We start from the raw sequence: 44,807 nt of genomic DNA on the forward strand, positions 1-44,807 counted from the left end.
CTATGTTTGTTTCATCACTTGGCAAAACATAGAGATAAGGTACTGTTCCAAAAAGCGACAGCAAAAACAGGCTCGAAAATACCAAAATTGAGGCTTGCTGTAAATTTAAACTAGATTTTTCACCATAAGAATTCAAAAAAAACCCTGTTACTAACAAAAGTACTGTGGTCAGATATATTCCAGTAGCAGTCGTAGTGTCTTCTAATAATGTAGCAACAATTGCTGGAACAAGAAGTAGAACTCCTGCAAATTGTAAAACAAAACCTAAATTCCCTAAAACTGCTTTTACTGGTGGACTAAGAAGTCGAGGGGCTGTGGCAGTTGCATCTCTAATCACATTAGCTATAACTGATTGAAAAATCATACCAACAACTTGGTTCTTTTTTGTTAGGACTGGAAGTTTTCTAATGTTGTTATCTCTCATTTTATGTAATGCATCTTGTAGTGTTGATTTTTCATTAATTGTAATGAGTGGTGTGCTCATGATGTCTTTTAACGTGGTAGCTTCGGCATATACTGTAACATCGCTTACTTTGCTCAAAATGTCTTCGTCTGTCACAATTCCTACTGGAAGATTATTTTCATCTGTAACTATAATATCGTCTGTTTCGTAATGTCGCAACATTCTTGCTGCTTCTCTTGTCAATGTATGCTGTCCAAGTAGCAACACGTCTTTGTCCATATAGTTTGTAACATATTTGCTTAGAACATATGATACAGCACGTTCTGGATTAGTCGACATTAAGCTTCCTTAGTTAGGGATTTTAAATAATTTGGGGTTACGCGTAACTTTTGATCGTCTAAAAATAATTCACCTTTTTTTATTTTTTAATTGATCTCGTTTTTTGTTATCTTTATAAGCACTGAAACGTAAGTTTATGCGTAGTATGGAAATTGATCAAGCACAAGAACCTGATTATGACTCTGTAAAAATTGATTATGTTGGATTTGTTGATCCTTATGCTGTAGAAGGCATGGTTGTTCTAAAGTCTGATGATGGAAAGGAATTTCATATGCGCGCATTTTCTGGTGAAGTAGCTAAACACATCTCCAGTTTTGGTGAAACTCAGGGTGAGGCAGCTCCGTCAATTTACAAAATGATTGAAGAAATTTGTGAACAAAATGAATTGGTGCTAGTCAAAGTAAAAATCTATGAAAGTGGTGAGGTGTTACGCGCAAATCTCTATTTTACAGGAAAGAAAGATTTGGTGTTAAGGAATTATCGTGCCTCTGACGCTATGGCACTGGGTGCATTTTACAATATCCCGATTCTTGTAAGGAAAAATCTTCTAAAAGAAAGTGTAGAGGCAGAATAGTCCTCATCTTTTTCGAATGGTTTTTCTTATGGTGTTTTAATGAGTAATTATGAATGAACAAGAACAACTCATGGATAATCTGCTAAATGTGGATCTTGAGATAATTGACATTATACGTGAATTACATCAGACTAATTGGGATTCCCAATCATTAAAAGAACAAGTAGGTGATTTGTTAAAAATTCGTGATGAAATGGTCCAACAACTGATGTCTCAAAAGGGTGATGATCATTCATGTGATTGCGGTCATGACCATTCACATGAATAACTATCTTAGTTCTTCAAAAAAATTATCTGGAAACATTTCCTTAATTTTAATAATTTCTAACTGATATTTTTTAATCTTTGATTCAATTTCCTCTCTGTCTTTTCCATGTGTATTTTCTTTTGATTTTTCTAGAATTTTGATTTGATTTGATAGTGTTTTATACATAATAGAGTATTCAGGAAAATTTTCAGGAAGTTCCACCATTAAATAGATTAAATACGCATCTTACTAATACTGGTTATGAAAATTCTCATTGTTTCATTACTTGTTTTATTTTCCTCTATTGGTACTATTTTTGCAGATCCTGTAACTACTCAGACTTCTTCTGAAGACAAAATTCACTTTGTCGATGAACAGATTATGATTGTAGCAGATATCTCAAATAACCAAGACACACAACAAAATTTTGCATATATCACACAAGTAAAAACTGATGAAGATGTGGCCATTTCACTATCTTGGCTAACTGGCTCTTTATCTCCAAGGCAATCTTTTTCCCCTGCACAATCTTGGATTCCTACTGAACCAGGGAAATATCATATTCAAGTATATGTTTGGGAAGGGATTGATCATCCTAGTGCTTTATCTCCTCCATTATCCATGACTGTTAATGTTCTTGAACGACAAACCTAATTTTTAAAAACGCTTCATAATTCGGCAAACTCATCATCTATCAGTTATAGCTTAGTTTGTTGGTTAATCATCAGCATTTTTCCTTCTTATTTCTATGGTATATTATTATCCAATTTATAAAATCAGAACCTTTTTGAAATCATTAAAAGTTGTTGATATATGGTAAATTTTGAAAAAATATATCATCAAATTGCATTACAAATCATCAAGAGATGTCATGGTGCAATCAAAATCACCAAACATGGAAAAGTAATTGAAGTCTATGACACTAAGCGTCATATATGGAGCCATGGTTTAGCGGGACTCATAATAAAAGAAGAATGCAGAAATGCAAATTTAAGAGAATGGGAATTTGCAAATGTTAGAACATATGTGATTAAAGAATTACTTGGAAAATCCGAAAATCAATAACCTACCTTTCTAATCAAATGTGGCTCTTTTAGCATAATGGTGTCATCTTTTACTGATGATAAATCTACTTGCTTGAGATTATGATTTGTTATGACAATTAACGCTTCACATCTGGAGCATAGTATTGTTTTTCCGTTTGATCTCCCTTCTCTGATCAAATCTTTTTCTAATTTGTCTTCTTTTTGACATGTTGGACAAAGTCTAGGCTCTTTCAATATTGTGATGATTTCTTTAATGAAAATTGTTCTGCCCATGATTATGTTATTTTGTTGTTACTAAAGAGTTGTATTGTTAATTGGTATCAGCAATCCATTTTGAATGTCAAACCGTTTTAATCATTCAAAATTAGAACGAATGGTATTCGGTATATTTCCAATCTAACCAATTAACATATTTTTTGAAACATTTCTTGGAAATATGTTTTTTGACTAGTTCGACTTTCTTAACAAATCATTGACCGCTCTTGAGTAACTATATGTGGCATTATTTTTTTTCCATAGTTTTTGCTTGGAATTCTCTGATTTTCTTATCCACGTCATCATCAAAAATTATGGTTATTCTTTTTCCCATAAGGTAATTTTCAAAATATTGTATTAATACAAGGCAAATTTTTCCTTCAAGTGGTAATACCTTGCATCCCTAATGATCTAATTGTATATCTGTAATAAAAATTTCAATATTTTTAAACATTTATTGAAATAATTTATACTAAATCTTAAATAGTTATTTGTCTTATAGAATTTGATGTCGTTAGTTGAAAAATCTGGCGATTAAATTGCGCTGCCCCGCAGAACAAAAAAGGCAATCAGACGTTTAGACGTTTGACCACGAGAGGGAATCTCTCAGAGTTCTGCAGTTAGGGGTTTGCGCCTTTCTATTTTATTGAAAAATTGTTTTGTCTTAATTGAACAGACATGTCTTTTTGAAATTTGGCTATGTTACTATTTCATCTAAACGGCCTTCTTCTTGAGCTCGTTTTATCTCCATTGCAATTCTTCTACCCACTCCAAATGTTTGTCCATATTGATATTTTGTGTAAGGACTAGTTGTTGCAACTATTGGATTGCCTGGAACTCTTAACGAGACATCGTAAACTATAAGCTCCAAATCTTTGGTGATTACACTTTGCAGTGAAAATGGCCCTATGATTCCAGGGGCATATTCTCTCTTTACTGCTGCCACAAATTTATCTCCCATTTTTAGTACTTTCTCAAGTAATGACTCTCTGATACTTGCAGGAGTATGCCCCACTTCGATATTCTGTAAATCAATATCCATCTCTAACTGTTCTCTTGCTGGAAGTGCATTGTAATCATGAATATTGGTTTGTAATCTTCTCTCAATTCCTATAAAGTCAACTTGGTCTGAAATTGGGGTATGGAAGAAATTAAAATTCATGTATGTTCCAATTGCCAATTCTTCAATACTTGCTTTTTGAAGGTCCTTTTTTGCAATGACTCCTTGTTTTATCTTCTCTTCTGATTTTTTAACATAATCTTTGTATGATGAAACTGTAAAAAATGCTCTTTCTAAAGGTCTGTTTTTTTCTTGTACTTTAACGATGCATGGTTTGTTTATTCTTTTAGGATCTTTGAATAGTTTTGGATATTTTATTCTGGCTTTTTCCAACAGGTAATACTGTCCTTTTTTTGCGGTTCTCTCTTCTGCCTGAAACAGTTTTCTATTTCCAAAAATTGGTACTTTGAAAGAATTTTCAATTGTTTTGTATCCAAGATAAACAGTAAGTGATCTGTGGGGAACTATGATTGTGTTTGAATCTCTTAATTCTTTTTGATATTTGGCAGATGCCATGTCCTTGAATTTGTCTAATATTGTGATTTCATCTGCTATTCTTCCAAATCTTTGATATGGACCTTCACGTCCTTTTTGACAGAAAACCCTTGTCTGAAAATCCTCATCTTTTGCTCCATCCATAATTTCTAATGCTGAATGGCTGCCTAGAACTCCGATTTTTACATCAGTATACTCGTTAACAATTTTCTTAATCTCAGAAGCTTTAATCACATTATGCCTAGACAATGGGATCTAATATAGCTAATTTTTGATTATTCAGATCGGGATAAAACAATAGATTTTTCTCAACTGTAGTTTCATATCTTATCATGTTGTATTCTTTTGAATTGCAAATGGCTGGAGTAATACTACTTACTGCAATGGCGGCAGGTGCTATATCACTATGGTTTAAACGAAGAAAAGCACATCAAGCAATGGAAAATCTTGAAAACGAGGAATCTCAAAATTCCTAGTGTTAATCCAAGTATTCTATCTAATACATAAAATACTCTTAATTCTAAGGTTCTATCATGAAACTAGTTATTGGAATTACTGGAAGCACTGGTGTAATCTATGGCATACGAATGCTTGAAACTTTAAAAAAATTAAACATTGAAACACACTTGATTCTTTCTGAATGGGGAGAAAAATGCATTTCAATGGAAACTGAACATACTTCTGATTATGTGAAATCTCTTGCAACAAATACTTCTGATGAGAAGAATATGGCATCAAGTGTTTCTAGCGGAACTCATAGGATTGAGGGTATGATTGTTGCTCCTTGTAGCATGAAGACATTGGCAGCAATTGCAAATGGGTATGATGATACACTCGTTGCAAGAGCTGCTGGTGTCACAATTAAGGAATCTAGAAAATTAATTTTAATGGTTAGAGAAACTCCTCTTTCTGCAATTCATTTAGAAAACATGTTGAAATTATCTAGATTGGGAGTTGTAATTTTACCCCCTGTTACAGAGTTTTATACCAAACCAAAATCTATTGATGATATTGTAAATCATGGTGTCGGAAAATGTTTAGACCAGTTTGATATAGAGCACAATTTATACCCTCGATGGGGTACTCTTTAAACTACTATTGCCAAAATTTTCTTTAGAAAAAATTGTTAATGCTGATAGAGATTTAGTTTTTCAAATTTTCTCAAAATGTGAAAATTATCAAAAATTAGTTCCTCAATTCTTTCCATCTATACGAGTTCGTTCTACTCGAGGTGACGTTTCTGTGGCTGAAGAACATTTGATTCTTGGGAGTACTGAATTAGTAATAATGGCAAAACATGTTTCTCAAGAACCTCTTCTACATGATGTATTTGTAATTGGCGGTGATGCAAAAGGAAGTCATATTAAACAAGAATTTATTGAGCTTGAAAATGCCACAAAAATTTTAGTTGATGTTGATTTGAAATTTAAAGGCAAAATGATGCTGTCTACTCTATTTGGAAGGCATGATTTTAAAGAATATTATAGTAAAATTTTAGACGAGTTTGGAAGAATATCTGAAAATTAATCTGATTTTGATTTTTCTTCTTTAAACTCTTTGAGTTCTTTATCTGCTTCAATTTTCCCTTTCTCAAACTCTCCTTTTGCTTTACCAAAAGTTTTTGCAAGTTCTGGAATTTTTTTTGCACCGAAAATCAACACGCCGATAACTACTACCAAAACAATGATTTCTGTACTTCCTAACATGTTATACGGTATTCTCTGATTTCAGATTTAAGTGTTCGACTTTTTTCGCTCTTTACGCTCGATGAATATCATGCCTGCTGCATACAATGCAATCATTGGTCCTGCAACAAACATCATCGTCACTCCTGTTCCATCAGGGGTGATGATTGCTCCAAAGATCACAATAATTACAATGGCATATCTGATATTCTTCCTCCAAAAATCTGCATCTACCATTCCTGATGCTGCTATGGCATACATTACAAGAGGTAGCTGAAATGAAAAACCAAATGCCAACAAAAATTGTAATACAAAAGTCACAAACTCCATTACATTGAGAAAAGTTACCAGTCCTGCTCCTTCCCCATATCGATACAAAAATTCTAACATGTATGGGATCACAAAATTATAAGAAAACACACATCCTGCTACAAACAATCCTAGTGCCGGTAATGTTACGTTTCTACTTACATTGATTTCATTTTCTTTTAATGCCGGTTTGATAAATCCAACTAGTTCTTTTATTATTACTGGCATTCCAACTACAATTCCAACAAGTGCTGCAACATACATTTGAGCAAAGAATGCTTGACCTGGTGCAGTTTGAATTAACTGTACTCCTTCTGGAACTAAATTGATTCTCATATGGTTTGTAATTTGAGCCGCCATATTGTGAAGCGGTTCTGGTGTTGGATAATACAAAGTAAATTGATTTATTTGAAATGGTTCTGCATGAAACATTAGAAGAAATGCAGAAATTCCTCCGATGACTAGAACAATTCTCACTAATCTTCTCCGTAATTCTTCAAGATGCTGATTAATCCCTTCCAATTCGGACATCTGGATATCTTTGATTCTAAACTATATCAATTATGTGGGGATTGGCAATAGTTTTGCTTCTGGAAGTCCTGCTTCTTTAAGTGCCTCTGCACTAATATCTCCAAATTCTAATGATATTATGGCTTTGGTGTTAAATTTAGACTCCATCTCTTTTGCCAGATTTGAAATATCTTTTGCAGAATAGATTTCTTTTGAATCTTTTAGGAATACTCTTTCTCCTTTTTCCATTTCTTTACCGTTAAATTTCCCTTGCAAAAATTTGGTAATTTCTGGCAGTTCTTTTCTGTCTATGTTATTGTGAAAATAACAAATTCCTTTGACTGATTCATAGTCATAGGCTGTTCCATTTCTATACATGAAAACTCCGATAAAATGAGCCTCATCTTCTGGCTCTCTTACACATTTGATTTCCCAGTTAAGCAATTTACTTTCATCATATGCATATCCTCCTAGTTCTTCTGATGAGATTTTCCAATACCTCATTCTGCCTTTTGCCATTATGAATTAATGAGAATTATTCTGATATAAATTCCATCTCTATGCTTTTGACAAATACTGTCTTCTTTTATACTAAATCGAGGTAATTGACACGTGGGAACCAGAATAACTGTTGTATTAGACTCTTCAAATGTAGAAAAACTGCGAAATATTCAAGCAAAGATGATCAGATCGTCATCAAAATCAATTAGCTTTTCACATGTGTTGAATTTGGTTGTGAGTCAAGGATTAAAAAAATTCAAGGCATGATCTGAAAACAAAATATTGAAAGATTGATCTTGTTTCTAATTATATGCCACTAGAAAATCCGTTATATCCAATTGAAATTGATGATTATCCAAAACTCTTTGATTATGTATTATCTACAGAAGGATTAATCTATTTTCAAACATTGAAAAGAAATTTCATACTTGGCAAAGAGATGACTTTGGATGAATATAACAAACTTCGATTGCTGTATGTGTATTATGCTACTGCCAATAGGAATTCAAAAGAAGTATCTGCATGGCAAGATCTTTGTGTCACTCTAGATGAGAAGGGAATCTTTGAGAAAAAAATGTATCAATCAAAAGAAGATTTGAAAAGCAAATCTTTGATACTTGTAAATCCTAACTATCAATCCGGACTATATAGAAAATATGTTGAATTTGTAAAAGAAAATATGGAGTCCTAGTTACCAGAACTGGGCCGGTGATATCTTAACAACACAAATCCTCAGTTCCGGAAACCTAGTCTTTATCTCGAAATAACTATAAAAATACAAGATTATTCGGAAGATAGATTAACCTCGATTTTATTTTTAATTTGTTAATGGCAACTTTTAGTGTTCATGTAACCATTGAAAACAAGCTTGGCATCAGTGATCCTGAAGGAGATACGATTCTAAATGATTTAGTTCTTAAAGGAACACACAAAACAGTCTCGAAAATCAAAACTGCAAAAATGCTAAAATTCACCATTAAAGAAAAAGACAAAAAAACTGCGCAATCTATAGTCCAAGAAATCTGTGATGATTTGAGAATATACAATCCAATGGTAAGCAAAGTCACTATTGACGTTTTTGAAAATTAAGTTCCTGTGAACTATCTATTAGACTAATACTTGTCCTGATCGTTTACGTCCACGATTAATCATATAGTATTTGTATCTCTGAATGCTAAACTAATTGTGAAAGTCGGAGTTGTAGTTTTTCCTGGCAGTAATTGTGATCGGGACATGTATCATGTTTTGACTGATGTATTTCATTTTGATGCCCAATATTATTGGCATGAAAAAGGCCTCCCAAAAAATATTGACGCTGTGATTTTACCTGGGGGATTCTCCTACGGTGACCGGCTAAGGGCCGGAGTAATTGCAGCTCATAGTCCAATTATCAAAGATGTTAAAAAGATTGCAGAGAAAGGAATTCCTATTTTAGGCGTATGTAATGGATTTCAAATTCTTGTCGAATCTGGATTGCTTCCTGGTGTCTTACTCAAAAATGAATCTCTTAATTTTATGTGTGAGTGGACAAATTTGATTGTGGAAAACAATAACACTCCGTTTACAAATCAATTCAAACTCCATGAAAAAATTCCGATTCCTATTGCAAATGGTGAGGGACGATATTATGTAGATGACAATACAATGAAAAAATTAAAGAAAAAAAACCAGATTGTTTTTCGATATAGTGAAGTTGTAAATGGTTCTTCAGACAGAATCGCAGGCGTATGTAATGAAGACGGAAATGTTGTTGGAATGATGCCTCATCCAGAAAGAGCTGTTGAATCCGAGATTAATCCAATTGATAACAAACCCTCATCTAGAATTTTTGAGTCACTATTAATGACAATGGGTGCTAGTAAATGAGTTTAGAAGAACAAGAACTTTCTGAGTTAAAATCCAAAATTGGACGAGAGCCTACTCCTACTGAATTACAAATTGTTGCTGCTGAATGGTCTGAACATTGCTCTTACAAATCCTCCAAAAGACACCTCAAAATGCTGCCTATGACAGGCCCTCTTGTAATTAATGAAAAGGGATATGATTCTGGTGTTTTGGATGTTGGTGATGGATACGTTGTCACAGCACACATTGAAAGTCATAATCATCCATCTGCAGTAGAACCATATGGTGGGGCAGCTACCGGTGTTGGAGGAGTTATCCGTGATATCTTGTCTGCAGGAACTAGACCCATCGCAATTTTTGATGGATTAAGATTTGGTGATGTTGAAAAAGATTTGCAAGCCAGATGGTTGTTCAAAAATGCCGTTACTGGAATTGCAGATTATGGGAATTGTCTTGGAATTCCTACTATTGGCGGAGAAGTTGAATTTGATGAATGTTATGAAAATTATGCCCTTGTGGATGTCGCTGCATTGGGATTTGGCAAAAAAGAACATTTGATAAAAAACCATGCAAAGAAAGGCGACATAGTTGTACTGATGGGCGGCTCTACTGGCAGAGATGGAATTGGTGGTTCACAGTTTGCTTCAGATTCATTAGAGTCTGAAGACCGTTCTGCAGTACAAATTCCTGATCCATTCATTGAAAAATTAATCATTGAAGCAGTATTGCAGGCAAGAAATGATGGCTTGATTCATGCCATGAAAGATCTTGGCGGCGGTGGTTTGTCTTGTGCAATCTCTGAAACTGCCGATGCATTGGAGATTGGAATTGAAATGGATGTCGATAAAGTTCATACCCGTGAATCTGACATGCATCCGAGTGAAATTATGGTATCTGAATCTCAAGAAAGAATGTTGATTGTAACTAGTAAAACCAAACTGAAAAAATTACAAGCAATCTGTGAAAAATTTAGAATTGGCTGCTCTGTAATTGGCCAGGTAAAATCTGATAATCAAGTACATATCAAAAAAGGAAAAAAAACATTTGCTAATCTATCTGCAGATATTGTAGCTAATACAACACTGCTTGATCTTCCCTCAAAGAAACCTGGTTATCTGAAAACTATTGAGACTGAAAAAAAATTCAAGCCTATTCTTGATTATTCTAAAACCTTGATGAAATTATTAACTTCTCCAAATATTGCAAGCAAGATTTGGGTATATGGTCAATATGATCATGAGGTGGGAATTCGAACTGTTGTAAAACCTGGAAAAGATGCATCTGTTTTGAGATTGGATAATGGAAAATTCCTTTCTGCAAAAATTGATGGCAATCCAAAACATTGCTACATTAATCCCCGAGACGGAGCAATAGGCTGTTTTGAAGAAGCGTGTAGAAATGTTGTCTGTACTGGGGCAAAGCCAATTGGAATGCTTGATCATCTTCAATTCGGAAACCCAAAAGATCCTGAAATATTTTGGACCTTTTTAGAATCTCTAAAAGGTTTGACTGACTTTGCAAAATTTTTTGAAATTCCATGTGTTGGTGGAAAAGTGAGTCTATACAACGAAACTCCTAAGGGTCCGATAAAACCAACTCCTGTGATTGGCGTTATTGGATTAATTGACAAAAAACCCTCTGTCCCCCAAAAAATTTCTGAAGATGATTGTTTGATAATAATCGGTGATACCAAAGATGAGCTTGGCGGTTCTGAATTCTTTGAATATGTTCACAAATTTGTGGGAGGAAAGTGTCCTGTTGTTAATTTTGATGATTCTAAGAAAAACATGAATTCTGTTTTAGGTTTAATCCAAAATGATCTGATCAAATCTGCTCATGATTGTTCAAAAGGTGGATTGGCAGTTGCTGTATCAGAAATATGTATGACAAATCAAATTGGCTGTACTGTATTTTTGGATAAAGTACCTGGTGATAACCTGGATGTTGACAGAATCATGTTTTCAGAAAGTCATTCTCGTTATCTTTTGTCATTTGACAAAAAGAATCTCTCAAAGATTGAGAGTCTTCTCAAAAAGAATTATGTCTCTTTTAAAGAGATTGGTAAGTTTGGTGGTGTGGATATTCAGTTTTCACACAAAACTCAATCTGTTGTTAAATTGAATGTTGAAAAAACACACAAAGCCTGGCTTCATTCCCTTCCTGATTTGATTCTTCATGGGAAAACACCCTAGACTATTTTCATTCGAGAAGAGAAATTCTGATCGCATAAACTGATGAGCATTTTTATTATTCAAAGCTAGATCATGGATCAGGGAATGGAGTCATCATTTGATTATTCAATGGGATTTTATACTTTTTCTGATTTTTCAATATTCTCTGAAATGAAGGAGTTAATGTAGAGATGCCTAAAGTTAAGGAAAACTGTGGTGTTGTTGGAATTTACAGCTTATCTGGCACTAATGTTGTCCCAATGGTTTTTGATGCTTTACGAGCATTACAACACAGAGGACAAGAGGCCTGGGGATTTGCTGTTCCAAACAAACCTCCATTCAAAAGAGTAGGATTAGTTTCACATTCTTCATCGGAATTTAAAAAAATTGCTCAAGAATATGCTTCTCCTTGTGTGATTGGACATGTTAGATATTCCACGATGGGTACAAGCACTCTGGAGAATGCGCAACCCTTGAAAGTAAAAGACCTGTGTATTGCACACAATGGAACAATTGCCAATGCTCAGGAATTATCGAATTTGGTAGGTGGATGTTCTTTTACTCCTCAAAATGCAAGTGATACTCTGGTTGCAGCTCAACGATTGGTGTCATTAATTTCTGAAAATGGTCAAATGGGAAAAGCTCTTTCTATTTTGAAAAATGAGATGGTTGGTTCTTATTGTTTTACTTTTATTTCTGATGATAATTCTGTGTTTGCTGCAAGAGATCCTAAAGGATTCCGTCCAATGGTTCTAGGACATAAAGAATCTGATGATACGTACATTGTAACTTCTGAATCTGCTGCTGTTACCGCAGTTGGTGCAAAACTCCAAAGAGATGTTGTTCCTGGAGAGTTAATCAAACTAAGTAAAACTGGTATAGAAACTGAAATGTTTTCAGATGATCCTGCTCGTGCACATTGTTCTTTCGAATTCACATATTTTGCACATCCTTCTAGTAACATGGAAGGACACAACATTTACCTTTCAAGAAAAAAAATAGGACAATTTATGGCAAAAAAATTTCCTATCAAAGATGCCGATTTAGTAATTCCAGTACCTGATTCTGCAAGGCCTGCCGCATTAGGATATGCTCAAGCACTTGGTGTGTCTTTTGATGAAGGATTGCTAAAAGACAGATATAGTAAGAAAGGCCCTTTACGAAGTTTCATCGAACCTCATCAAAGTGATAGGGTAGAAATTAATCGCTGGATAATTCCAATTAGTGAAATAATCAAAGATAAACATGTGGTAGTAATTGATGACAGCTTGGTACGTGGTACAAGTTCTAAAGCAATTATCAAGGCCCTACGTCGTGCAGGTGCTAAAAAGATAAGCATGTTGATAACATATCCTCAAATCAACTATCCTTGTTATGCTGGAATTGACTTTCCTTCACAAGAAGAACTTGCCACGTTTACTAATGGAAAAAATATGACAGGTGATGAAATCACTGAGATGGTGCGACAAAGTATAGGTGTTGACTTTTTAGGATACAATGATGCTGAAAATCTAGCAAATGCAGTTGGAATGCCAAAAGATTCAATGTGCTTTACATGCTCGTCTGGAAATTATGACTCATTGGGAATAAAACCTGATTTTACTAAACGTGAGCAAGTAAAGGCCAAAATTTAGAATCTTTTTTTGGAGATTTAATTAAATATAGTTTGTAATATTTTCTATCTATGCAGGCAATCTGGAATGATGCAGTAATTGCAGAAAGTGATAACACTGTGGAAGTTGAAGGAAATCATTATTTTCCATTTGATTCAATTAAACAGGAATATTTTAAAAAAACTGATTTGACTACGTTTTGTGGCTGGAAAGGCATGGCTAATTATTATTCAGTTGAGGTCAATGGAAAAACAAACAAAGATTGTGCATGGTACTATGCTGATCCAAATGATGCAGCTTCTAAAATCAAAGGAATGGTTGCATTTTGGAATGGTGTTAAAGTCAAATGACTCTTGAAATGAATAATCCGTTTTTTGCAATGTTGATTCTTTTTGATTGACTTGTGCTGATTTGTCTTACCGTGAAATTAATGAAGAAAATATTTACACGAATGTATTTCTGAACACTCAGAAGAACAGAAATTAGAATTATATGCCAAAAAATCTTTGTGACAATTTCTACATTTTGCCATGTTTTTTTACCCGTCATAATAATTAAGTATTATCCTCATACCTGATGATGATAATATACTTCATTCATGAATTTTTATTGTAATTATCTTTCATCAATTTTTTTGTTATATTCATCTACTTGATGGTTATATTCATCAATTTTTCTATTTTCTTCATCGATATCTTCTTCAAAAAGTTCAGGATTTTCCTCCTGGGCTTTTTTCATCAGTTTTTTGAATGTGTCCGGATCATCTTTTTGCAGTTCTAAGAGCAATTTTCCTATTGATTCGTCCAGATTACTCATGCTGTATTTTACCTTCAAACTGGTATATTTCTTATCAAATGTACCACTAGCAGTTAAATTCTATTAAAATCAGGCATAATTGTTTGAAGTTTCTTACAAGTGGTAAAGTAAAGGATCTTTACGATGTTGATGAATCTACTATTCTATTCAAATTCTCTGACAGGGTATCTGCATATGATGTAAAATTCAAACAAGATATTCCGAGAAAGGGAGAGATTTTATGCAAATTTGCTGAATTTTGGTTCAATGAGTTGCATGTACCAAATCATTTCATCAGACGAGAATCCGACACTGAAATTCTTGTAAAAAAGATGAATATGCTTCCAATAGAATGTGTGGTTAGGGGCTATTTTTATGGAAGCCTAGTTAGTAGATGGAAAAAAGGTGAGGTAAACGTACCTGATGGAACTGATACTACATTGGCTGCAAAACTTCCTGAGCCAATTTTTGATCCTACCACAAAATCAGAACATGATATTCCAATTAACAAAACAAAAGCATTGGAGATGAACTTGGTTACTGAAGAACAATACAACTGGTTAGAAAAAACATCTGTTGATATTTACAAACAGATGGCTCAGATTGCAGATAATGCGGGATTCATTTTAGCTGATTTGAAATTAGAATTTGGATTATTGGATGGTAAAATTACGCTAGGTGATTCTATTGGTCCTGATGAATACAGATTGTGGCCTAAAGATTCCTTTGAAGTTGGGAAAATACAAGAAGCGTATGACAAACAATTGCTACGTGATTGGTTGACTGCAAATGGATATCAAAAACAGTTTGATGAACAACGCGATGCTGGCAAAGAACCGATTGCTCCTGAGATTCCACAAGAAATAATCTCAAAGATGACTCAGCGTTATGTTATCGCATATGAGAAACTTACTGGACATTCATTATAATTATAATTGAATGTTGGTTGCTGACTAAAAGTCAATCTTTGACTCGAATTTGATTTTCAAACATATCTGAAATGCCGTCCTAAAAGGTGATATGATGATATTGTTTTCCTAATTTGCCTTTTTTTGATATTTTTTAAAATTTTTGAAACCGTTACAATAATTTCTAGACCTATACTATTATCTTTGTAGTGCTATCAAGAAAATTGAATATGATACTACTTTTATTGTAATGGTTATCTAAAAAATGGTACCGGTACAATGATTGTTAAAGTAAACAAAAATTGATGCGATTAGACAAAAAAATATGATACAAGGATCTTTTAGATCGATTTGAAAGGTAATTCTATATGTCAACTCTGCTAGAAAAGCAAATCAAAGTTAATCGTATTGTTACGACCAGCCCTGAACACGCACGTGCAATTGAAGACCCTGCACGAGCAAAAATTGTGGAAATTCTATACCGACAAGCATTATCTGCTGATCAGATTTCAACTGCTCTAAAAAAGACAGGATACAAAAAAGCATTGACCACTGTACGTCATCATTTGGAAATTCTAAAAACATCTGGATTAATAGAAATTGTAAGGATTGAAGAGTCTCGTGGAGCCATAACGAAATTCTATAGTACATCCACAAAATTGTTGGATTTTCAGACTCCCGAGGATTTTGATTCAACATATTCAAAAATCATCAACAATACCTCTGAAAAAATTGAAAAAATACTCAAAGGATTGACTCCAAAGACAACAAAATCCAAGGGCAAAAAATCCGAAGAATATTCACAATACTTGGTAATGGAGATCATGAACAGGGCAGTAACAAATGTTCTTGAAAAATCAAACAAAAAATAATCTTGAAGTTAAACGGTATGTAGTTTGATACCGATCAAAAATTATTTTGTAATTTGTCTTATAATTTGTAAAAAAGAGAGCAAAAAATCTTTTTCTGCTTGACAGTTTCCCAAAACTGTTATCAACTGCATAAAATAATGAAAATCAATGGATGATAAAGTCGTAAAATTATTTTCAGAAAAAAATTTGGTCTTTATTGCAACAGTCATGAAAGATGGTGCTCCACAAGTTTCTCCTGTTTGGGCAAATTATGAGGATGGATATGTTCTTGTGAATACTGCAGAAGGAAGAATAAAACACAAAAATGTTTTACGTGATTCCAGAGTTGCGGTGTCTGTTGTATCTAAAGATAACCCTCTTGACATGACAACAATTCGTGGAACCGTGGAAGAATTAATTCCAGATCATGATTACAAACATGCAGACAAATTAACACAGCAATACATGGGGCGAGAACATTATCCTTTCAAACGTGATGATGAAAAAAGAGTTATCTTGAAAATAAAACCCAATAGAGTTTTTGTTTTGCCTGAATTAAAAATGTCAGAGTAATAATTTAGAATATTTCTAAATTCGAATTTAGAAACATAATACATTCAGTAGGAGAAATATAAAAAAGATAGCATAGACAGCTTAACGACGACGTTTAGCTGCCTTTCTCTTTGGAGCGGCTCTGCGTTTAGTAGCAGCTTTACGTTTTGGTGCTGCTTTTCTTTTTGCTGCCTTTCTCTTTGGAGCTGCTTTTTTAGCTGCAGTTTTTCTCTTTGGAGCGGCTCTGCGTTTTGTTGCTGCCTTTCTCTTTGGAGCTGCTTTTCGTTTAGCTGCAGTTTTACGTTTTGGAGCGGCTTTTCTTTTTGCTGCCTTTCTCTTTGGAGCTGCACTTACTGCATTCTTCCTTCGAGTTGCTGCTGCCTTTCTCTTACGTGCTGCTGCGGCTTTTAATGCTTCAGCTGCTGCTTTAGCTGCATTTCTCTTTCGAGTTCTTGCTGCTTTTTTAGCTGCTTCGGCTCTTTTGGCTTTAGATACTGCCATACAATTTTGCAAAAATCATCTGTGTTATATGGTTAAAGTCACACATTACTATGCTGTATATAGAAAAATTTGACAAATTTTTTGTTTTTTTGAATTTTACGATCAGCAATTTGTAATGCAAATCAAAGCTGTATCAACAGTTGATTGATCTTTTTGTGGACGAATAATTATTTTGTATTGTTTTTCTTTATCAAATGGAATATCAAACTGTGTTGTTCTCTCAATTGCTTGATCGGGCTCTAACCATTCTAAAAGCAAGTCTTTTGATGAAAATTCTCCATACACTGCTTCATGTTTTTGTTCTTTTTCATCAACAATGTACAATTGTCCTCCTGAAAAGAGTGTTTTTTCAGTTCCAATGTTTTTTGCAGTAATCCCAATCATCACAAACGTGTTTTCAGGTGTTACATCTTTACTTCCTTCATGTGTTCCTTCAAAGGTTACGATATATTCAACAGGTCCTACAGTAATTGTTTCTCCAGCTGTTGACTCTATGAAATTAGTTGTATATTGTGTATACATTATCATTGCAAGTCCCATTGAAGCTACAATTGCACCGATTACTATTACGATACCTACTCCTCCCATTGATATTTCTGAATAATTTTGGTATATAGTTGAAACTGCTCATTTTTGTTCAAATTTGTACCCAAAACCTAGGTATTTTGGCAAAATACGATCAAATAATGAATGTCATATGATCATATTACGCTCCGTTATTCTTTTAAGTCCCATATTTGGGACTTTTATCAATTAATAAAACAGTATTCCTTGGAGTTACTTTTGCTGCATTATTTGCAGTAATGATGGTATCTCCAGCTGTTGCTGATGACAGTACCCACCTCGATATCGAGAAAGCAGAAGTCAAAGAAATTGCTGACGGCTTTAAAGTAGAAATTAAGACTGGTGCAGAAATTCCTCAAGATGGTTCTGCTGGTGCATTTGGATATGGTGTTTTGACTGCTGGCGCTTCTAACGTATTAGCTGTTACAACTCACAAATGTGCTTCTGATAGTTTTGAACAAGGTTCTGCTGATGACTGTGATGCAACTGTAGGTTTACTACGTCTATTTGGAGGAGATGAATCTGAACATAATGACGCTACTTTTCATCCGCATATTTTAGACCTTAAAGTACCTGATGTCGGTACTTTTTGTGCTGATGAAGGTACTTCGTTTGAAGTAGATATTTCTGGAACTGTAGGTACTGGAAACAATGTTTCTCCTAGCAACTATGAATTGGAAGTAAAAGATGATAAAATTGAAGTAATTGCTACCATGGATGAATCAAACGTTGATCCTGATGGGAGCTCTGTTGCAGTTGCATCTTTTAACATTATTCCAAATACAGATGAAGATGGTTTGATTACTCATCTTTGTGTTGACGTTGACAACTTAGTTGAAGTAGAAATAGGCAAAGTAAACAAACACGGCAAATAAGTCACTTTTCTTTTCTCTTTTTCATTAATTTAGAGGGGTTTAGCTTTTACGCACGACTCTAAAAGATCATGCCCCTTTAGCTGGGAGAGCTTGGTGGAATTAGGGTTGGATATTGTATCTAGGTACAAGTGTTCAACCCCCCATCAAAACGTCTGATTTTGAAAATTTCACATTATGACTAAACCATGTATTTTTCAGGGGGGGTTTAACGCCTAGGCTTAATTTTGTAAAATTAGTTATTTTAGAAAGTTTTCTGAAATCATGGTAATTCCTTCCAAAATTTGTGAAAAAATACTTGATGTAAACAATCTGAATTGATCAAATACATTGTTAGTTGATTCAAATGATTCATTGATTGCAGTCTCACTAATCTGCAAGGATGCTTTTATCATGTTTTATTTTGATTAAATTTTGATTTTACTGGTTGCTTGTGCATTTGGACACACATTTGAGATGAAATAAGGGGGGGGGGTTTTAGAAGAAATATTTGCACAAAACCGCTGTTTATGGTTTTTATTATTTGAGATTTGCACATCTATTTTTACTGTGATATGCTGTGATATGCTGTGATATTGGTAAAATAATGACGTGCCCTAAAATTGCACATTTTAGGGGTCATTTCAATTCTTTCTGGACTGTTTTTACAATATAGTGCACTGCCAAGGCAATTCCTATCATTTTGAACAAATTACTCATTTGATTGGACCTCCATGCTCTCATATGTTTCAAGAATCTCATCTATCATCTTGAGAATGTTCAATTCTGAATTGCCTCCCACTTCATGGTCGTATTTTCAAGTTGTATTTTGCTGACATTGATGCTTACATTGATCTCAAAATTTTTTGTTGCATGTCTGAACAAAATGTTGAAAGCATTCATTTTATGAACACCACCAATGTTGCAATAACTGTCAAAACAAAAACCTTGTTCTTTGAAGCCTTGAATCTGAGAATTAGGCCATCTTTGAAACCTGCTTTTGGTTTACATGTTGTTGTGTATTTTGTTGTAAATTTTGTTGTTTTCATACAGTTTAATGGCGAATTTATAATAAAAAAGCCGCGTAGAACTGATAAATCGTCTATTTTTTCTAAAACGTTTTCAGCAAAAATCTTGCTGTTTTATCATATTTTTCAGAAACACTATCTATAGCATCCAGCATTGTTTGCTGATTGATGTTTTCTTTGTCATCTAGAACCACATAGACCCCGACCTTTTGTTTTCCATCTTCAGTGATGAATTTGTTTATTGCCTGTATTGAATAACAAAAATCTGACACTTTTTTCTCAAATCTCTTTTTTTCTTCAGGATTAAATCCCAAATATCTTGCAATTTGATTATTTTTCATTACTACTTTGGCCCCTATTACCAAAATTCCTGGTTGGCCTTTGGGCTCAAACACTTCTACTGGAATTCCATACTGCCCTGCATGTTTAACAAGAATTTGAAAGGTATTTTCAGGATTTTTCACTTCTTCAAAAGTCAATCCTTCATGAATTACCCATCTCTCAACATTATCTCGCATTCTGGATGCACTCATAAAAAACATCTAAAACTAGTTCTATATGATTCTAAATCTAATGATTACATGAATAAATTTAGAATATTTCTAAATTCGAGTTTAGAAATAATGATTATCCGTACATGAAAAACAAGAAAACTATTGTTAAATATTCACATTGAAACCTGAATCTAATCCTGGAATGGATGCTGCAATCAAGACGTTTAATATGATTCCAAAGATCATAAATGCAATTCCTAGATACAAACAATTTCTTGCTTTGCGAGGATCATCTTGACGTAAAACAAAGAATGCGATAATTCCTCCAATTATTCCAAAAAATATTGGCAACAAAAACCATGCATTACTTCTTGATTTTTCCGGATAGGTCATAATTACCCCATTATTTTGCAATTATTGCTTTTTTTTGTAATTGTGTAATTTCAATTTCAACTGTCTCTAAAGGATCATCTACTTGATTGCGTCTGATTGAAAACATCTTTGGTTTTTCAAAGTCATCTGTGCAATCAGGACATGCATAGACTAGTACTCTGTGTTCGTTTGGTGCTTTTGGATTTGATAATCTTGGGTAATACACTAATCTGGCCCCACAATCCACACAATATCTGTTGGCCCTTCTAGTTCTGACCAATGTAAACCTCCTGCATTATTCTTAATATGCGATCATCTATTAGATCTATGTTGTCTAATAGAGTAAACAAATTACTAACAACCGATCAATGTTTCTAAATTCGAATTTAGAAATATTGTTATTTTTACACCTTTGATATGTGATATTTATACAAATAGAATGTTTCAAAACTCGAGTTTAGAAATAAGAGCGCCTCCCACCAGACTTGAACTGGTGACCAACCGGTTAACAGCCGGTTGCTCTACCACGCTGAGCTAGGGAGGCACAAGATAAGACCTTGCCAAAAGTGATTTAATCTTTGCGACTATACAAAATAGACTGAAATTAGAAAATGTTCAGTTGAATTTCACAAAAAACTCTTTGATTTCTTTTGCATGACTCTCAACTAATTCTATAATCTCTAGATGTTCATCGGCTGTAGGTTCTCTTCTGTGAACAATTTGAAATGCACTTAGTGCGGAACCCACCATCTCTCCAACAAAAAAACCACACAAAAAGTCCCCAATGTTGCCACATTCCCATGTTTCCCCAATCCTTGGGGATGCTCCTGCAGATTTGTATAATTCTAATGTTTGTTGGATTAAATCAGTAGTCTGTTTTGAAAATTCAGGATCTAGAGTCATTGACTAAATTAGAATTTTATTTTTCTATACCTTTACTTTTTTCAAATGAATAGATACCATCTAGGAAAACTCTGTGATCTTTATTCTTTACTTTAGATTTTAGTTCAATGTTTGCTGCAGTTTGAGTAATGTCTGTCCATACTTCTCCTGTGAGTATTACATCTTCTCCTTTAGGAACTACTTTGGTGTTACCTACAATATGTGTAATTCTTGGTGCACGTTCTCCTTGAAAGTTTTCAATTAGGATTTTTTTACCTTCTACTTTTACAGTAATTGGAAAGTGTGAAAATACAACTTTCATTTTAATTGTATATCCTGTTACTAGACCTTCACAAATGTTTCTGATAATTGATCTTGCAGTATGTAAAATTGCATAATCTTTTTTCTTTTGGTTAATTGCGGTAAGTAGAACTTTTCCATCATTTACTTCTATGTTGATTGGTATGCTTCTGAAACTCTTGTGTGTTTTTCCCAATGGTCCTGCAAAGGATACCATGTGTTTGTTTACTGTGACTGTTACACCTTCAGGAATATCTACCTGGTCTTTGAATTCTTCAATTTGTTTAGTAGACATATCCTATCAAAAATCCTCCTATTCCTTTTTGTGATGCTTCATGATGGGACATTACTCCTTGATTTGTAGTAACAAGAAGCATTCCTCTGTCATATGCAGGCAAATATTGTTGCTCCCAGTTATTGTATTCGTCGTTTTTGACTTTGAATCTTGGGGATATTGCGCCACATTTGTTAATTTTTGCTAATAGTTTTATTTTGAATTTGCCACCTCGCTTATCATCAATATGTTCAAATTCTCCAATATAGCCATCTTTCTGAAGTGTTTTTAGGACTTCAATTCCTAACTTTGATGTTGGAAGAATAACACAATCGGATTTTCTTCTGGCTTCATTATTGTAAAGTGTGACAAATAGATTTGCTAAGATGTTTGTTGCTGGCATGTTATCTCACTTGTTTTTCCTGAACCCTAAAGATGTTGCGACTTCTCTGAAGCATCGTCTGCATAACATTAAATCATATTTTTGAATAACTGCGGTATAATCTCCACATCTTTTACACCATCTGGAACCTCTACCAAAGTCATGTTTCTTTCTACCTGTTGTTTCGTAAGATCTATCTTTTGCCATTATGTTACGGTCACTCCAAACTCTTTTGCTAGATAATCTTTTGCTTCTTGACTTTTGATAACATGAGTTTTACCTACTCTTGCCTTGTGTTTACTTCTAGTTCTAATTCCATATCCTGGTCTGGTCAATGTAATTGAAATTCCAAGACCTAGAATTCCTATTTGTGGATCATACTTTACATCTGGTATGTCTATATGTTCATTAATTCCAAATGAGAAATTACCAAAATTATCAAATGATCTTCCGTTTACTGTGTTTCCTTTAGCTTCAAGTAATCTTTTCAATAATGCTACTGCATCATCTCCTCTGATTGTAACTGCCACTCCTATTGGTTCTCCTTTTCTAACTCCCCAATCCCTGTATGCTGCTTTTGCATTTCGTGTAGAAGGTTTCTTTCCAGAAATCTGTTCTAAAGCTTTTTGTGCAATATTGATAACGTCACCTGATTTACCAAGACCCATATTCAATACGACTTTCTCTAAAGAGATTTTCTTCATTGGGGATTCTGTTACTTGAGACATATGATCACTTTAATTGAATTATTGGCTCCTCTTTTCCAATTGGCATAATGATGTCTGCAGGTATTTCGATTTTTCTATCTTCTAGTGCTAAGATGACTCTTTTTGGCAGAATGAATGTTCCTTCTTCAATGGTTTCAATTTTTCCTATTCTGCCTGCGTTGTTTCCTCTTGTCACTAAGCCTTGACAACCTGTTTCTAATTTGATTATTTCAAGAATTTTTTGATCTGGAATTTGTATTAGACAAGTATCGCCTATGTTTACTTTGGCATCTGACAATGTTGAACGACCATCATGAAATCCAATTTGTAATTTACCTTTGTTGATTGTTGTTTTGCTTGTAACTCTAACGAGTTTTTTAGATTTTTCTGATTCGTTTATTTTAATTGGTTTTAGTAATTTGTCTTCTGTAGGAACCAGACGATAGATGTCTTTGACATCTTGTAATTCTACCACATCCATTAAACCAATTGCATGATGAAGTGATTTTCTTACCACTCCGTCAATCTTTACTCTACCAGAGTAAATTGCAGATTTTGCTTCTCTCAAACTTGTGACAATATTCAATGTGTCTCTAAGAAATACTGCTGTTGGAACTGAATGACTCTTTTTATGTGGACCTGGTTTTACTGTGATTACAAATCTCTTGTCTTTTCTAGCAATTCCCCAAAATTGTGGGGCCATTTGACGTTTGAGTTTTTTACTACCTGATATGCTTACCATTATTCTTTATCTCCTTCTTTTTTGGCCTTGTCTGCTCCTTTTGTTTCTTTAGGGGCTTCTTTGGATGACTCAGATCCTGTTTTTGCTTGTTTTTGTGGTTCTTTTCCCTCTAATTTTGAAATTCTCCATTTGTCTTCGCTGTTAAGTGAAGTAACTACTAGATTAGATGTGTGAATATATACATCAAATTTGTCTCCTTTAGTTTTTTCTTTCTTAACTCCTTCAATTGCTACACTGCTTTTTTCTACAGATACGTTTGAGACTTTGCCATCTACTCCTTTGAATTCCCCTCTAAGTATAGTGACGCTATCTCCTTCTACGACTCTGACACTTCTTTTTCCATATTTTTTACGAAGATCTTTAGAAAGTGCACTTCCAAGTTGTTTATTTTTAGTTTGGAATGTTGCTTGGTAAATCATCTGATTACGCATTTTAGTTGGTTTCATTTTTTATACCACCATTGATGCCAAGTTAGCTACTCTTGGCCATTTCTCTGAAGCTTCTGCTGCTACTGGTCCTTTGATGTCTGTTCCTTTTGTTTCTCCCTCTGGAGTGATAAGTACTGCTGCGTTATCTTCAAAACAAACTCTTACACCGTTTAATCTACGTACTGCATATTTTTGTCTAATAATTACTGCGCCATAAACTTGCTTTCTTAGTTCTGCAGGACCTTTTTTTACTACAACATTACAAAAATCCCCCACCGATGCTGATGCGAGTCTTGATGATCTAGTGTGATGTCTTGGAACATTGATGACTTCTAAAGTTTTAGCACCTGAATTATCTGCACATACAATATTTGCTCCAATTGGAATTGCCTTAGTTACATATGGTCTAAATTCTTCTACTCCTTTACCTGCTTGCTTTGCCATTATGCCTTAACCTCCACAACAACGTAGGATACTGATTTTGAAATTGGTCTGCATTCTGCAGTCAATACATGATCTCCTGTTTCAACATCAATACACCCTGGAACATGTGCATGAATCGTACTTGTTCCTCTTGCATATCTCTTAAATTTACTAAAGTAAAGCGGTGCATCTTTTTGTAAAGTAATGGTTTGTTTTGCTTTACTTCCAGTTACTTTGCCATCAAACAATTTACCTCTTACTGATAAACCTCCGTGGAATGGACAGTGTTTATCTGTACATTCTCTAGTTGGCTCTTTTACCTTAATTCCTATATTTTGAGTCATGCTTTTCCTCCGATTCTATCAAATGGTCTTTTTGCAATTTTTGAACCTTCAACAACAATTCCTTTTCCACCGATTGTGAATTTCCAACTATTGGTAGATTTTGCTATTGACTTTACACCCTTTTCTGTATTTATTGCAAACATTGATTTTGTTTCATTAATGATTCTTCCATTTAATCCTACTACTTGAGGGTTGGTTGATTTTGTTATTTCTGTATCTAATCCAATAAATTCATGTGACACTATGTTGTCTGCAGTAATCATTTTTCTCTCCTCATCTCATTTAATCGTGTTAGCATTCTTGCAATATCATGACGTAGTGGTTTTAGTTTGCCACTTTCTTTTCTTAAGGTTCCTTTAGATGCATCAATTCTTAATTTGGCAAGTTCAGTACGTGTTTCTTGAACTTTACTTTTCAGATCTTTTTCATTTAATTGGTTAATTGTTTTCATACTTAGTCTGGTCATTTCATTTTGGCCTCCTCTTCTTCCATTGTCTCAAGTTCTTCCATTTTCTTTGCTTCTAGTGCAATTCTTTCGGATTCTGATCTTGCTTTATCTAATTTGCCTTTAGCTTTAACAACTTCAACTTTGGCCCCTTCCACATCAATTTCTTCAATTTTTATTTTATCTGCTTTTGCTTGTCTTTCTTTTCTTGATTTTTCTGTTCTCATCTCAAATTCTGGAATGAGTCTTTCTTTTCTTGCAATTCTAATTCTAATTCCAATTAATCCCATTGCTGTTTGTACATGTGCAATATCTTCATCTACTACAATTTCTGCATGATGTCCTGCTCTTGGTAAAATCCCTTGAGTGTGTTTTTCAAATGCTGAACGGTCACCTCTAAGTTTGCCCGAAATTGTAATTTGAACGCCCATTGCTCCCCCTTCCATGATTTGCTTTAATGTCCACATGGTCGCTCTTCTAAATGCAGTTCCTCTTTCAAGATGTGATGCCATTCTGTTGCACATTACACTTGGTGCAAGTTCTGGTTTTTCAATTTCAACTACTGAAATTTGTGGATTCTTTAATCCAAAGTCTGTAGCAAGTTTATCCGTTAATGATCTAATTCCGGAACCTTTTCTACCGATGACAATTCCTGGTCTTGTTACATGTAATGCAACTCTTGTTCCTACGGGTGTTTTTGATATTTCTGCATGTGAGAAACCTGCGTCTTTAATTGCCTCTCTAAGATAATCTTTGAGTAGCATCATGTTATAGTTGTCTTTGATTACATTTTTTACTGCAGACATTTCTAAATCTCCTTTGCCACCAATTCTACGTGAGTTAATACATTGTTCTTTGGAGTTGCTCTTCCCATTGCTCTTGGGATGAATCTTTTTACAATTACTCCTTTATGGACAGTTGCGTTTACAATTCGTAATCTATCTAAATCCATTCCTTTGTATTCTGCATTTGATTCTAAATTATCTAAAACTTTGATAAACTCTTTTGCTGTTTTCTGTGGATAACGTCCTGACATTACACCTGGGTCTGGTCTATGTCCTACTTGATTTTTATATCTTCTAAATGGAACTGCTCTTTTCTCTTCAATAACTGCAATAAGGTAATCTCTTGCTTTTTCTATTGATAGACCTCTAATTGATACTGCAACTTCACGTGCATGTTTGTGTGAGATGTCTTTCTCTCTTAATGAAGAACGAACATGTCTCGTTGGATCATAATTTTGGAAAGCGTAATTGAATCTACCCATAATAATCACTTTAGCGGTACGTAGAGACTGGATCTTGATGCACCAACACCTGGGGCACCGTGTGAAACTCTCTTGTTTGTTATTACATATTCTCCCAAGTAATGTCCAATCATTTCTGCTGTCATTGCAACTGGTTGGAATTCTTTTCCTGAAAATACATTTACTGTAACACCTACCATGTATGGTAGAACAATCAAATCTCGGACATGAGTTTTGATTGGATTTTTTAATTTTCCTGCTTTTGCAGATTTTATTTCTTCAATTAGCTTTCTTTTTCCGTCTGTAATCCCTCTAGTTAATGATCGTCTTTGTCTTGAATTGAATAATAAGAATAATTTTTCTAATGATAGATTATCTAGTTCCTCTTTTGGAATGCCTCTGTATAAAAATTCTTTAACCATTTCTTATTTCCTCTGTTAGTCTTCGAGTTTTATGGTCCATATTATAGCATTCCTATCTTTGTTGCCAGGTCTCTAGCTTTTTCGGTGTTTTCAAATTGAACAAAAGCTTTTTTGCCATAAATTGTTCTTGCAGTGTTCACTTTTTTGACATTTTCTTTGTAAAGTGTTTTAACTGCTTCTGAAATTTCTGATTTATTAGCTGATCTCTCTACTATGAAACAAATTTTACTCTCATTTTCAACCATTGCAAAGGTTTTTTCTGTAATGTATGGCTTGATGATAATTTTCATTGCTTGATCTACATTCATTGTGTTTTCACCATTACTTCTAGATGTGTTGATTTAATTTTTCCAATCTCTTCTATTGCTGATTTGGAATATACTGTTAATCTAATAGGATCAGAACCTGGAGCTAAATCTAAAACACTGAGTTCTTTCACATTTCTTACTTCTACTCCTGGCAATGAACCTGTTGCTTTTGATAAATTAGAAGAATCTGCAGTTACAAACAATACACTTTTTCCTGTTTTTTTACTTCTTCCTCTAAGTCTGGATTGTCCAGAACGTGGTTTTCGTGCGTTTAGTCTTTTAACATCTTGTGATAATTTCAATGAGTCCATCACTTTAGTGATTTCATTTGTTTTTGAAATGGATTCTATGTCATCTGAAACTATAATTGGAAATGATTCAATGCCTTCTATTTTATGACCTCTTAATTCTACAAGATTTTTTGATGCAGTTGCTGCAATAGCAGAACATAGAGCTAGTTTATTCTCCTTTTTGTTCAATTTCTTGTAAATTACTTTCTCAACAATTGGTGGATGTGCTTGTCTTCCTCCTCTTGTAGATGCTACTTCGGCTCCTTGTCCTTGTCTTCCACCACCACCACCTTGCATTCTTGCTACACGAGATACGCCTTGTCCAGTTGGAGGATCGTTAGAATCTGCAACTACATCCATGCCTGCCATTGGCTTTCTTCCCTGTCTTTGGAATTTGTGTGATGTCAAGTTTGTGAAAGCTTTGTGGATTAATTCTCTTCTAAATGGTGTTGAGAAAATTATTGGTAATTCTATTTCACTATCTTTTGTTCCTGTGGTTGTGTATGTTGTTATTTTCATTATATTACAACCTCCAAAATGTTTGGTTTAGTAATCTTAACTGGTGCATTTCTGATCTGTGTTCTTAGTTTAATCAATCTCTTGTAAGTTCCTGGAACAGAACCTTTTAGAATGATGAAATCTCCTTTAACCAAACCAAAGTGTTTGTATCCGCCATCTGGATTAATTTTTATTTTATCTGATTCTGTATTGCCCATAATCATAATTCTCTTATCGTATTCTACCCTTTGATGAAATCCTGTTTGACCTGCTCTTGGAACTGTATACATGACACTTTGTGGTGAAATTGGACCTAATGAACCGACTTCTCTTACTGTTTTTCTTGATTTGTGTTGTTTCTTCTTAACGTTCCATCTTCTCATAACTCCTTGCCATCCATGACCTTTTGTAATTGCTGCAACATCTACAGTTGCACCAGTTTCAAAAATTTGTTCAATTTTGATTTCTTTTCCTAATGATTCTTTGACATGTGCAAATTGTTTTTCAATATCTCCACCGCTTACCATTGCTTCAAAAATATATGGTTTTTTCATTTCTAATCCTGCGTCTCTTGGAGAAACTGCTACAATTGCATAGATCTCTTTGATTTTTCTTAATCTTGATTCTGCATTCTCAATTGATCCTGCTGTATTTTTAATTGTAATTTCTTTTGCAATGTTTTTTGGAATATCTTCTGCATAGACATCAAACTCTGCATGTTTGCCATCATGATCTTTTGAATAACCTCTGATTCCTAAAATTAAAACTGGTGGTGTAACTAACACTGTTCCTAAACTTACCAATTGTTTTCCTGCATTGGGAACTTTATCACGATCATCAATGCTTACAATCTGAACACATCCTGCTTTGAATCCACAATGTGCTAAAATTTTTGGTTCATCTGTTGCTGAAAGTTTTGGCCAAGCTCGAATTCTTGCTTCCATGCTTTTTGCACGAACTCTAGGTGAGTATGCAAGACTGCCTCTACGTGGTTGATGTCTTTTACGAGCTCCCATGATTAAATCGAATCATCGAAACCCCTCTATTAAACCATGTGAGATATCGTTAACCACTAAAAAAAACTAGGTTAACCAACTGTGCCTAGTTTGTCATGGAAAAAATACATCTGAAATGGAATTCCAAATTGTATATCCTCCAATAATTACACCTATGACCCCAAATCCTATTGCCAATAACAAGAAATTTTTTCTTTCCGTCATGTTGTTACTGTCTGTGAGCATTAATAATTGCCAGAGTTCCAAGAAGTGCTTCTTCTAGACGTACTGTTTCAGTGGCTTGATTTGGAAAAAAGTTTAATGATTTTGCATTTTGCACTTTGTTCATCCTCCCACCTATGATCTCATGTATCCCTTTTTCTGGAGATCCAAACACGACTAGAGTTGGCTCATCTGATTTTGTGTATTTTGTTAGTTGTTCACTTGATACGGGCTTTCCCTTTCTTGATGTCAAAATTATATTTCCTTTCCATTCTGATAATATTGAAAACAAGTTTGCTCTTTCTTTTACTGAATATCCCCAATATGTTGGAATTTCACTTTTGTCGATATCTTTGATTGATAATTTAGGATATCCTTCTTTGAATCTAACTGTAACTCTTTTCCCAGTAGTTGTATTCCCATAATATTGAATTAATTGGTTAATTCCAACATCTACAAATTTTTTTCCTTTCACACTAACTACAATTCCTTCTCTGATATCTCCTGTTTTGATTTTTTTAGAATTCACTGGTGTAACATGGCTAGGAATTCTTAATGGGTGTAATACTCCTGCAAATTTTAGATCATTCATTTTAGGGAATAATCGTCTTCTCAAAAATTGCGGTGTTTCTAAATATTTCAGAATCATTACCATCAGACCTCCTTCTGATTTATTGTTACCTTCTTGATAGATGTATATTGTATCCACTTTAAAAATTGCACACGCTCTTGCTAATACTGAAATTTTTCTGGTCTTGTCAATTTTCAAAGATTCGTCTGATAATGCAGACTGGGGAATTGCAACAGATAATTTCAATGTAATTTAATCTCACAGGTATTATGGATAATTATTTTTGTTCGTGTGGATATTTCTCTTTGGCAACATTGGCGTATTTTGTAATCTGCTCTTCTGAAACCAATTCATACAATCCAGTTTCTTTTTTGATATGTGCCATCCTGATATGACTTGTTCCATCTTTATCTTCACTTGAAAGATAAATTCCTGCAGAAGCTAATGCTGAAGCATCATCAAGTGAAAGATCTTCTTTGTATGTTTTTTCTAAAAAGTCAGTTACTTGATCAGATCCAGAACCAATTGCTATTGCATCATATGAGATGTATGTTCCACTAGGATCAGTTAGATACAATTGAGGTGTATTGTTTACTACGCCTCCAAGAATCAATGCAACACCATAAGGTCTTACACCTGCATACTGTGTATATTGTTGACATTGATCAGCTAAATGTTTAGCTATTGTTTCAACTTCTACAGGTTCATCGTAAATCATTTTGTTACTTTGTGAAAAGAATCTTGCATTATCTACTTGACTTCTTGCATCTGGGATATATCCTGCAGCTGCAACTCCTACATGATCATCAATTTGAAAAATCTTTTGAGCTGTATCTGAAATTTGTAATTTTCTAGGTTTCTCTTCAACTGCAATTATAATTCCGTCTTTACATTTTATTCCAACAGCTATTGTTCCTCTTCTTACTGTTTCAATGGCGTATTCTACTTGGTATAATCTGCCGTCTGGTGAGAATACGGTAATAGCTCTGTCGTAACCTTGTTGTGCAGGAAGCATTTGATTGCAATGCTTTGATTATTCAATTTAAACCATGCCCACAATTCAGAACCTTCGTTGCTTTGATCGGAGCCTATGTAGATGATTCGATTTCAAATCAAACCTTAATTTGAAACTGAATTTCTTACGGATTTATGAAATTTGAAATTGAATTTTCTGGACATGAAAACATTCGTTCTAATCATCAAAAAACTATAGAAATCACAAAAGACTCTCATTTGACTCCTAGAGGTGATTGTATAATTGGTGTAAATGCAAAGTCTAGCTGTGCGGATTTACCTGAAGAATTGAAAAATAAACTCAAAAACCCTGAATCTAAAGTAATTTTTTCAATCAAAGTAGGTAATGATGACTTTGTTGTTGAAGGAAAAGGACACCCTGATCTTATTTTAACTCATACTGAAGACATTGTTATTAGAAAAAGTGATTTTATTTGTCCAAGAACGCTTGCTATAGAATGTGACAAGGCATCAGACCTGTTACCTCGTAATATGGTGACTCAATTACAAGATCCAAAAACTATTGGCATTTTTACCATTATTATCGAATAACACTGTCACAATTTTATAGGTAATTCAACTTGATAATGACATGGGTCGCAAAACCAATTTTTTTCTACTAGTTCCATTGGCAACATTTGCTGCAATTATTCTTGGTTTTGGTATGTATATGACGATCTGTAAAAATTCCAATATTCCAATTAATTGTTAAAAATAGATTTCCTTTAAAGTAATTTTTAAACTACTGATCACTATTTTTTATTCTTCAATTTTGTGTATATGAAAAAACCAATTAGTATGGAAAATAAACTCAATCCTGCATATACATAAATTTCTTCAACATATGCTCTAGTCTCTTGAAAATCTATTGTACTTGATTCATCTAATGTATTATTTTTAGATGTATCATTATAATCTAAAGGAACAATTCTTAGAATTTTATCGTCTCCTACTTTGGGAATTCCTCTACCGTCTTGATTGCTAGTAAGAATATACAAAAACCCATCTGGACCTGTCTGAACATCTCTTAATCTTCCAAATTCATCTTGAAACAATTTTTCATGTGATATTACTATATTATTTTCTAAATCAAAATCAATCATATGAAGATGGTTTCCACGTAATGTTGCAACAAAATATTTTCCTTCCCATTGTGGAATTTTATCCCCATAGTAGAATTCAGAACCTGATGGTGCCCATGTATCTTCTCCGGAATGTAGAATTGGACTTTGAAGATGTTCTTTTTTTTCATCTCCAATAACGTCTGGCCATCCATAATTTTTGCCTGGAATTATTTGATTTACTTCATCATGAGCAACTCCTCTCCAACCTAATGGTCCATGTTCTGTAGCAATCAGATTTCCTGAATCATCCCAATCGATTCCTTGAGGATTTCTATGTCCTATAGAATAGATTGGAGAATTTTTCCATGGGTTGTCATTGGGAATTGTTCCATCTGAATTAATCCTTAAAATTTTTCCTCCAAGTGAATTCAAATCTTGTGATAAATCTGGATTGCCTGCTTCTCCGGTTGTAACGTAAAGTTTTCCATCAGGACCAAACTGAATTCTTCCTCCATCATGAAAAGGACCACCGGGTATTCCATCCATCAATATTTTGTCCTCAATCAGTATTCCATCTGAGTATTGATAACGAACAAGTTTGTTTGTTGTTGTTAAAAATTCACTATAAGTGTAATACAAGTAAATGTAATTATTTTCAGAATATTTTGGGTCAACTGTGACTCCTAACATTCCTCCTTCTATTCCTCCCACATTTAATGACAGAATAGGTTGTTCTAACAATATGCCATGTTGAATAATTCTAAGATTCCCATTTCTTTCTGTAAATAATATGGTTCCATCAGGTAACCAATCTATACTCCAAGGAATTGTTAAATTATCATATACAACCTCAACTTTTACTCCTAATTCAGGATATTCTTGTCCAAATGCAACAGGAATTAGGGATAGCAACATTAAACTCAATACAATTTCTTTCATTGTTTTAATGGCTGTTATTTTACATTAAATGTTTGTGACATTACAAACATGACGAAAAATGATCATGTTTTGTTAATTCTCCTTTAGCGGGATTCTCTTAAAGTATGGTATGGATGGATCATTATGGCAAAACCTACTATTGAATTATCTGTATCTAAAACACCCACAGATATTGAATTAAAAAAATTAAAAGAATATTTCAAGGAAATGCCTATGGAAGAAATTCTTACCGGTCTGAAATTTGCAAAAAACAGATGGTCTGCAAAAGATGCAGGTACACTAAAGGTTGGAAGAAAAAGCATTATTCAAAAAGAAGTACATTCAGTTACTACTGAGCAAGCTCAGTGGAGATTAAAAAATTGGAAAATGATGATTGCAAATTATCGTAGACGTGGATATAGCTATCCTACAATATCTAGAATCAAAAAAATTTTGATTCAAAAAAGTAAAAAGAAATCAAAGTGATTGTTTTCTTTTATTTTTATTTACAGAATGACATTCTAGATGAAGATATCTGTCTTTTTCTCAACAATTTGACGTTTGAGTGAATCTGGAACATCTGGGATTGAAGATTTTGTTTGTCCTGCAATGACACTGTGTGCTTCTTCTAGAATTGCTAATGTGTCTGCATTTGTTTCTGGAGCCATACTCATACTATCTCCAATACCTACTGAGGATCCAGACATTACATCCCCGAGAATTTGTGACAAATCTTGCATTGATGCATTTGCTTCTGGCATAATTCCACTCAATGATGGACTTAACCCCTTAATGATTGACATGCATGGACTGAGTGTAACTACTACGTCTCCTAATTCTGAAACTGTGTCTAGTCTAAGTTTAACTTGTTCCATGGATAGTTTTGCTCCACTAACCATGTTCTTCATTTTTCTAACTTGAGTTAATTCTCCTGCATATGCTTGTGCATAGCTTGGCTTGTTATTTCTTTGTGCATTAACAATTTTTTCAAAAATTACGTCATGTTTTTTCTGTAATTTTTCATTAATTACTTCTAATTTTGAAATCTGAAATTGTAATTTTTTTTGCGCTAGATCAATCTTATTTTTTAATGGTTCGTCAGGCCTTACTTTTCCCATTACTTTCTGAGATATGCTTATGCCGTCAGTTTTGTTCCAAGAGTTACTAATCATACTTTAATCCAAAATATAGTTGAATTTTTTCTTTTAAAGAGATTTGTAACCCTAGATGGTGTAACTGGAGTTACAGCATGGTATAGTTACACTATCCAAAGGTAAACGTGAATATCTGGAAATCTTTCCCTTTAACATTAATCTCTAACAAATGAGATGTACTAGAATTACTAGATATGATGTTGTACAAACCTGCATCTGTCACTTTGATAAAATTATCTTTCATGATGTCATTTCCTGAATATTCTTTAGGTAGCGGAATACCGTCTAGAAATATTTCCAATTCTGCATTATTTTCAGTTACTATGTTCACTTCTTTTGCATTGTATAACAATTTGATAGATCCTACATCTGATGCTAATTTCATACCGTCTTCATAATTCTTCCATAATCCTACAGGATAGAATTTGTGTAATTCTGTGTTGTCTGGTTCAGAATATGAAACAGTTTTCCCTGGTTGAAATCCTTCTTCACTTCCTAGTTGATTTCTGTTTTGTGCAAATTTATATCCAAAATACAATTCTGGTGTTCTGAATATAGAGTGTTGAAATTCTTCAATGTCTACAAGGGATGATTTTGATTTTAGATCAATCCCTGTTGCCATAGCTCTTTCTTCTAGTAATTGCTGAATAACTTTCTCTGTCTCTTGATATCTGCCTTCTCCAATGTGGTCATATCTTAGAAATCCTTCATGGTCTGCGATATATTTTCTTGGCCAATATTTATTTTCAAAAGCTTTCCAAGTTTTCATATCATTATCCATTACAACAGGATAAGTAATTCCATATTTTTCAATTGCCATTTTTACATTTTCAGGATCTTTTTCAAATTCAAATTCAGGTGAATGTATTCCTATAATTAACAATCCTTGATCAGAATATTTGTCATTCCATGCAGTAATGTATGGCAATGTTCTGATACAGTTGATGCAACTGTATGTCCAAATGTCATACAAGACAACTTTTCCTTTCATTTCTTTGTTTAACTCATCTTGTCTAATGTTTAGATAATTTGCAATTCCGACTAATTCTGGAGCCTTTTTGAATTTAGACTTGTCAATACTAGAAAGAGAGTTAATGCCCTCGAAGACTGTAGATGACTCTACTTTTTGATCAAATGATGAAAAAATCATTCCTACCATGACTAATCCTGCAGCAATTATTAACCCAAAAATCAAACCTGTCTTAATTTCTGAATTCATAGTATCATCCTAGTAGCACCAATTTGTTAAGAAGTGGAAAATTTGCAATATAAGCAAGTTGATTTGTAAATACTAGAATTCCCAAAATGATGATAAATGAGCCTAATATCACGTTGTAATATTTCAAATGTCTAGACATTGAACGAATGATTCCTGTTGCTCTTGAGAAGAAAATACCTATTACGATAAATGGAATTCCTAGTCCTAAAGAATATGCAAGTAGTAAACTAAATGAAATAGATGGTGTCGTTGCAGCCAAAGTGAGAATTGTTCCTAGAATTGGACCTACACATGGAGTCCATCCTGCAGCAAATGATAAACCAAAAACAAATGACATTGGATAACTAGACTTTGAATTTTTTGGAAAGAATTTTTTCTCTATGTTCAATGAATTAATTTTTGTAGAAAGTAGCAAAAATATACCAAACGCTACAATGATAATTCCCCCTATCGTGTTAAGACTTTCAATAAATTCTCCTGCAGTGATTGAAAGAACACTGTTGATAATTACTCCTAATATTGAGAATACGATTGAAAAACCTAAAACAAAAAATATTGTATTTAGAATAATGTTCACTCTGTTAATGTGTAGAACCGTACCGTTTTTGGAACTTAATTCTGTTAAAGTAGTTCCTGATATGTATGCAAGAAATGCTGGGATCATAGGTAAGATACATGGCGCAACAAAAGAACCAAGGCCTGCAAGTACTGCCACTAGTATGGTAATCTCAGTCATATCTCCCCTTTACAATTTTTCTTTTAAAGGATTATTCCACATCTTGATTCAATCCATTTTTAACTAGGGTGTCCTTATTTTTAACATGAATAAGCGATTCATTATTGTTGGAATTGTTTTGGGCATCATAGTTGCATTTGCAGTAATAATAGGTTCACCTGCAATTGGTGGCTTTGATGCTATGCGTTAATCATAAAATTTTAGATGCCCCTTTTCAAAAATACTCAATGCTTTCTCAATATCTGCACTTGATAACCATGCAGTCACTGATACTCTTAGCCTAGCTTTGTTCTTTGGGACTGTTGGGTATCTAATTGGCTGTGCATGGACTCCATTATCGAACAAAAATTTGCCAAATTCCATGGCTTTTTTTTCATTTCCTATTATAATGGGAATTATTTGAGAGTGAGAGTTTATTTCATATCCAATTTCTTTAAGGCCTTTTGTGAGTTGTTTTGTATTTTTTTCGAGTATTTTCTTTTGTTTTTCTCTGTTGGATTGAAATTTCTTGAGCGAATATTCTATCAAAAAGGAAGGCAATGCTGATGTGTAGATGAAAGATTTTGATTTGTTTATGCACAAATCAACGACGTTTCTTTGAGATGCGATGTATCCTCCAAATGATCCTAACCCTTTGCTTAAACTGCTTATGTACAAATCAATTTGTTTTGCAATTTTGAAATATTCAGGAGTCCCTTTACCATCTTTACCTATCACAAAATCCCCATGTGCATCATCTACTATTGTTATTGCTTTTGATTTTTCTGCAATCTCTGTAATTTGTTTTAATGATGACAAATCGCCATCCATACTGAAAATACCTTCAGTTATTACAAACTTGTTTTTTCCTTTCTCTTTCATTTTTTTGTTCAAATCTTCCATGTCGTTATGTTTGTAGATTGAAACTTTTGCATCTGATAATTTGCATGACTCTATTATACTTGCATGGTTTAACTCATCGCTTAGAATCAAATCTCCTTTTTTCACAATAGTTGAAATTGCTCCAAGATTTGCCATATACCCTGTAGGATAGATTAAACTACTTTCTTGTGATTTGTGTTTTGCAAGTACTTCTTCCATCTTTTTATAAGAATCATCATTTCCTGAAATTAATCTTGAACTTGATTGTAATTGATTGATTTGAATTTTCGTTGTTGGAATCCCCAAGTAATCGTTTGAAGATAGGTTAATCAATTGTTTATTATTGATAGTTATTTTGGAACCTTTGGAAATTCCATATTTCATTTTTCTGTAAAGATTATTTTTTTTAAGAATTTCTAATTCTGAATCAACAAAGTTCAGTTTATGCTTTAAGGCCAATTCGCTCAATCATTTTAAGGTCTTTTTCAGCCTCATTTCCATTCATGGTGAGATACCCTGCTGTAATGATTCCATTTGCTCCACTTTGAAGTAATTCTTCGCCAGAATCATCCAGATTTGTTTCACGACCTCCAGAAATTTTGATCACTGATTCAGGTAATAGAAATCTGATCACAGAAAACATTCTGACGATTTCAGAATTTGGTAAGTCAACTTGCAATTCTAATGGCGTTCCTGGAACTGGAACTAAGATGTTGATGGTAACTTCTTCCGGATATAGTCTAGCTAGCTCTAATGCTAACTCTAGTCTTTGCTCTCGTGTTTCTCCAAGACCAATTATTCCGCCAGTACATAATTCTAATCCTGCTTCTCTGGCAATTCTTATCGTCTTTAATCTATCTTCATATGTGTGCGTAGTACAAATTTCAGAAAACTTTGATTTTGCAGTTTCTAAATTATGGTTGTATCTTTTTACTCTGAGTTCTTTTAGTTTTTTTGCTTGTTCTAGTGTCAGGAATCCTAAACTGCACTCTACACTAATTCCTACCTTGTTGTTAATCTCTGCAATGATTTTACACACTTTTTGAAAGTTTGTAGGAGATGGTTCTCTCCATGCCGCAACCAGGCAATATGATTCTGCACCTTCATCTTTAGCTTTTTGTGCTTTGATAACAACTTCTTCTGGAGTTGGTAATTGATATGACTCTATTCCTGTATCAAAAAATGCAGATTGTCCACAAAATGTACAGTCTTCACTACATGCATTTTTTTTAATGTTGTTTAATTGCTCAACGTCCACTTTATCTCCGTTAAAATCTCGAGTAATCTCATTTGCGCATTTTGCTAAATCTTTTAGATTTTCTTCTGGAATATCTAATAATTTTTTAGCATCTTCTGATGATATGTGGTTTCCAGAAAATACCTTTTCTTGGCACTCTTTGATAAATTCCAGAGTATTCATTATTTTGATTACTATTATTCCATTTATAACAATAATGGAATGGTTAACCTTGGTTGATGTGGGGGTTAACAGTCAAACTACCTTTGATTTTGCGGATTTTATTGTCAGTATTGTTCTTTTCAGGAGTAAATTCAATTCTGATTCAGTTATTGCTAATGGGGGAACAATCATGACTATGTTTCCTAACGTTCTAAGATAGATTCCGTTCTTTTTTCCTTCTTCAAAGAATATTTTATTGATTGATTGTTTAGGAGATATGGGTATTTTTTTTGATTTGTCTTTGACTATTTCAATTCCCATGAGCATACCTTTGTGTCTAATGTCTCCTACAATGTCTATTTCTAAAATTTCACTGTAGAATTTTTTAAAAGTTTTAGATGTTTTTTGAATTTTTTTGATTAAATTATTTTTCTTGTACATTTTGAGATTTTGATTTGCTACTGCGGCTGCAATTGGATTTCCTGTATATGTATGACCATGAAAGAGATGTTTCCAATCATTAAATTCTCCTAAAAATGAATTGTATATTTTTTTATTTGCTAGTGTTGCAGCCATTGTCAAATATCCGCCTGTCAGCATTTTTCCATATGCTACAATGTCTGGAATACTTTTTTGTTCTTCGTACTGTAGCATTGATCCTAATCTTCCAAATCCTGTTGCAATTTCATCCAGAACAAACAACACATCATATTTTTTACATATTTGACTAATTTTTTTCTGAAATCCTTTAGGATAAATTACAACTCCCCCTGCAACCTGTGCACCACTCTCCATCACAAACGCTGCAATGTTGTCTTTTTTTGAAAATCTTTTCTCAATCTTATCCAAACAAAAATTTTGGTAATCATTTATGGTTAATCCCTTTGGCATACGATATTTGTTAGGAACTGGGAATTGTATTGTTGTAAATAACTGTTTTTTAAATTTACCAAAAAATTCTGGAACATATCCTACAGACATTGCCCCAAAAGTATCCCCATGGTATCCATTTTCTAATGTGGCGATTTCTGTTTTCTTTTTATTTCCAATATTTTTCCAATACTGTAATGCCATTTTGATTGCAATTTCCATTGCAGATGAGCCGTTGTCTGAATAAAACACCTTGTGCATACCTGGTGATGTTTTTACAAGACTGCCTGCTAGTTTTTCTGCAGGCTCTGTTGTCAGATTAAATTGTGATGAATGCTGGAGTTTTTTACTTTGATCTGATATCGCTTTGATTAGTTGTGGATTTGAATGTCCCCATACGTTACACCACATTGATGCAACGGCATCTATCATCTTATTCCCATCGGAGTCTATTAGCCATATTCCTTTACCGTTAGTAATTTTATCAAAAGACTCCCATTCTTTCATCTGAGTGTTTGGATGCCAAACGGAACTTTTCAATAGATTTGGCATTGTTTTAAGTTCTTAATAATTAACCGATTACTTTATTCAAAATCTTATACTTTCCCGTTTCTTATTAACGAAAAACCATGAAAAAGTAACATGAGTTACCTAGATACAAGAATAACAAGAGAACAGTTCATCAACACACGAGGTGCAGAAAAAACACAACTCGGTACACAATCTTCACTTAATCTCTTTGATAGATTCTGTGAAGCATCATACAAAGAAGACGGAGATGTAGTAGTAAGAAATCTTGAATCTGCTATCAAAAAAGATGGAAATTATGATAGATTGTTCATGATTTGTAATAATTTTGTAATATGGTTACTAGAAGATCATCCTGAAATCATAGTTAAACGAAATCACTACACTACAACAGTCAAAAAACATAATCCTTCATCAATCAAGAAAACAATTCATGTGTTAAGACAATATTTTGAAGAATTTGGCCACCTAGAGTTCTCTGAAAGAAAGTTTAGACGAATGGTAAGACTACCAAAGAAGATAGATGAAGACCCAGAACCATTTACCAAAGCAGAGATAAGACAATTTGTAGACAATGCAATGCCAAAAAGAAAAGCACTCTACATGACTCTAAAGGATTCTGGATTACGAATTGGTGAGGCCGTTCAGTTACGTAAAAGAGACATAGACATCACTACAAATCCCGTTACTCTTACAATCCCTGCAACATACACAAAAACAAAGAAGGGTAGGATTTCATTCGTTACACGAGAAACTAAACCATTCCTTGAGAGAATAATGAGTGAACTTGATGATGATGACCGAGTTTTTGGTGTAAACGATAGCAAACGAAGATCCGTAGTCAATGAAGAAGTATGTTGGATTCGAGTACGTGACAAACTAGGATTCACTGACAGATACGAATCTAATGGTAGACACAAGAAGAATATGCACTCACTAAGGGCTTACTGTGCAACTCAATTAGCAGAGGTATATGGCGAAGAATTTGCACATGGTTTCATTGGTCACAAGGGATACCTCAAACAATACATCAGAAACAAAGACAAGCTTGCAGAGAAATACCTACGAGCAGAGAATAGTTTGATGATTTATGAATCCGTTGAGGTTGTAGAGCAGACAGACAAGGTAGAACAATTAGAATTGCAGAACCTAAAGATGCAAAAAGCAATCCAGGAACTACAAAATCTTCACAAGTTAAAGGAACAAACAGAATCAGAAATCAAGAAATTAGAATTAATGAGATGACACTATCATAGAACAATTGCCTCACTAGGGTCACCATCCTCACTTTAGGTATGATTTTGGTGAGGATAATAATTCTCTAAAAAATTCTAATAGATTTTTAAGCAAAAATGTTTGTCCTTATATTATGTTAAGGAGAATGAATATGTTGATGAGTATTAGTTTCACCAATTCGACCAGAAGTCGAAATAAAATTAGTTCCACATGTCGACATCAAGTCGAGAAATTATTAGTTCCCTATGTCGGGGTAACCGCGAGACATTATTAGTTCCCCCTAGTTCCAATGTAGGGAAGTTCTATTAGCGCCAGAATGGCGCAAAATATTAGTTCCAATTACCTACCAGAAGTAGGGAGATTATTAGTTCCATGTTGAATATATGGTCTAGAATAATTTGTTTTTAGAAAATTAGTTCTCTTAAGATATTTTCCGTACGATACTGTATGGACATTGATAACTATACCAAAGAGGAAATCAAATCTTTAATTTTTGAAAAAAGGAGATTACTTGTCAACCTCAAAGAAAGAATCACAAAACTAGTGGAGACATCTAAAATTGGATAGAAGTCATTATTGCTTTAATTGTGAGCAAACTCGTGAACCTGAAGAATTAGACATTTGCAACGATTTAGGCCACGATATTGATGTAGAGGACTCCTACACCCCACCAAATCATGATTCAGAATTAAGGGAATCCACCGATGATAAGACCAAACTACTAGAATTTGCAGAAAAGAACATCAAACAGGTATTTGTCTCCAGCACAGATTCATCTCAATTCTATGGGATAGTAGAGGTAGACGGCCACAAAGAATCAATCAATCTCAATTCAGATAGTGCCATTTCGTGGCTAAAGGTGAGATATTATGAGACATGTGAGAAATTTCATGGCCATGAGATGTATGAGAATGTAATATCTCTGATCAGAGACAAATCTAGTTTTTCTAAAGATATAGAGCCAACACCAATCAGCAAAAGAATTTTCAGTGATAACAAATCAATCTACATCGACTTAGCTAGTCCTGATTGGAATCTTGTAAAAATTACAGAGAATGAAACAAGTATTGTTCCACATGGAAATGACACTCCAATATTTGCAAGAAGTAAATCACAAAGCAGAATACCTGAACCAAATTTTGAGTATACAGGAAATCCACTAGATGAGTTTACAAAATTAGTTAGAATGGATAACGAATCAATATTCAAAGAACATCTCATTTGTGAGTTCTTAGCTCATGTACCAACACCAATTGTTGTAATCATTGGCCAGGAAGATTCTGCAAAGAGTGACAGAAGTGCACTAATCAAAATGTTAGTTGATCCTAGTGGAACTGAATTAGATGAACAGTTAGGACAGTTTGGACGAAACGATGATGACCTTAACGTTAGATTTGCAAATAACTACATGGCAGTCTTTGACAATCTATCTGACATTACAGGGGAACAATCCGATTCATTATGCAAAGCTGTTACCGGTGCAAGTTATTCTAAGAGACAAAACTATTCTGATGCAGACGAAATTGTCTTAAAGTTTCAGAGAAAGATTGTACTCAATGGTATATCTGTAAATATTGAACACAGTGATTTAGCTAGACGTTCAATACATTACTTTACAGAAAGAATACCAACAGATGAAAAACTAACACGTTCACAAGTGATGGATAGATTCAAAGAGATACTTCCAGACCTATACGGTCAGATATTCTTTGTACTATCTGAGGCCATACAATATTTTGACATTGTGATAGAAGATACCAAAACAATTCCTGGAATGGCAGAGTTTGCAGTATGGGGAGAATGTATCAGTAGAGCACTAGGACATGATGAGGGTGTATTTCTCAAGAACTATTCTGCAAAGTTGGAGCACAATTCAGACCTACTAAATGAGAACAATTGCATAATTTCCTTCCTAGAAGACACCTTTGAAGGCCAAAATGCGACAGAAATGACATATCAGAACGGTAAATGGTTCAATCTACTCGAATCATATGCCGTAAGTGAAGGGATTGACAAGAAATCAAGAAACTATCCCAAGAGTTCAGCACAGCTAAAGTCATGGATTAATCGGTCTAAACCATTACTTCATCAACATCACTGGGAAATAAAATTTGAAAAGAATACCTCGCATAAGGAATTTACAAGAAATGCAACTCTGATGAAAGTCAGAAAAATAATTCAACAGGAGAGTTTGAGTTGAGCAGTCTATGTAAAGGTCTGTGTGATAGAGAACCATCTCAACAAATCAAAGGATATGACAATGGACAAAAGTATTGTCGTAAATGTGAAAAATATATTACGATAGAATGTGCACGTTGTTATTGTTGTAAAAACTTAACAAGGTTACGACCTAGATACAATAGAACAAGCGAATCAAAAGCGAGGTTGTTTAAGAAATGAAATTACCGTTTCTTATATTCCATATTTGGGTAGACCGTACATGACAGAACGGATGGTAGAAATTCCAGTACACAAAGATGTACGGGAAAAACTCAAAACAAAAAAAGGAATTGAATCGTACTCATCATTTTTAGAAAAAGTTGCAGACGGTCAATTAATTAGAGTAGGTGGAACACTATAAAGAAATTCAAGCATACAAATTCAGAATTGGCAGAGCTAAATTCAAAACAGAACTCAATCGTGTTAAAGAACCAAAGATTGTAGATGAGGGAGACGAACAATAATGGTACAGGATAACGACCCAAACACAACACAAGGATTTCTAGAAAGTCCAGGTGATGCCGATGAGGATATTACTGGATTCTATGTCTCTAGACTTGGGGGAGTACTACGTCAAATCAACCTCGATGCAAGTACATACACTACAATTAATGCAAAAAATCTAAGCGATAAGCGTACAGCAATCCAAAACGCATTGAATGGAATATCTTAGAATTGCCAGATAACACAATAATATGTCAAAAGTGTGGCCACTACGAGGTATCTGGTGAAATTCCAGATCCTGATGACTGGGAGTGCTCACTATGTAGCCCAAGAAAAGATGGTGTGATTAGGCCACTACTATCAGTGACAGTATGTGGCAAGTGTCAACAGACCTACGACTCTAAGCTAGATTGTCCAAATTGTGGTCCAGAAACTCACACTAGAACATACAGAATGGGAAAGATTGGAGAGTATCCAGAGTCTTCTATACAAGAACATGCAAAGGATGCAGTAGAACAAGGTGAGACTATCTTACGAAACAGAGTACGAGATGCAATTGAAGAAAAAGCAAGACGTGAGAAAAACATTGAAGCATTACTAGTTGAGCAAAACAACCTTCTCAAAAAACTAACACAGACAAAGAGGGCGGTAAGACAGAGATGAATCTTCAAGACATATTCTCAAATGAAACTCTACAAGCAACATTAGAGAATCTAAACTGGATTAGACATGATGAACAAGGGATAGCACACGAATTTACAAAGATACCTAAAGAGAATCCATTGTTATCTATGATACTAACTGCACTACCATTCAACATTGGAACACTAGGGGATTACTCTTACAAACATGAAGGCAACTTTATCAAAAGAAACAGTCCGTTAATTGTTCCAAAATCTAGAAAGAATACAAAGTTCACACTAGTAAAAGGAGTAAGGCCAGTTTGACATACATACCAAGTATAATCAACTGTCCATCATGTTCATGTTTTCATGGACCAAAAGAGTGCAACATTCCAAATGTAATGATGTGTACTACTTGTAACAGTATATTCCACAAAGACAGAACAATTCTAAAACCTGGAAAGGAAGTTGATGGCCTAGTATGAATTCATGGCATCTATGGAATGTAGAAGACCCAATCTGTAATGGTTGCAAAGAGGGATATCATAATGAACACAAGAAGGAAATTTGGTGGGTTGATGAAGAAGGAGAATCAGAAATTAAAACTTGTAGATGTAAGGAGTGCCATAATGCCGTATGACGAGATATACTATCAGAGGATGGATGAACCTGATATTGTTAAAGAAATCAGCATTGCAATAAAACGAGCAATAGACCGTATGGGTAAGAGGAGTTGTGCGTAAAATGGCTGAAAAATGGAAAGAATTGGACATTGATGGTAGGCGATTAAACAGAATTATCCGATTACTTGAGACCTTGATCAAGAAGGAAGAGGATATCGATAAGGTCGTTAAACTATCAAATTCACTATGCTATGTTACAGGAAAGAAGCTAGAGCTGGCCTACAAGATGTTAAAACTAGAGGAGATATTCAGAAAGGTAAAGGCCAAACAAAATTGCTAATGGTAATTGTAAAATCTAAAGAGAATTGACGTATTGACGTAGTTTCTCAGTCTTTTCTTCAACTGATAATGGCAGTAACTCTTGCATCATCTGTTTCATTTCCAGTTTCT

General features: G+C 34.1%; 69 protein-coding genes and 1 tRNA gene (1 of these 70 running past the window's edge). 28 read left to right on the top strand and 42 right to left on the bottom strand.

The genetic code is table 11. From position 1 onward, the window contains the following. Positions 1–742, bottom strand: the beginning of a protein-coding gene (locus ACW9XA_RS08735; RefSeq protein ID WP_457763953.1) for a potassium transporter TrkG. Its footprint begins 1,073 nt before the window's first position; the window shows 742 of its 1,815 coding nt (coding positions 1–742); its start codon is at positions 740–742; its stop codon lies beyond the left edge, outside the window. A 145-nt stretch (positions 743–887) separates the two neighbouring features. Here ACW9XA_RS08735 and ACW9XA_RS08740 point away from each other — a divergent pair, with 145 nt between their 5' ends. Further along, positions 888–1,316 (top strand): bifunctional nuclease family protein, encoded by a 429-nt coding sequence (locus tag ACW9XA_RS08740; protein WP_457763954.1) that lies wholly within the window; start codon positions 888–890, stop codon positions 1,314–1,316. A gap of 49 nt (positions 1,317–1,365) precedes the next feature. Next, positions 1,366–1,584 carry a hypothetical protein gene (locus ACW9XA_RS08745; protein ID WP_457763955.1) on the top strand — a complete coding sequence of 73 codons (219 nt, stop codon included), beginning with the start codon at positions 1,366–1,368 and terminating at the stop codon, positions 1,582–1,584. Here ACW9XA_RS08745 and ACW9XA_RS08750 read toward each other — a convergent pair whose 3' ends face one another. Then, positions 1,585–1,788, bottom strand: coding sequence for a hypothetical protein (locus tag ACW9XA_RS08750; RefSeq protein ID WP_457763956.1), 204 nt, complete (start codon positions 1,786–1,788; stop codon positions 1,585–1,587). 36 nt (positions 1,789–1,824) lie between these two features. Between ACW9XA_RS08750 and ACW9XA_RS08755 the strand changes: the two genes are divergently transcribed. After that, positions 1,825–2,217, top strand: a complete 393-nt coding sequence (locus tag ACW9XA_RS08755) for a hypothetical protein (RefSeq protein ID WP_457763957.1) — start codon at positions 1,825–1,827, stop codon at positions 2,215–2,217. A gap of 159 nt (positions 2,218–2,376) precedes the next feature. Further along, a complete protein-coding gene (locus ACW9XA_RS08760; protein ID WP_457763958.1) occupies positions 2,377–2,628 on the top strand; it encodes a hypothetical protein in 252 nt (83 codons plus the stop codon). Here the strand turns inward: ACW9XA_RS08760 and ACW9XA_RS08765 are convergent. Both ACW9XA_RS08765 and ACW9XA_RS08770 read right to left on the bottom strand, forming a co-directional pair. After that, the gene (locus tag ACW9XA_RS08765) at positions 2,622–2,882 is read right to left on the bottom strand and encodes a hypothetical protein (protein WP_457763959.1); all 261 of its coding nucleotides are present in this window, start codon (positions 2,880–2,882) and stop codon (positions 2,622–2,624) included. The two genes, ACW9XA_RS08760 and ACW9XA_RS08765, sit on opposite strands and share 7 nt — an antisense overlap. 679 nt (positions 2,883–3,561) lie before the next feature. Then, complete coding sequence (locus tag ACW9XA_RS08770) at positions 3,562–4,653, bottom strand: DUF1297 domain-containing protein (RefSeq protein WP_457763960.1); 1,092 nt, start codon at positions 4,651–4,653, stop codon at positions 3,562–3,564. A 299-nt stretch (positions 4,654–4,952) separates the two neighbouring features. Here ACW9XA_RS08770 and ACW9XA_RS08775 point away from each other — a divergent pair, with 299 nt between their 5' ends. Continuing rightward, complete coding sequence (locus ACW9XA_RS08775; RefSeq protein ID WP_457763961.1) at positions 4,953–5,510, top strand: UbiX family flavin prenyltransferase; 558 nt, start codon at positions 4,953–4,955, stop codon at positions 5,508–5,510. A 7-nt stretch (positions 5,511–5,517) separates the two neighbouring features. Beyond that, complete coding sequence (locus ACW9XA_RS08780) at positions 5,518–5,946, top strand: SRPBCC family protein (protein WP_457763962.1); 429 nt, start codon at positions 5,518–5,520, stop codon at positions 5,944–5,946. On the opposite strand, the gene ACW9XA_RS08785 is transcribed toward ACW9XA_RS08780, so the two are convergent. The 3 genes from ACW9XA_RS08785 to ACW9XA_RS08795 are packed head-to-tail and all read right to left on the bottom strand — an operon-like array spanning position 5,943 to position 7,442. Then, on the bottom strand, positions 5,943–6,125 hold the full coding sequence (locus tag ACW9XA_RS08785) for a twin-arginine translocase TatA/TatE family subunit (RefSeq protein WP_014965038.1): 183 nt from the start codon (positions 6,123–6,125) through the stop codon (positions 5,943–5,945). The genes ACW9XA_RS08780 and ACW9XA_RS08785 overlap by 4 nt on opposite strands. A 27-nt stretch (positions 6,126–6,152) precedes the next feature. Beyond that, a complete protein-coding gene (gene tatC / locus ACW9XA_RS08790; RefSeq protein ID WP_457763963.1) occupies positions 6,153–6,944 on the bottom strand; it encodes a twin-arginine translocase subunit TatC in 792 nt (263 codons plus the stop codon). Positions 6,945–6,974: 30 nt separating this feature from the next. Beyond that, entirely contained in the window at positions 6,975–7,442 is a 468-nt protein-coding gene (locus ACW9XA_RS08795; protein WP_457763964.1) for a hypothetical protein, read from the bottom strand. Between the two features lie 93 nt (positions 7,443–7,535). Here ACW9XA_RS08795 and ACW9XA_RS08800 point away from each other — a divergent pair, with 93 nt between their 5' ends. From ACW9XA_RS08800 to ACW9XA_RS08830, 7 genes are all read left to right on the top strand, one after another. Continuing rightward, entirely contained in the window at positions 7,536–7,691 is a 156-nt protein-coding gene (locus ACW9XA_RS08800) for a hypothetical protein (RefSeq protein WP_457763965.1), read from the top strand. 43 nt (positions 7,692–7,734) lie between these two features. Continuing rightward, the gene (locus tag ACW9XA_RS08805; protein ID WP_457763966.1) at positions 7,735–8,115 is read left to right on the top strand and encodes a hypothetical protein; all 381 of its coding nucleotides are present in this window, start codon (positions 7,735–7,737) and stop codon (positions 8,113–8,115) included. 137 nt (positions 8,116–8,252) lie between these two features. Continuing rightward, the gene (gene purS / locus ACW9XA_RS08810; RefSeq protein WP_457763967.1) at positions 8,253–8,513 is read left to right on the top strand and encodes a phosphoribosylformylglycinamidine synthase subunit PurS; all 261 of its coding nucleotides are present in this window, start codon (positions 8,253–8,255) and stop codon (positions 8,511–8,513) included. A gap of 96 nt (positions 8,514–8,609) precedes the next feature. Beyond that, complete coding sequence (gene purQ, locus ACW9XA_RS08815; RefSeq protein WP_457763968.1) at positions 8,610–9,290, top strand: phosphoribosylformylglycinamidine synthase subunit PurQ; 681 nt, start codon at positions 8,610–8,612, stop codon at positions 9,288–9,290. Then, complete coding sequence (gene purL / locus ACW9XA_RS08820; RefSeq protein WP_457763969.1) at positions 9,287–11,461, top strand: phosphoribosylformylglycinamidine synthase subunit PurL; 2,175 nt, start codon at positions 9,287–9,289, stop codon at positions 11,459–11,461. The genes purQ and purL overlap by 4 nt, the downstream gene beginning before the upstream one ends. A 170-nt stretch (positions 11,462–11,631) precedes the next feature. Beyond that, complete coding sequence (locus tag ACW9XA_RS08825; protein ID WP_457763970.1) at positions 11,632–13,074, top strand: amidophosphoribosyltransferase; 1,443 nt, start codon at positions 11,632–11,634, stop codon at positions 13,072–13,074. 50 nt (positions 13,075–13,124) lie between these two features. Continuing rightward, positions 13,125–13,403 carry a DUF427 domain-containing protein gene (locus ACW9XA_RS08830; RefSeq protein ID WP_457763971.1) on the top strand — a complete coding sequence of 93 codons (279 nt, stop codon included), beginning with the start codon at positions 13,125–13,127 and terminating at the stop codon, positions 13,401–13,403. A 265-nt stretch (positions 13,404–13,668) separates the two neighbouring features. On the opposite strand, the gene ACW9XA_RS08835 is transcribed toward ACW9XA_RS08830, so the two are convergent. Further along, entirely contained in the window at positions 13,669–13,869 is a 201-nt protein-coding gene (locus tag ACW9XA_RS08835) for a hypothetical protein (protein WP_457763972.1), read from the bottom strand. 83 nt (positions 13,870–13,952) lie between these two features. Here ACW9XA_RS08835 and purC point away from each other — a divergent pair, with 83 nt between their 5' ends. The 3 genes from purC (at position 13,953) to ACW9XA_RS08850 (ending at position 16,180) form a co-directional block, all read left to right on the top strand. Next, positions 13,953–14,777 carry a phosphoribosylaminoimidazolesuccinocarboxamide synthase gene (gene purC / locus ACW9XA_RS08840; protein WP_457763973.1) on the top strand — a complete coding sequence of 275 codons (825 nt, stop codon included), beginning with the start codon at positions 13,953–13,955 and terminating at the stop codon, positions 14,775–14,777. A gap of 347 nt (positions 14,778–15,124) precedes the next feature. Next, complete coding sequence (locus ACW9XA_RS08845) at positions 15,125–15,628, top strand: helix-turn-helix domain-containing protein (protein ID WP_457763974.1); 504 nt, start codon at positions 15,125–15,127, stop codon at positions 15,626–15,628. A gap of 147 nt (positions 15,629–15,775) precedes the next feature. After that, complete coding sequence (locus ACW9XA_RS08850; protein ID WP_457763975.1) at positions 15,776–16,180, top strand: PPOX class F420-dependent oxidoreductase; 405 nt, start codon at positions 15,776–15,778, stop codon at positions 16,178–16,180. An 81-nt stretch (positions 16,181–16,261) separates the two neighbouring features. On the opposite strand, the gene ACW9XA_RS08855 is transcribed toward ACW9XA_RS08850, so the two are convergent. Then, positions 16,262–16,660, bottom strand: coding sequence for a hypothetical protein (locus tag ACW9XA_RS08855; protein WP_457763976.1), 399 nt, complete (start codon positions 16,658–16,660; stop codon positions 16,262–16,264). A 102-nt stretch (positions 16,661–16,762) separates the two neighbouring features. Further along, positions 16,763–17,248, bottom strand: a complete 486-nt coding sequence (locus tag ACW9XA_RS08860) for a DUF4352 domain-containing protein (protein ID WP_457763977.1) — start codon at positions 17,246–17,248, stop codon at positions 16,763–16,765. A gap of 149 nt (positions 17,249–17,397) precedes the next feature. Here ACW9XA_RS08860 and ACW9XA_RS08865 point away from each other — a divergent pair, with 149 nt between their 5' ends. Then, positions 17,398–18,099 carry a hypothetical protein gene (locus tag ACW9XA_RS08865; protein ID WP_457763978.1) on the top strand — a complete coding sequence of 234 codons (702 nt, stop codon included), beginning with the start codon at positions 17,398–17,400 and terminating at the stop codon, positions 18,097–18,099. Between the two features lie 236 nt (positions 18,100–18,335). Here the strand turns inward: ACW9XA_RS08865 and ACW9XA_RS08870 are convergent, their stop codons facing one another. The 25 genes from ACW9XA_RS08870 to psmA all read right to left on the bottom strand — a co-directional run bounded on the left by ACW9XA_RS08870 (position 18,336) and on the right by psmA (position 30,463). Then, positions 18,336–18,491, bottom strand: coding sequence for a hypothetical protein (locus ACW9XA_RS08870; protein ID WP_457763979.1), 156 nt, complete (start codon positions 18,489–18,491; stop codon positions 18,336–18,338). 483 nt (positions 18,492–18,974) lie between these two features. After that, entirely contained in the window at positions 18,975–19,124 is a 150-nt protein-coding gene (locus ACW9XA_RS08875) for a hypothetical protein (protein ID WP_457763980.1), read from the bottom strand. 62 nt (positions 19,125–19,186) lie between these two features. Continuing rightward, positions 19,187–19,636 carry a DUF2299 family protein gene (locus ACW9XA_RS08880; protein ID WP_457763981.1) on the bottom strand — a complete coding sequence of 150 codons (450 nt, stop codon included), beginning with the start codon at positions 19,634–19,636 and terminating at the stop codon, positions 19,187–19,189. A gap of 126 nt (positions 19,637–19,762) precedes the next feature. Then, on the bottom strand, positions 19,763–19,990 hold the full coding sequence (locus ACW9XA_RS08885; protein ID WP_457763982.1) for a hypothetical protein: 228 nt from the start codon (positions 19,988–19,990) through the stop codon (positions 19,763–19,765). A 10-nt stretch (positions 19,991–20,000) separates the two neighbouring features. Further along, on the bottom strand, positions 20,001–20,249 hold the full coding sequence (locus ACW9XA_RS08890; protein ID WP_457763983.1) for a hypothetical protein: 249 nt from the start codon (positions 20,247–20,249) through the stop codon (positions 20,001–20,003). 190 nt (positions 20,250–20,439) lie between these two features. Then, positions 20,440–20,513: transfer RNA gene (locus ACW9XA_RS08895), tRNA-Asn, on the bottom strand. A gap of 71 nt (positions 20,514–20,584) precedes the next feature. Then, positions 20,585–20,872, bottom strand: a complete 288-nt coding sequence (locus ACW9XA_RS08900; RefSeq protein ID WP_457763984.1) for a hypothetical protein — start codon at positions 20,870–20,872, stop codon at positions 20,585–20,587. Between the two features lie 16 nt (positions 20,873–20,888). Further along, positions 20,889–21,446, bottom strand: a complete 558-nt coding sequence (locus ACW9XA_RS08905; protein WP_457763985.1) for a 50S ribosomal protein L6 — start codon at positions 21,444–21,446, stop codon at positions 20,889–20,891. Next, positions 21,436–21,828: a 30S ribosomal protein S8 gene (locus ACW9XA_RS08910; RefSeq protein WP_014965061.1), complete on the bottom strand. Its 393-nt coding sequence runs from the start codon at positions 21,826–21,828 to the stop codon at positions 21,436–21,438. The genes ACW9XA_RS08905 and ACW9XA_RS08910 overlap by 11 nt, the downstream gene beginning before the upstream one ends. 6 nt (positions 21,829–21,834) lie before the next feature. After that, positions 21,835–22,014, bottom strand: coding sequence for a 30S ribosomal protein S14 (locus ACW9XA_RS08915; protein WP_109875916.1), 180 nt, complete (start codon positions 22,012–22,014; stop codon positions 21,835–21,837). Further along, entirely contained in the window at positions 22,014–22,535 is a 522-nt protein-coding gene (locus ACW9XA_RS08920) for a 50S ribosomal protein L5 (protein ID WP_457763986.1), read from the bottom strand. The genes ACW9XA_RS08915 and ACW9XA_RS08920 overlap by 1 nt, the downstream gene beginning before the upstream one ends. Before the next feature lie 4 nt (positions 22,536–22,539). After that, positions 22,540–23,256, bottom strand: coding sequence for a 30S ribosomal protein S4e (locus tag ACW9XA_RS08925; protein WP_457763987.1), 717 nt, complete (start codon positions 23,254–23,256; stop codon positions 22,540–22,542). Then, a complete protein-coding gene (rplX, locus tag ACW9XA_RS08930) occupies positions 23,256–23,702 on the bottom strand; it encodes a 50S ribosomal protein L24 (RefSeq protein ID WP_457763988.1) in 447 nt (148 codons plus the stop codon). Before rplX ends, ACW9XA_RS08925 begins: the two co-directional genes overlap by 1 nt. A gap of 3 nt (positions 23,703–23,705) precedes the next feature. Beyond that, positions 23,706–24,128 (bottom strand): 50S ribosomal protein L14, encoded by a 423-nt coding sequence (locus tag ACW9XA_RS08935; RefSeq protein ID WP_300322773.1) that lies wholly within the window; start codon positions 24,126–24,128, stop codon positions 23,706–23,708. After that, positions 24,128–24,451: a 30S ribosomal protein S17 gene (locus tag ACW9XA_RS08940; protein WP_457763989.1), complete on the bottom strand. Its 324-nt coding sequence runs from the start codon at positions 24,449–24,451 to the stop codon at positions 24,128–24,130. Before ACW9XA_RS08940 ends, ACW9XA_RS08935 begins: the two co-directional genes overlap by 1 nt. Beyond that, entirely contained in the window at positions 24,448–24,714 is a 267-nt protein-coding gene (locus ACW9XA_RS08945; protein ID WP_457763990.1) for a ribonuclease P protein component 1, read from the bottom strand. The genes ACW9XA_RS08940 and ACW9XA_RS08945 overlap by 4 nt, the downstream gene beginning before the upstream one ends. Continuing rightward, positions 24,711–24,917: a 50S ribosomal protein L29 gene (gene rpmC, locus ACW9XA_RS08950; protein ID WP_457763991.1), complete on the bottom strand. Its 207-nt coding sequence runs from the start codon at positions 24,915–24,917 to the stop codon at positions 24,711–24,713. Before rpmC ends, ACW9XA_RS08945 begins: the two co-directional genes overlap by 4 nt. Further along, a complete protein-coding gene (locus tag ACW9XA_RS08955; RefSeq protein WP_300322781.1) occupies positions 24,914–25,702 on the bottom strand; it encodes a 30S ribosomal protein S3 in 789 nt (262 codons plus the stop codon). The genes rpmC and ACW9XA_RS08955 overlap by 4 nt, the downstream gene beginning before the upstream one ends. A 2-nt stretch (positions 25,703–25,704) precedes the next feature. After that, complete coding sequence (locus tag ACW9XA_RS08960; RefSeq protein ID WP_300322783.1) at positions 25,705–26,163, bottom strand: 50S ribosomal protein L22; 459 nt, start codon at positions 26,161–26,163, stop codon at positions 25,705–25,707. A 5-nt stretch (positions 26,164–26,168) separates the two neighbouring features. Continuing rightward, on the bottom strand, positions 26,169–26,564 hold the full coding sequence (locus tag ACW9XA_RS08965) for a 30S ribosomal protein S19 (protein ID WP_457763992.1): 396 nt from the start codon (positions 26,562–26,564) through the stop codon (positions 26,169–26,171). A gap of 41 nt (positions 26,565–26,605) precedes the next feature. Continuing rightward, positions 26,606–26,872: a 50S ribosomal protein L23 gene (locus ACW9XA_RS08970; RefSeq protein ID WP_300322787.1), complete on the bottom strand. Its 267-nt coding sequence runs from the start codon at positions 26,870–26,872 to the stop codon at positions 26,606–26,608. Further along, positions 26,869–27,681 (bottom strand): 50S ribosomal protein L4, encoded by an 813-nt coding sequence (gene rpl4p / locus ACW9XA_RS08975; RefSeq protein WP_300322789.1) that lies wholly within the window; start codon positions 27,679–27,681, stop codon positions 26,869–26,871. Before rpl4p ends, ACW9XA_RS08970 begins: the two co-directional genes overlap by 4 nt. Next, positions 27,681–28,676, bottom strand: coding sequence for a 50S ribosomal protein L3 (locus ACW9XA_RS08980; protein ID WP_457763993.1), 996 nt, complete (start codon positions 28,674–28,676; stop codon positions 27,681–27,683). Before ACW9XA_RS08980 ends, rpl4p begins: the two co-directional genes overlap by 1 nt. Before the next feature lie 208 nt (positions 28,677–28,884). Continuing rightward, positions 28,885–29,694: a putative RNA uridine N3 methyltransferase gene (locus ACW9XA_RS08985; RefSeq protein WP_300322793.1), complete on the bottom strand. Its 810-nt coding sequence runs from the start codon at positions 29,692–29,694 to the stop codon at positions 28,885–28,887. 31 nt (positions 29,695–29,725) lie between these two features. After that, entirely contained in the window at positions 29,726–30,463 is a 738-nt protein-coding gene (psmA, locus tag ACW9XA_RS08990; RefSeq protein WP_300322795.1) for an archaeal proteasome endopeptidase complex subunit alpha, read from the bottom strand. A 134-nt stretch (positions 30,464–30,597) separates the two neighbouring features. On the opposite strand from psmA, the gene ACW9XA_RS08995 reads away from it, so the two are divergent. Then, positions 30,598–31,014 carry a DUF371 domain-containing protein gene (locus ACW9XA_RS08995; RefSeq protein WP_457763994.1) on the top strand — a complete coding sequence of 139 codons (417 nt, stop codon included), beginning with the start codon at positions 30,598–30,600 and terminating at the stop codon, positions 31,012–31,014. Positions 31,015–31,214: 200 nt separating this feature from the next. On the opposite strand, the gene ACW9XA_RS09000 is transcribed toward ACW9XA_RS08995, so the two are convergent. Next, positions 31,215–32,465 (bottom strand): PQQ-dependent sugar dehydrogenase, encoded by a 1,251-nt coding sequence (locus tag ACW9XA_RS09000; RefSeq protein WP_457763995.1) that lies wholly within the window; start codon positions 32,463–32,465, stop codon positions 31,215–31,217. Between the two features lie 123 nt (positions 32,466–32,588). On the opposite strand from ACW9XA_RS09000, the gene ACW9XA_RS09005 reads away from it, so the two are divergent. Next, positions 32,589–32,930 carry a hypothetical protein gene (locus ACW9XA_RS09005; protein WP_457763996.1) on the top strand — a complete coding sequence of 114 codons (342 nt, stop codon included), beginning with the start codon at positions 32,589–32,591 and terminating at the stop codon, positions 32,928–32,930. A 35-nt stretch (positions 32,931–32,965) separates the two neighbouring features. On the opposite strand, the gene ACW9XA_RS09010 is transcribed toward ACW9XA_RS09005, so the two are convergent. The 6 genes from ACW9XA_RS09010 to bioA all read right to left on the bottom strand — a co-directional run bounded on the left by ACW9XA_RS09010 (position 32,966) and on the right by bioA (position 39,223). Continuing rightward, on the bottom strand, positions 32,966–33,616 hold the full coding sequence (locus tag ACW9XA_RS09010; RefSeq protein ID WP_457763997.1) for a Snf7 family protein: 651 nt from the start codon (positions 33,614–33,616) through the stop codon (positions 32,966–32,968). Positions 33,617–33,707: 91 nt separating this feature from the next. Then, positions 33,708–34,817 carry a redoxin domain-containing protein gene (locus tag ACW9XA_RS09015; RefSeq protein ID WP_457763998.1) on the bottom strand — a complete coding sequence of 370 codons (1,110 nt, stop codon included), beginning with the start codon at positions 34,815–34,817 and terminating at the stop codon, positions 33,708–33,710. Between the two features lie 4 nt (positions 34,818–34,821). Further along, complete coding sequence (locus tag ACW9XA_RS09020; RefSeq protein ID WP_457763999.1) at positions 34,822–35,553, bottom strand: cytochrome c biogenesis CcdA family protein; 732 nt, start codon at positions 35,551–35,553, stop codon at positions 34,822–34,824. A 186-nt stretch (positions 35,554–35,739) separates the two neighbouring features. Beyond that, positions 35,740–36,882 carry an aminotransferase class I/II-fold pyridoxal phosphate-dependent enzyme gene (locus ACW9XA_RS09025; RefSeq protein ID WP_457764000.1) on the bottom strand — a complete coding sequence of 381 codons (1,143 nt, stop codon included), beginning with the start codon at positions 36,880–36,882 and terminating at the stop codon, positions 35,740–35,742. Next, a complete protein-coding gene (gene bioB, locus ACW9XA_RS09030) occupies positions 36,857–37,834 on the bottom strand; it encodes a biotin synthase BioB (RefSeq protein ID WP_457764001.1) in 978 nt (325 codons plus the stop codon). The genes ACW9XA_RS09025 and bioB overlap by 26 nt, the downstream gene beginning before the upstream one ends. A gap of 72 nt (positions 37,835–37,906) precedes the next feature. Continuing rightward, the gene (bioA, locus tag ACW9XA_RS09035) at positions 37,907–39,223 is read right to left on the bottom strand and encodes an adenosylmethionine--8-amino-7-oxononanoate transaminase (RefSeq protein WP_457764002.1); all 1,317 of its coding nucleotides are present in this window, start codon (positions 39,221–39,223) and stop codon (positions 37,907–37,909) included. Between the two features lie 102 nt (positions 39,224–39,325). On the opposite strand from bioA, the gene ACW9XA_RS09040 reads away from it, so the two are divergent. The 9 genes from ACW9XA_RS09040 (at position 39,326) to ACW9XA_RS09080 (ending at position 44,697) form a co-directional block, all read left to right on the top strand. Then, entirely contained in the window at positions 39,326–40,456 is a 1,131-nt protein-coding gene (locus ACW9XA_RS09040) for a tyrosine-type recombinase/integrase (protein WP_457764003.1), read from the top strand. 550 nt (positions 40,457–41,006) lie between these two features. Further along, positions 41,007–42,647 (top strand): hypothetical protein, encoded by a 1,641-nt coding sequence (locus ACW9XA_RS09045; RefSeq protein ID WP_457764004.1) that lies wholly within the window; start codon positions 41,007–41,009, stop codon positions 42,645–42,647. Positions 42,648–42,887: 240 nt separating this feature from the next. After that, on the top strand, positions 42,888–43,028 hold the full coding sequence (locus ACW9XA_RS09050; protein ID WP_457764005.1) for a hypothetical protein: 141 nt from the start codon (positions 42,888–42,890) through the stop codon (positions 43,026–43,028). Between the two features lie 102 nt (positions 43,029–43,130). Then, a complete protein-coding gene (locus ACW9XA_RS09055; RefSeq protein ID WP_457764006.1) occupies positions 43,131–43,340 on the top strand; it encodes a hypothetical protein in 210 nt (69 codons plus the stop codon). Positions 43,341–43,342: 2 nt separating this feature from the next. Continuing rightward, positions 43,343–43,774, top strand: coding sequence for a hypothetical protein (locus tag ACW9XA_RS09060; protein ID WP_457764007.1), 432 nt, complete (start codon positions 43,343–43,345; stop codon positions 43,772–43,774). Continuing rightward, positions 43,771–44,058 (top strand): hypothetical protein, encoded by a 288-nt coding sequence (locus tag ACW9XA_RS09065; RefSeq protein ID WP_457764008.1) that lies wholly within the window; start codon positions 43,771–43,773, stop codon positions 44,056–44,058. The genes ACW9XA_RS09060 and ACW9XA_RS09065 overlap by 4 nt, the downstream gene beginning before the upstream one ends. Next, positions 44,055–44,219, top strand: coding sequence for a hypothetical protein (locus tag ACW9XA_RS09070; protein ID WP_457764009.1), 165 nt, complete (start codon positions 44,055–44,057; stop codon positions 44,217–44,219). The genes ACW9XA_RS09065 and ACW9XA_RS09070 overlap by 4 nt, the downstream gene beginning before the upstream one ends. Before the next feature lie 39 nt (positions 44,220–44,258). Then, positions 44,259–44,477, top strand: a complete 219-nt coding sequence (locus ACW9XA_RS09075; RefSeq protein WP_457764010.1) for a hypothetical protein — start codon at positions 44,259–44,261, stop codon at positions 44,475–44,477. Position 44,478: 1 nt separating this feature from the next. Next, complete coding sequence (locus ACW9XA_RS09080) at positions 44,479–44,697, top strand: hypothetical protein (RefSeq protein WP_457764011.1); 219 nt, start codon at positions 44,479–44,481, stop codon at positions 44,695–44,697. Positions 44,698–44,807: the final 110 nt, after the last annotated feature.

The organism is Candidatus Nitrosopumilus sp. bin_6a, assembly GCF_054095695.1.

What these genes read in the sequence shown, in the direction of transcription:
- ACW9XA_RS09040 (WP_457764003.1), top strand. Translation starts at nt 39,326, where the DNA reads ATGAGTTACCTAGATACAAGAATAACAAGAGAACAGTTCATCAACACA.
- ACW9XA_RS08830 (WP_457763971.1), top strand. Translation starts at nt 13,125, where the DNA reads ATGCAGGCAATCTGGAATGATGCAGTAATTGCAGAAAGTGATAACACT.
- ACW9XA_RS08965 (WP_457763992.1), bottom strand. Translation starts at nt 26,564, where the DNA reads ATGGTTAAAGAATTTTTATACAGAGGCATTCCAAAAGAGGAACTAGAT.
- ACW9XA_RS08940 (WP_457763989.1), bottom strand. Translation starts at nt 24,451, where the DNA reads ATGACTCAAAATATAGGAATTAAGGTAAAAGAGCCAACTAGAGAATGT.
- ACW9XA_RS09010 (WP_457763997.1), bottom strand. Translation starts at nt 33,616, where the DNA reads ATGATTAGTAACTCTTGGAACAAAACTGACGGCATAAGCATATCTCAG.
- ACW9XA_RS08765 (WP_457763959.1), bottom strand. Translation starts at nt 2,882, where the DNA reads ATGGGCAGAACAATTTTCATTAAAGAAATCATCACAATATTGAAAGAG.
- ACW9XA_RS08970 (WP_300322787.1), bottom strand. Translation starts at nt 26,872, where the DNA reads ATGAATGTAGATCAAGCAATGAAAATTATCATCAAGCCATACATTACA.
- ACW9XA_RS08900 (WP_457763984.1), bottom strand. Translation starts at nt 20,872, where the DNA reads ATGACTCTAGATCCTGAATTTTCAAAACAGACTACTGATTTAATCCAA.
- ACW9XA_RS08885 (WP_457763982.1), bottom strand. Translation starts at nt 19,990, where the DNA reads ATGACCTATCCGGAAAAATCAAGAAGTAATGCATGGTTTTTGTTGCCA.
- ACW9XA_RS08835 (WP_457763972.1), bottom strand. Translation starts at nt 13,869, where the DNA reads ATGAGTAATCTGGACGAATCAATAGGAAAATTGCTCTTAGAACTGCAA.
- ACW9XA_RS08945 (WP_457763990.1), bottom strand. Translation starts at nt 24,714, where the DNA reads ATGATTACTGCAGACAACATAGTGTCACATGAATTTATTGGATTAGAT.
- ACW9XA_RS08875 (WP_457763980.1), bottom strand. Translation starts at nt 19,124, where the DNA reads ATGAAAACAACAAAATTTACAACAAAATACACAACAACATGTAAACCA.
- ACW9XA_RS08935 (WP_300322773.1), bottom strand. Translation starts at nt 24,128, where the DNA reads ATGGCAAAGCAAGCAGGTAAAGGAGTAGAAGAATTTAGACCATATGTA.
- ACW9XA_RS08855 (WP_457763976.1), bottom strand. Translation starts at nt 16,660, where the DNA reads ATGGCAGTATCTAAAGCCAAAAGAGCCGAAGCAGCTAAAAAAGCAGCA.
- ACW9XA_RS09020 (WP_457763999.1), bottom strand. Translation starts at nt 35,553, where the DNA reads ATGACTGAGATTACCATACTAGTGGCAGTACTTGCAGGCCTTGGTTCT.
- ACW9XA_RS09055 (WP_457764006.1), top strand. Translation starts at nt 43,131, where the DNA reads ATGGTACAGGATAACGACCCAAACACAACACAAGGATTTCTAGAAAGT.
- purS (WP_457763967.1), top strand. Translation starts at nt 8,253, where the DNA reads ATGGCAACTTTTAGTGTTCATGTAACCATTGAAAACAAGCTTGGCATC.
- purL (WP_457763969.1), top strand. Translation starts at nt 9,287, where the DNA reads ATGAGTTTAGAAGAACAAGAACTTTCTGAGTTAAAATCCAAAATTGGA.
- rplX (WP_457763988.1), bottom strand. Translation starts at nt 23,702, where the DNA reads ATGAAACCAACTAAAATGCGTAATCAGATGATTTACCAAGCAACATTC.
- ACW9XA_RS08980 (WP_457763993.1), bottom strand. Translation starts at nt 28,676, where the DNA reads ATGGGAGCTCGTAAAAGACATCAACCACGTAGAGGCAGTCTTGCATAC.
- tatC (WP_457763963.1), bottom strand. Translation starts at nt 6,944, where the DNA reads ATGTCCGAATTGGAAGGGATTAATCAGCATCTTGAAGAATTACGGAGA.
- ACW9XA_RS08850 (WP_457763975.1), top strand. Translation starts at nt 15,776, where the DNA reads ATGGATGATAAAGTCGTAAAATTATTTTCAGAAAAAAATTTGGTCTTT.
- ACW9XA_RS08740 (WP_457763954.1), top strand. Translation starts at nt 888, where the DNA reads ATGGAAATTGATCAAGCACAAGAACCTGATTATGACTCTGTAAAAATT.
- ACW9XA_RS08925 (WP_457763987.1), bottom strand. Translation starts at nt 23,256, where the DNA reads ATGGTAAGCATATCAGGTAGTAAAAAACTCAAACGTCAAATGGCCCCA.
- psmA (WP_300322795.1), bottom strand. Translation starts at nt 30,463, where the DNA reads ATGCTTCCTGCACAACAAGGTTACGACAGAGCTATTACCGTATTCTCA.
- ACW9XA_RS08745 (WP_457763955.1), top strand. Translation starts at nt 1,366, where the DNA reads ATGAATGAACAAGAACAACTCATGGATAATCTGCTAAATGTGGATCTT.
- ACW9XA_RS08920 (WP_457763986.1), bottom strand. Translation starts at nt 22,535, where the DNA reads ATGTCTCAAGTAACAGAATCCCCAATGAAGAAAATCTCTTTAGAGAAA.
- ACW9XA_RS08825 (WP_457763970.1), top strand. Translation starts at nt 11,632, where the DNA reads ATGCCTAAAGTTAAGGAAAACTGTGGTGTTGTTGGAATTTACAGCTTA.
- ACW9XA_RS08860 (WP_457763977.1), bottom strand. Translation starts at nt 17,248, where the DNA reads ATGGGAGGAGTAGGTATCGTAATAGTAATCGGTGCAATTGTAGCTTCA.
- ACW9XA_RS08915 (WP_109875916.1), bottom strand. Translation starts at nt 22,014, where the DNA reads ATGGCAAAAGATAGATCTTACGAAACAACAGGTAGAAAGAAACATGAC.
- ACW9XA_RS09075 (WP_457764010.1), top strand. Translation starts at nt 44,259, where the DNA reads ATGGTTGCAAAGAGGGATATCATAATGAACACAAGAAGGAAATTTGGT.
- ACW9XA_RS08880 (WP_457763981.1), bottom strand. Translation starts at nt 19,636, where the DNA reads ATGAGTGCATCCAGAATGCGAGATAATGTTGAGAGATGGGTAATTCAT.
- rpl4p (WP_300322789.1), bottom strand. Translation starts at nt 27,681, where the DNA reads ATGAAAATAACAACATACACAACCACAGGAACAAAAGATAGTGAAATA.
- ACW9XA_RS08785 (WP_014965038.1), bottom strand. Translation starts at nt 6,125, where the DNA reads ATGTTAGGAAGTACAGAAATCATTGTTTTGGTAGTAGTTATCGGCGTG.
- ACW9XA_RS09005 (WP_457763996.1), top strand. Translation starts at nt 32,589, where the DNA reads ATGGCAAAACCTACTATTGAATTATCTGTATCTAAAACACCCACAGAT.
- ACW9XA_RS08905 (WP_457763985.1), bottom strand. Translation starts at nt 21,446, where the DNA reads ATGTCTACTAAACAAATTGAAGAATTCAAAGACCAGGTAGATATTCCT.
- ACW9XA_RS08845 (WP_457763974.1), top strand. Translation starts at nt 15,125, where the DNA reads ATGTCAACTCTGCTAGAAAAGCAAATCAAAGTTAATCGTATTGTTACG.
- rpmC (WP_457763991.1), bottom strand. Translation starts at nt 24,917, where the DNA reads ATGACCAGACTAAGTATGAAAACAATTAACCAATTAAATGAAAAAGAT.
- ACW9XA_RS08805 (WP_457763966.1), top strand. Translation starts at nt 7,735, where the DNA reads ATGCCACTAGAAAATCCGTTATATCCAATTGAAATTGATGATTATCCA.
- ACW9XA_RS08910 (WP_014965061.1), bottom strand. Translation starts at nt 21,828, where the DNA reads ATGCCAGCAACAAACATCTTAGCAAATCTATTTGTCACACTTTACAAT.
- ACW9XA_RS09000 (WP_457763995.1), bottom strand. Translation starts at nt 32,465, where the DNA reads ATGAAAGAAATTGTATTGAGTTTAATGTTGCTATCCCTAATTCCTGTT.
- ACW9XA_RS08795 (WP_457763964.1), bottom strand. Translation starts at nt 7,442, where the DNA reads ATGGCAAAAGGCAGAATGAGGTATTGGAAAATCTCATCAGAAGAACTA.
- ACW9XA_RS09080 (WP_457764011.1), top strand. Translation starts at nt 44,479, where the DNA reads ATGGCTGAAAAATGGAAAGAATTGGACATTGATGGTAGGCGATTAAAC.
- ACW9XA_RS08755 (WP_457763957.1), top strand. Translation starts at nt 1,825, where the DNA reads ATGAAAATTCTCATTGTTTCATTACTTGTTTTATTTTCCTCTATTGGT.
- ACW9XA_RS09065 (WP_457764008.1), top strand. Translation starts at nt 43,771, where the DNA reads ATGAATCTTCAAGACATATTCTCAAATGAAACTCTACAAGCAACATTA.
- ACW9XA_RS08750 (WP_457763956.1), bottom strand. Translation starts at nt 1,788, where the DNA reads ATGGTGGAACTTCCTGAAAATTTTCCTGAATACTCTATTATGTATAAA.
- ACW9XA_RS09015 (WP_457763998.1), bottom strand. Translation starts at nt 34,817, where the DNA reads ATGAATTCAGAAATTAAGACAGGTTTGATTTTTGGGTTAATAATTGCT.
- bioB (WP_457764001.1), bottom strand. Translation starts at nt 37,834, where the DNA reads ATGAATACTCTGGAATTTATCAAAGAGTGCCAAGAAAAGGTATTTTCT.
- ACW9XA_RS08955 (WP_300322781.1), bottom strand. Translation starts at nt 25,702, where the DNA reads ATGTCTGCAGTAAAAAATGTAATCAAAGACAACTATAACATGATGCTA.
- ACW9XA_RS08995 (WP_457763994.1), top strand. Translation starts at nt 30,598, where the DNA reads ATGAAATTTGAAATTGAATTTTCTGGACATGAAAACATTCGTTCTAAT.
- ACW9XA_RS08870 (WP_457763979.1), bottom strand. Translation starts at nt 18,491, where the DNA reads ATGATAAAAGCATCCTTGCAGATTAGTGAGACTGCAATCAATGAATCA.
- ACW9XA_RS08775 (WP_457763961.1), top strand. Translation starts at nt 4,953, where the DNA reads ATGAAACTAGTTATTGGAATTACTGGAAGCACTGGTGTAATCTATGGC.
- ACW9XA_RS09050 (WP_457764005.1), top strand. Translation starts at nt 42,888, where the DNA reads ATGACAGAACGGATGGTAGAAATTCCAGTACACAAAGATGTACGGGAA.
- ACW9XA_RS08960 (WP_300322783.1), bottom strand. Translation starts at nt 26,163, where the DNA reads ATGGGTAGATTCAATTACGCTTTCCAAAATTATGATCCAACGAGACAT.
- ACW9XA_RS08760 (WP_457763958.1), top strand. Translation starts at nt 2,377, where the DNA reads ATGGTAAATTTTGAAAAAATATATCATCAAATTGCATTACAAATCATC.